We start from the raw sequence: 54,406 nt of genomic DNA, 5'->3' as shown, positions 1-54,406 counted from the left end.
CAGCCCGGACGGAGCCCGGACAGAAAACGCAAGCCAGCGAAGCCAAAATCCGGCAAGGGGAAGAAGGGCCAGGGAAACAACAAGGGAAAGAACAAGGGCAAAGGCGGCGGTAAAAAGGGCAAAGCATGGTGACGATGAGCACGGCCCCAAAAATCTGGACGCGCGAGACGGGCCTCGTCGAGAAGCGCGATCTCTGGACGGCCATGAAGCGCGGCTTTCGCGGCCGCTGCCCGCGCTGTGGCGAGGGCAAATTGTTCCGCGCCTTCCTGAAGACCGCCGACGATTGCGCCAAATGCGGCCTCGATTTCACGCCGCACCGCGCCGACGATCTGCCGGCCTATCTCGTCATCGTCATCGTGGGCCACATCGTGGTGCCCACGATCCTCTGGATCGAGACCAATTACACGACGCCGGTCTGGATCAGCTTCGCGGCCTATCTGCCCTTCACCTTCGTCGCCTCGCTGGCGCTGCTGCAGCCGGTCAAGGGAGCTGTGGTCGGCCTGCAATGGGCTCTGCGCATGCACGGGTTTGACGACAACCCTCCGGATGGTATTCCGCCTGTGTAAGCAAGAAGCAAAAAGCGTTTGGGTGAGGACATGACGGATATTGTGCAAGTCGCGGAGAAAGCCAGGGTCCACGAGGAGAAGGAAGCCGATCACCATCCCTATTTCCGCCCGAGGGATGCGGCGACGCTGATCCTGGTCGATCGCAGCGGCGCCATTCCGAAAGTGCTGGTCGGCAAGCGCCACGACAAGGTGGTGTTCATGCCCGGCAAGTTCGTCTTCCCCGGTGGGCGCGTCGACAAGGCCGACTATCGCGTGCCCTGTGCTGCGCCCATCACGGCGGAGCTGGAAGCCAACCTCGCCAAAGGCAGCCCGAAGACCCCCGCTTCACGCGCGAAGTCTCTCGCCATTGCCGCGATCCGCGAGGCCTGCGAGGAGACCGGCCTCTGCCTCGGCCGCAAGACCGAAGGGAAAGCAAAGCTCGAAGGCGCCTGGAAGCCGTTCGCCGATGCGGGCCTCCTGCCCGATCCCTCGAGCCTGTTCCTGATCGCGCGCGCGATCACGCCGCCCGGCCGCGTCAAGCGGTTCGACACGCGCTTCTTCACGGCGGATGCCTCCGCAATCACCCATCGCGTCGATGGCGTGATCCATGCCGATGCCGAACTGGTCGAGCTGGTCTGGGTCGAGCTCGGCTCCAAGCCGCTGGCCGACCTGCATCCGATGACGCGCAACGTGCTCAACGAGCTCCACACCCGCCTCGCCACCGGCCCGCTGCGCCACGACGCGCCGGTGCCGTTCTTCCATTTCTACGGCGGCAAGATGCAGAAGGATGTTTTGGGCTAGGTCGTCATTCCGGGGCGCGCGCAGCGCGAGCCCGGAATCAATCGGGCCGCAGAGACTTGCCGAGCAATGGATTCCGGGCTCGCGCCAAGAGGCGCGCCCCGGAATGACGGGAAGAGCCAGCCTAGTCCGCATCCGGCTCGGTGCCGACATAGTCGCGCGCCGGGAACTTGAGGACGCGACCGATCTCGCTTGCGAGATGATCCGCCTCCTCGCGCCTGGCGAAGCTCTGAAGCGTGATCGGCTCGGTGCCCTTGTTGCCGCAGAGATTGACCTCGTACGTCGTCAGATCGGTGTCGTAGTCGTCGGTGACGCTGATGAAATGGTAGTCGGCGAGATTGAGTGACGAGCGAATGTTCAGCGGGCCGAATTGCCTGGTGATGACGATTTGGCGCAGCGTCTCGTTGAGCACGACGAAAGTGCGGAACGTCAGCAGGATGATGCCGGGGATGCCGACGAGCAGCCCGAACCCCGTGAACACCAGCACCGGCACGAGATCGTCGGCGAGCCTTCCAAAACCGGAAAAATCCTGGCGCAGGCCGAGCGCGACATTCCACAGCAGATAGAAGCTGGCCGCCAGCAGCGGCAGCGACAGCAGCCGGCCAACCCAGGGCATGGTCCGGTCGATGCGGACAATGCTGCCATCCACGGTCATTGCGCCTGCCATTGAAGTCTCCTCACGAGGTCACGGCTTAGGTCGGAGCCGGCAGCGGATTGGTTCGATGGCTCCTGCGGGCTCGCCGCGCGTCACCCCGAAATGACGCGATTGTGCTAACCGCGTCGCGAAAAACAAAAGATTCTTCCCGCCTCCCCCAATGGCGCAGCTCCCCGGCGTCCCTATGTCTTTCCCCAACGTCACCAAGAACGGACACCGGGCGATGGCACAACGGCAACTCAAGCTTGGCGCGTTCATGCGCCCGATCAGCATCCACACCGGCGCCTGGCGCTATCCCGGGGCCTGGCCCGACGCCAATTTCAATTTCGGTCACATCAAGCAGCTGATCCAGAAGCTCGAGGCCGGCAAGTTCGACGCCTTCTTCATGGCCGACCATCTCGCCGTGCTGAACATGCCGATCGATGCGCTCAAGCGCAGCCACACCGTGACCTCGTTCGAGCCGTTCACGCTGCTGTCGGCGCTCTCCGCGGTCACCGAGCGCATCGGCCTGATCGCGACAGGCTCGACCACCTTCGACGAGCCCTACCACGTCGCGCGCCGCTTCGCCTCGCTCGATCATCTCAGCGGCGGGCGTGCGGGGTGGAACATCGTCACGACATCGAACCCGGACGCGGCCCTGAATTTCGGCCTCGACGATCACATGGAGCACGCCGAGCGCTACAAGCGCGCCCGCGAGTTCTACGACGTGGTCACGGGCCTGTGGGATTCGTTCGCCGACGATGCCTTCGTGCGCGATGTCGAGAGCGGGCTGTTCTTCGATCCTTCGAAAATGCACACGCTCGATCACAACGGCAAATATCTGAAGGTGCGCGGGCCCCTCAACATCGCCCGCCCCGTGCAGGGCTGGCCGGTGATCGTGCAGGCCGGCGCGTCGGAAGACGGCAAGCAGCTCGCGGCCGAGACGGCGGAGGCCGTGTTCACCGGCGGCGGCAGCCTCGCCGACGGACAAAAGCTCTATGCCGACATCAAGGGTCGCATGGAGACCGTCGGCCGCGATCCCGAGCACCTGAAGATCCTGCCCGGTGCCTTCGTCGTGGTCGGCGACAGCGTCGATGAGGCCCGGGAGAAGCGCGCGCTGCTCGACAGCCGCGTGCATTACGACAGTGCCATCGCCTCGCTCTCGGTCATCCTCGGCACCGATGCCTCCGGCTTCGATCCGGATGGCCAATTGCCTGACATCCCCGAGACCAACGCCAGCAAGAGCGGCCGGCAGCGCATGGTCGACCTCGCCAAGCGCGACAAGCTCACCGTGCGCCAGCTCGCCCAGCGCGTCGGCGGCTATGGCGGGCTGTCCTTCGTCGGCACGGCCAAGACCATCGCCGACCAGATGGAGGAATGGCTGGTCGGGCGCGGCTCCGACGGCTTCAACATCATGTTCCCGTTCCTGCCCGCCGGGCTCGACGATTTCGTCGACAAGGTCGTCCCGGAGCTGCAGCGGCGCGGGATTTTCCGCAAAGAGTATGAAGGGCCCACTTTGAGGGAGAATCTGGGCCTGCCGCGGCCGAAAAATCGGTTCTTCGAGGGATAATCGGGCCGTTTCGGGTGGTTTTGCGCGCTAGAGCCCCTGCCGGGGCCCTAGGTTGTTGTTTTTGACGCGTTTTCTTGACGCGAACCGGTACCCACTTCGCTGGAAAACGCTTCGAAACCTTGACATCAGGCGGTTTCTGGCTAGGTTGCCGGCCAACGCGGGCCGTTTGGCCGGCTCCAGATTCCCCAATTTTCTGAGGTTCAGAACATGGCCAAAGCGGTCACCATCAAGGTCAAGCTCGTGTCCTCGGCCGACACCGGCTTCTACTACACCGCCAAGAAGAATTCGCGCACCATGACCGACAAGCTGGTCAAGAAGAAGTACGACCCGGTCGCGCGCAAGCACGTCGAATTCCGCGAAGCCAAGATCAAGTAAAAGATCAAGTCAGATCGCGGACAAGCTGCTGAGTTTTGCGGGGCCCTCACGGGCCCCGTTTTATTTTGGCCCTCTCGTGTCCCGGACGCGCTGCAGCGCGCCTTTGCGCTGCTGCGCAGAGCCGGGACCCAGATCGCGATACGTGACGCTGCGGCCGCATGGGTCCCGGCTCTGCAGCGCACCGCACCGGACGATGCTTCGCATCGCCGGGAGCGCTGCGCCGCGTCCGGGGCACGAGAACGAATTGACGTGCTCCACTTTCTCCTGACCACCATGGCCAATCATTAGGCAAACGCCTCTTCAACCTTCAGTTGCTCGCCCCGGAATGTATGTTACCGTGCACTTACCGGTGCGAAATTGCCTTGCCGGCATTGGAAGGACATGGTCATGAGATTGTCATCGAGCCTTGTCGTGCCTTCAACCATCGCTGTCATGTCAACCGTCTTGCTGTGCGCCCCGGCCGCATCGCAAATCCCGACTGGCTCTGCCGCCACGATTCCCCCTGTCACGGTCGACGCGCCGAAGCAGGTGGCAAAGCCGCACGTGTCGGAGCGGGGAGCAAACATAACGGCGCCGCGTCGGACTGCGTCGACCACGCGAACGTCAACCGCGCGCACACCTTCCTATGCACCGGGCTCTGTGATGGGGAGGATTGCCAGCCTGGAGAAAGTCGCCAGCAGCTGCAACGGTGGCTGTGCATCAAGCTTCCGACACGGCAACGAGCCCTGGATTGGATGCAGCGAGTCGGGCGGCAACGTGAACTATGGGCCTTTCTCGCCGACGTGCCGAGACACCATCACCCATACATCCTACGAGAACTGCGTCGAGACGAAGGTGTTCCTGGGCGAGTTTCGCAACAGAGCCCACTGGTTTTGCAGCAGCCTGCAGGCCGGCAACAGGTTCAAGGTCGCCGATCTCAAGCGGTCAGGACGTCACTAGTCCATACCGCTCGCCGGTTGCTGCGAGCCGCGCGATGCACAGCATCGCGCCGGGAGCCTCGAAGGATGAGCGGCCGAGATGCAGCCGGGCCGTCGCCCTTCGAGGGCCGCTGAAGAAGCGGCCGCCTCAGGGTGACGGGGAAATGCCGGCGTAGATTCCACGCCGCCCGCAACTATCCCCTCGCCCCCGATGAGCTTCATTGGACAGCGGACCAAGTGTGACCGACCTCGCAGAGCGCCATGGGCGACTTCACTATCTCCAGCGGGATCGTTGCATGAATTTGGTCCATTCCCGTGAAGAGCCATTTGTCCTTGCTGGATCCGCTGCGCTTCGCCGCCGCGCTCGGCGTTGCCATTTTTCACCAGATGTTCTGGTCCTGGGCCTGGACCTCGATCGGCGTCCCGGGCTTTGAGCGCACCGTCGCCGCTGACGTCCTGTACCCGTCCGCCGCGCCTTTCACATGGTTCGGCTGGGTCGGCGTCGAGATCTTCTTCGTCATCTCCGGTTTCGTCATTGCGAATTCGGCGACCACATCTTCGCCGGGCGCATTCCTTCTCGGCCGCGCGCTCCGGCTCTATCCGGCGGTCTGGGTTTGCGCCACCGCGACCTTCCTCGTCCTGCTCCTCTTCGGCAGCGAACCCGCATCCGAAATCATCCTGCCCTACATCCACGCCATGCTGATGGTGCCCAAAGGCGTCACGGGTCAATGGCTTGACGAAGTCTATTGGACGCTGGCCGCCGAGACGGCGTTCTATGGGCTGGTGTTCTGCGCGATGCTGACGAAGAAGATCACCCTGCGACACCTGGCTTTTGGCCTCACCATCTACAGCGCGATATTCAATGCCGTCGCGCTGCTGGTCACGTCATGCACGACACCATCCGACCTGCCCTATCTCGTCATCCTGATGTTCCGGGTGCCGTGCGCGGCCTTCCTGCTCAGCCATGGCTGCTTCTTCGCGCTGGGCATTTGGCTGTTTATCTCCGCGAACAGGGAGTTGACGGCGCTCGAACGGGTCGCCGTTGCCGTCACCTGTCTTTCCGGCGCGGCGGAAATTGACGTCTTCGCCTCCTTCTTCCTGGAGTCCATACCCGCCCTCGCGAACCAATCAGCCCTCGTGCCGATCATGGTCTGGGCGGCCGCGGTGCTCCTCATTGCCCGTGCTGCAAACAGGAGCAGGCGCTCTGCGGACATCGCCTCCCCTGAAGCGCCAGCCTATTTGAGAACGCTCGGACTGATCACCTATCCGCTCTATCTCACGCACAACGTCATTGGCGCAGCGATCATTCGTGCCCTGGTCGTTTCAGGCCTGGATGCCACAACGGCCGTATGGCTCGCGCTGGGCCTGCTTGTCCTGGTCTGCTGGTTCATTTGCGCGAAGATCGAGCCAGCCGTCCGGTCTGCGCTGATGCAAGCCCTCTCGCATTTCGGAAAGCTTCCGCAGAGACGGCCGAAATCGAGACGTCCGGCATTGGCCCGGGGGTTGCAGGTTTCGCTTCCCGTCCCGGTCAAGGCGAACGTCGCAGCGTCCCAGGCATGATAGGCGTACGCCGTCCGTCTGTACCGCTCGCTAAGCCCGGACGCCTACGCCGTCCGCAACACCGGCGCCGGCGGCTGCGACGGCCTGACAAGCGCGAACGCGACCTGCACGATGCCGCCGGCAAGGCCGAGCGCGACGCCGATGCGCCAGGCCATCGTGTAGGAGCCGAGCGCGTCGTAGATCACCCCGCCTCCGTAGGCGCCGAGGAAGCTGCCGATCTGGTGGCTCATGAAGGCGAGGCCCTGGATCATCGCCTGCCAGCGCAGGCCGAACATCTCGGCGACCGCGCCCGCGACCAGCGGCCCTACGCCCATCCACAGGAAGCCCATGATGGCACCGAACAGCAGCGTCGAGAACGGCGTTGCCGGCAGCATGAAGTACCAGGCGAGCGCGAGCGAGCGCAGGATGTAGATGCCGCCCAAGAGCGCCAGCTTGTTCCAGCGCTGGCCGGCCCAGCCGAAGAACAGCGAGCCGAGCACGTTGAAGCCGCCGATCATGCCGAGCGTCTGCGCGCTGAGCATCGGATCGAGGCCGCAGATCGCGAGGTACGACGGCAGATGCGTGGTGAGGAAGACGAGCTGCATGCCGCAGACGAGATAGGCGCAGGTCATCACCACGAAGGAGGCATTGCCGAACGCGGTCCTCGCCGCGGTCGCAGCCGTGGCATCGTCGATCTCGTCGGCGGCGGGCTTCGGCAGCGGGACCTGGTCGACGCGCCCCGCATACCACGCGGCCGGAATCATCAGCACCGACATGACGACGAAGCCGGCGAGCCCGGCGCGCCAGCCAAAACCCTCATTGAGCATCTGCCCGATCGGCGCCGACAGCAGCGCGCCGAGCGAGCCCGCCCCGGAGACGATGCCGAGCACGGTCGAGCGCACCGTCGCAGGGACAGCGCGCGCCGCCACCGACATCGCGATCGCAGCCGCAGTGCAGGCCATCGACGTCCCGATCAGCACGCCCGCGCCAATCATGATGCTGACGAGGCCGTTCGCGGTCGCCATCAGAACAAGGCCAAGGATGTACATCAACGAGCCAGCGATCATGATCGGGCGGAAGCCGTAGCGCACCGTCATCGCGCCGGCGAGCGGCTGGAGAAAGCCCCAGGCGAGGTTCTGCACCGCCAGCGCCAGCGTGAAATCCGAGATCGAGATGTGGATGTCGTGCGTCAGCGGCTGCATGAAGATGCCGAGGCTCTGCCGCAGCCCCATGCTCAGCGTCAGCATGATCGAGGCGCCGATCAGGATGGGCAATGTCGGACGCAGGACCTGCAGCAGGGGCATATTCTTCTCCCTCGTGGGCACGGCGCAAATGCCGTCGTCCGCAATATCGGTTGATTTTGGTTACACAGACCTGTGTACTTAGGCTATGATCGACCTGTGCTGTCAAGCGAACAGGACGCATTCCACTGCATGGCTCCCCCGCCCGCCCCACAGACGATGAAAGAGCGGATCCTCGAGACCGCCGACAAGCTGTTCTATCTGCAGGGCATCCGCGCCATCGGCGTCGACACCATCGCGGCCGAGATCGGCATCAGCAAACGCACGCTGTACAACCACTTCCCCTCCAAGGACGCGCTGATCGCGGCTTACCTCGAGCGCCGCTTCGTGAGCGCGCGCCCCTCCGACAAGCCGCCGGCCGAGCAGATCCTCGCCACCTTCGATTCGCTGGAGCGGCGGTTTGCGGCCAAGGACTTTCGCGGCTGCCCGTTCGTGAACGCGGTCGCCGAGCTCGGCCCGGCCGACCGCGCCGTGAAGAAGATCGCGGTCGCCTTCAAGGAAAGCCGCCGCCTCTGGTTTCGCGACCGCCTGAACGAGCTCGGCGTGGCGGAGGCGGATGCGCTCGCAACGCAGCTGGTGCTGCTGGTCGACGGCTCGATCGCGCAGGACCTCGTCCGCGACGATCCGGCGATGGCGCGCGCGGCGAAGGAAGCGGCGAAGGTGCTGCTGCGGAATGCGGGGGTGGATGTGGGTGGGAAGCGAAGCCGGCGATGAAACGGGGCAAGAGAGTGGTCCAGCATCCCTGAGGGAGTGGAATGGCACTCCTCAGGGACGAATTGAACCTTGCCTATCATCGCGCATTGAAGACGCATCACCGATCAATGGCTCGTCCTGCAGACGTCGGTGGCTGAGAGACCGCTTTTGCGCTCCCCTGCCAGCCATGAGAGGGGCAAAGATGGCCCACCCGTTCGGCGTCGAACACTTCCCGATCGCACCCGCCTCGATCCCGCCGATGGCACCTCTCAAGGCCGCGAGCGGGAGATTGGCTGATTTGGTCCTCGGCTCACTCTTCTTTGCCACCATAACCATCGCGATGTCCGGCTGGCTGTACGTGCTCTTTTTGCTTATCCACGCTGTCGCAGCCTGGCTGCTGGCGTAGTAGCCGCTCCCTTGAGGGCTGGACCTTAGGAACCTTGAGGCCATGGGCTGATTGAACGCCCGTGCCAATTTACCCCTTCGATATCCACCATGACGGCGGCGTTGTTATCGATGACGAAGGGGCCGAAGTTACCGATCTGAGCGCTGCCGAGACGCTAGCTCTTGAGCTCTAGGCCAAGCTATTCTCGATCACGCCCGTCACCGCAGGACAGGCTTCACCAAGATCGAGGTCAGATACGGCGGAGGCCGGGTCGTGGCATCAACCTCCGCCACAGTCTCTCTGGAACGCTTGATCCCTGAAGGGATGCGGTCACCGCTCAATGTGAGCAAAATTGACCACCCTGCAAAGACCGCATATGCGACATTTTTCCGCTTATCCATATCAGCGGAAGGCGGAGATCGAAATGCTCCCGCCTTCTTGGATCGGAGACGGTAATGGGAAACAAGCCAGGGCCTTTGTCAGAAACCGGGCCAACGATTTTGGAGCACTATATGCGCGCCGCGCGTGAGGACATGGACGGTCCCGCACTCCTCAAGTTGCTGAAAAAGCTTGAGGACGAGATAGCAAGGCGGGGGCGGCTTGCTTGAAAGGAGCGGAGATAAACACCGCCGTGGAGTGTCGAGAGGCACGCGATCACAGAGGAAGAGCGATCAGCCGAGGCTAACACACTAGCGAGCGCAGGACTTTTCGGTTTTATTCTCGCCCTTTGCATGTTCGGAGGAGGCTTCACGTTAGTGGCTGCAGGATTTTGCTATCTGGCCCAGTTTGGCGCGACTAATCCCGCGATGCAGACGCAATTCATCGGCTAGCGCCCCAAGCGCTCCTGAGAGGAGTGGACTGCACAGGTCAGTCCCGTAACCCCACGCGCCCCGTCACGCCGGAGCTGTTTTGCCCGGGCCGCCGAGGTCCGGAAGCAATGTCTGGCGATTTCTCTCTGGCCTGACTCTTGCTGCCGCATCGGGACAGACCGTGATGCTTCGTTACACTCCTGTATTGCCCGGACGCGTCGAACGGCGCGCTCCTCCGCACGAGCGATTTCGCTGCCCTCGCCTAACCTATTGATCGAGCTAACGCCGGCTACTGTGCATGGGGTTGTTTTCGCGATTTTGCGCAGCCGGACCTTACGCCGCCTGCGATACCACCCGATTACGCCCGTCGTGCTTGGCGCGGTAGAGCGCGGTGTCGGCGCGCTTGAGCACGTCGGCGACCGCCTCGCCCTTCTGCTCCAGCGTGGTCAGGCCGATCGAGATCGTGACCTCGATGCGCTTGGCGCCTTTGTGGATCGCGAACGGCTCGCCCGCGATCGAGCGGCGCAGGCGCTCGGCGACCATGCCGGCGACGTGGAGATCGGTCTCCGGCATGACGATGACGAACTCCTCGCCGCCGTAGCGGCAGGCCAGATCAATGCCGCGGATCGACTTGCGCACCCGCACCGCGAACTCGCGCAGCACGTCGTCGCCGGCGTCGTGGCCGTAATTGTCGTTGATGGACTTGAAGAAGTCGATGTCCAGGATCATCAGCGCCAGCGGCTTGCCGCGGGTCGCGGCCTGCTCGGCGAGCGTCGCCAGATGGCTCTCCATGTAGCGGCGATTGTGCAGGCCGGTGAGCGCGTCCGTGATCGCCATCTCGATCGAGTTCTGCACGTTGTCGCGCAGATGATCGGTATAGCGGCGGCGGCGGATCTGGGTGCGGGCCCGCGCCAAGAGCTCGATCTTGTCGATGGGACGCAGCAGATAGTCGTTGACCCCGATCTCAAGGCCGCGGAGCAGCCGCGTCGAGTTCTCGGGGTCCGCGATCGCCAGGATCGGCACATGGCGCGTGCGCTCCAGCGAGCGCGCCTGGCTGCAGAGGCGGAGGCCGTCGAAGTTGTTGAGGTCGAGCGAGACGATCAGCAAATCGTAATTGCCCTCGGCGGCGTGGAACAGCGCTTCCGTCGGGTTCGGTTCGACGTCGATGGTGTGCTCGGCGGCGAGGATCGTCGCCAGCCGCTCGTAGGAGGACGGACGGTCGTCCACCAGCAGGATGCGGCCACCCTTGCCGGTGTCGGCCACGGCGCTGCGCTCGGGCGCCTGCATGCCGATCTCGAGCGAGGTGATGGCGCGCATGCGTAGCTCATCGGTCATCATCTTCAGCCGCGTCAGCGAGCGCACCCGCGCGATCAGCACGACGTCGGAGACGGGTTTGGTCAGGAAGTCATCGGCGCCCGCTTCCAGCCCCCGGTTGCGGTCGGACGGACTGTCGAGCGCCGTCACCATGACGACGGGAATGTGGTGCGTCGCCGGATCGGTCTTGAGGCGGCGGCAGACTTCAAAGCCGTCGATGTCGGGCATCATCACGTCGAGCAGGATGATGTCGCATTCGGCGCGTTGACAGATCGCCAGCGCCTCGGTGCCGTTCGAGGCGGTCATCACGTCGAAATATTCGGCAGAGAGGCGGGCCTCGAGCAGCTTGACGTTGGCAGGGACGTCATCGACGACCAGGATACGCGCGGACACTGTGAACTCACTTCCTATCCGATGAAACGCCGGACCGTCTCAATGAATTTGCCGACCGAGATCGGCTTGGACAAATAGGCCTCGCAGCCGCCCTCGCGGATGCGCTCTTCGTCGCCCTTCATCGCGAACGCGGTGACCGCGACGACGGGAATGGAACGCAGCTCCGGATCGTCCTTGATCCAGCGCGTCACCTCGAGGCCGGAGACCTGCGGCAATTGGATATCCATCAGCACGAGGTCGGGCCGCATCTTGCGAACGAGGTCGAGCGCCTCGTAGCCGTTGCTGGTGCCGGAGGTCTGGTAGCCGTGCGCCTCCAACAGGTCGCGGAAGAGCTTCATGTTGAGCTCGTTGTCTTCCACGATCAGGACGGTCTTAGCCATCCCGCCCTCCTGATTGGTCCGCAGACCCATACATGTGACGCCTCAGGCGCCGCTCGCCGGCGCTTCGAAAACTGGATTCAAACTAGCCTCAGATTTGCTCTAGTTTCGTTAAACCCGAGGGTCACTTTCCGCGATGTGGTTTCCAGTTGCTTGTTTGGGGTCGCAAGACTCAAGGCCGAGACTCGGGCATATTCCAAAGTAGACACCGAAAGTTAACGGAAAGGCAAACCGGCCCCTTGAAAAAGCCTGTTCACAACCCCCGCGAAGTCGCTGAAATCGTTGCGATTCAGGCGCTGTCCTTCGTTGCCGGCGATCCCGAGCGGCTGGGCCTGTTCCTGGCCGAGACAGGGGTGGGTCCGGAGACGCTCCGGAATGCCGCCTCCGACCCGAATTTCCTGCTCAGCGTGCTCGATTTCGTGATGCGCGATGACGCCACCGTGAAGGCCTTTGCCTCGACCGCGGAACTGCATCCGACCAACGTCGCAGCAGCGCGACAGGTCCTCGGTGACGTGCTCGGCGACCCCTCCTGGGAGCGCGACGTGCCGTGACCGCCCCTGATACGGCCGGGCCCCGCTGCTTCTGCCGGGACTGTCTGGCCGATCTGGACATGGGCGTGCGGCGCTGTTCCGCCTGCGGTTCCCCTCGCCTCGTCCGCCACCGTGCGCTCGCGGGCCTGACCATCGCCCACATCGACTGCGACGCCTTCTATGCGACGGTCGAGAAGCGCGACAACCCTGACATTGCCGACAAGCCGGTCATCATCGGCGGGGGAAAACGCGGCGTGGTGTCGGCCGCCTGCTACATCGCACGCACCTATGGCGTGCGCTCGGCGATGCCGATGTTCAAAGCGCTCGACGCCTGCCCGCATGCAGTCGTGATCCCGCCCGACATGGCGAAGTATGTGCGGGTCGGGCGCGAGGTGCGCCAGGCCATGCAGGCCCTGACGCCGCTGGTCGAGCCGCTCTCGATCGACGAGGCCTTCCTCGATCTCTCCGGCACCGAACGGGTGCACGGCATGATCCCGGCAAAGGTGCTGGCGCGCTTTGCCCGCGATGTCGAGCGAGACATCGGCATCTCCGTCTCGGTCGGCCTGTCCAGCAACAAGTTTTTGGCCAAGATCGCCTCCGACCTCGACAAGCCGCGGGGCTTCGCCGCGCTCGACCAGGAGGAAGCCCGATCGATGCTTGCAGAGAAGCCCGTCGGCTTCATCTTCGGCGTCGGGCCCGCCACGCAGGAGCGGCTGGTGCAGCGCGGTTTCCGCATCATCGCCGACCTGCAGAAGGCCGACGAGATCGAGATGATGCGGCAGTTTCCGAGCGATGGCCGCAGGCTTTGGCGGCTCGCCCGCGGCATCGACGACCGCCGCGTCGAGCCTGACCGGGGGGCCAAGACCATTTCGAGCGAAACCACCTTCGAGACCGACATCCGCGATTTCGCGACGCTGGAGAAGATTTTGTGGCGGCTGTGCGAGAGGACCTCGTCGCGGCTCAAGAGCAGCGAGCTCGCCGGCTCGACCGTCACGCTGAAGCTGAAGACCGCCGATTTCCGCCAGCGCACGCGCTCGCAGTCGATCGCGGCGCCGACCCAGCTCGCCGCGAAGATCTTTGCGATCTGCCGCGAGATGCTGGCCAAGGAGATCGACGGCACCGCCTTCCGCCTGATGGGCGCCGGCGTCAGCGCGCTGCGCGAGGGCTCGCCCGCCGACGACACCGACATGCTCGACCGCCGCGCCGCCCACGCCGAGCGCGCGGTGGACAGCCTGCGCAAGAAATTCGGCAGCGCCGCGGTGATCCGCGGCATCGCGTATGAGGGCCCGGAAACAGGACAGCCCGAGTGATCGAGACCTGCTCAACTCAATCGCGTTCGAATATCCGCGCACCCGGATAGACGCGCCGGGCATATTGAACGACCAGCTGCCGATCCTGCGTTTCCAGGAACGGAGTTCGGATCTGACAAGACCCGACAATGAGGTGCCACAAACCGTTGAGCTTTCGAATGACGACATTCATTGAGCTTCCTCGCAGTGACCCGAGTGGACTCAAATTGTAAGAATTCGCCGCCGTCACTCAATTGTACGAGCGTAAGATCAGGGCATGAGAAGGATTCGGGGAGATATACGAACGTATGCCTGTCATGGCTTCAACAGCCGCCGGCGCCGATAGCTGCGCAAGGGCTCAAACGATCCTGCAGGAGCTGGCACCATGACGGGTGAGCACAATCTCGGCGCGCTGCTGAGACACATGAGGCCGAAGATGCTGGACGGCACCCTCGTATTTTGCACGATCCCGACCAGCGAGGCCATTCCCGAAGCACTCAAACCGCTGCTGACGTTCCGCGAACAGGAAGGAACAACGCTCGTGATCTCTCGCGAAGAGGCCGAAGCGGCGGGGCTGCGCTACGCGTTCCCCTCGCGCCTGATCACCCTGACGGTTCACTCCGCACTCGATGCGGTCGGCTTCCTGGCGGCGATCACGGCGCGTCTTGCCGAAGCCGGCATCAGCGTGAACGCCGTGTCGGCTTTCCACCACGACCATCTGTTTGTGCCCGTCGACAGGGCGGACGAAGCGATGGCTGCTCTACAAGAGCTATCGGGCGCGCGGCACTCGTAGCCCGGATCATCCGGGCTACGAGATCTTCAATCCGCAACCGCCACCGCCTCGATCTCGATCAGCCATTCCGGCGCTGCGAGCGCGGAGACGCCGACCAGGGTCGAGGCCGGCGGCTCCATGCCTTCGAAGAAGGCCGAGCGGGCCTTGCCGATGATCGGGCGCAGCTCCGGCTTGTAGTTCACGACGAAGGTCGTGATCTTCACGATGTTGGAATAGCTCGCGCCGGCCGCCTTCAGGGCGAGGCCGAGATTCTGCATCACCTGCGTGGTCTGCGCGGCGATATCGCCCTCGCCGACGATCCGCCCTTCCTCGTCGGTCGAGACCTGTCCGGAAATGTAGATGGTGCGCGCGCCGGTCGCGGTGACGACGTGGGAATAAGCGGGATTGTGATGCAGGCCGCTGGGGCGGAGATGATCGAGCTTGGGCATGGGCTGGCCTCCCTGATGTTTCTGGTTGGGAGGGAGCGTAGCGGGAGAGTATGACGAGAGCTAGATGCGGCGAGCGCCAATGGCACTCCGTCATACTGAGGTGTGAGCTGCGCGGCGCGAAGCTCCGCGTGGCGAGCCTCGAAGGATGCACGGCCCCGCTGCCGCAGCCGGGCCGTCGCCCTTCGAGGGCCGCTGAAGAAGCGGCCACCTCAGGGTGACGGTGATGGCGTGGAGTGTGCTGTAACCCGGAAAGAGCTTAGCCTCTCAATTGCAGGGCTTGCTGTCCTTGACGTCGAACTTGCCCATCGCGCCGGAAATGACGAAGTCGTTGTAGTCGAGCACGAGCTGGCGCGAGACGCCGTTTTCGTAGAGCTCGAATGCCATCGCATAGACCGGCGTCTGCTCGCCCTCTTTCTGCTGGGCCTCGCGGTCGAAATAGCTGACCGTGACCGGCCAGCGCTTGAGCGATTTCATATGCTCGTCGGAGGTCGACGGATCCGGCGCGGCGGCGCGGTCGGCGGGGATCGGCTGGCCGATCACGGTCAGCGTGTTGTAGACCTTCTGGCCGTCGTCGGAGCCGTCATAGACGGAGAGCTCGAGCAGCGGCTTGCCGTCCTTGGCGGCGGCGATGATGCGCTGGATCTGCTCGGTCGGGAATACGATCTTGCCGTCGAGCGTGAAGCTCTTGGGCGACGGCAGCTTCAGCTTGACGTTGATGTGGTCGCCGTCGCGCTCGGCCGAGCCGTCGACGCGGCCGGCATCGGCCTCGTTCATGCGGGTCTCGATCTTGAAGCGGTAGCTTTTGCCCGCGGCGTCTTCCCAGGAGTTGGAGCGGAGGTCGCTGAGCGTGACCTTGCCCTCGCCGCTGTCGAGTTCGGACACCTGGCGGAATTCGGAGGTGTAGCCCTCGCACGAGCTTCCGGTGAAGTTGTAGAGGATGCGGCCGCGCGCGCTATTCACCGAATTGGAGCGCGATTTCACCAGGCTCAGGTCGTAAAGCGCCTGGTGCGCGAGGAACGGACCATTGGCGGCCTGCGCGGCGTCGCCAAGGCCTAAACCGGCAGGTCCGAAACTGGCCGCCGCGAGCGCCATTACACCGAGCGAAGTCCGGAAAAGGTGCACCATGTCTGTTCCTTGGGGACGCGACCTTGGGATGCGCAGATTCGACATTTTAATGACCGTTCCATTGCGTCGCAACTGAGGCCGTTTCACGTAAAGTTGCGGCCCTGCCGTTGAACCAGCGGCCTCGCCTCGGCCAAAGGCAGCCTCCTGCGGGTTGCTTGCATGTGGCGGCACGATGGGCGAAACAGGGCGCGGCCGGCCTCCCACGGATGCGCCGGAGCGAATGGAATTTCTGGACAACGAGGTCGGACATGGCGGGCACGGTCGAGCAAAAGCTGGCGGAACAGGGCATCAAGCTGCACGAGGCGCCCACCCCCGTGGCCAATTACGTCCCGTTCGTCCGCACCGGCAATCTGCTGTTCGTTTCAGGCCAGGTTTGCTTCGACCCCGCCGGCAAGCTGATCGCCAAGGGCAAGCTGGGCGCCGGTGTCTCGATCGAAGACGGCGCGGCGGCGGCCCGCGGCTGCGCGGTCAATCTGCTGGCCCAGGTCAAGGCGGCGCTCGGCGACCTCGACAAGGTGGTGCGCGTGGTGCGCCTCGGCGGCTTCATCAACTCGGCGCCCGACTTCCTCGACGGGCCGAAGGTGCTCAACGGCGCATCCGACCTGATGGTCGCCGCCTTCGGTGACAAGGGCCGCCACGCCCGCACCACCGTCGGCGTCGCCTCGCTGCCGGCGGACGCGGCGGTCGAGGTCGAAGGCGTGTTCGAGGTCGCCTGACGCGAATGCGCGCTCCTGGTTGGCTGACAGCCCGGCCGGTCGCCCATCGCGGCCTGCATGACATTTCCCGCGGCGTTGTCGAGAACATGCCGGGCGCGGTGCAGGCTGCGATCGCTGGCAATTTCTCGATCGAGGTCGACATCCAGCTCTCGTCCGATGGCGAGGCCATGGTGCATCACGACCATGCGCTGGACCGCCTCACCGAGGCGACCGGCGAGGTCGTGTCGAAGACCGCCGCGGAGCTGAAGGCCGTCAAATTCAAGGCCACGGACGAGCGGATGATGTCGCTGTCCGACCTCTGCTCCTTGGTCGCCGGCCGCGTGCCCCTGGTGATCGAGGTGAAGAGCCATTTTGGCGGCGACCGCAAGCTGGTGAAGCGGATGGCCGAGGTGCTGGCGTCCTACGACGGCCCCGCCGTCGGCATGTCGTTCGATCCCGACCAGGTGCTGGCGCTGCGCGAGCTGTTGCCCTCCCGTCCGCGCGGCATCGTCGCGCAGCGGACCTATGAGGACGACTATTGGGCGAAGCTGACCCAGCCGCAGCGCGACAGCATGCTGTACCTGCGCCACGGCTTCCAGACCCAGCCCCACTTCGTCGCCTTCAGGGTCGACGACCTCCCGGCCCCCGCCCCCTGGATCGCCCGCAACGTCTTCGGCTGCGCCCTGCTCGGCTGGACCGTCCGCACCCCGGAGCAGCGGGCGCGGGTGGGGCAATATGCCGACCAGATGATCTTCGAGGGGTTTGTGCCGTAGGGCACGCTCGTGTCCTGGACAAGCTGCAACGCATAGCGTTGCTGCGCAGAGCCGCCCATCTGTCCGCGAGCGCGCTGCCACATGGGCCCCGGCTCAGCAGCGCACCACTGCGTGCTGCGCTGCGTCCGGGGCACGAGAGCCGTGCTCCCCCACCCTCTTGAAGTCGCTGCTGCAATGCACGATCTTGGGCAACGATGGCATCATCCGAAATCACGCTCGAGGCCGTACCTTCGATTGGCGAGGTATCACCGGAGGATTGGGACGCCTGCGCCAATCCCGGCAAGGCCCTTAACGAAAAGGCATGCAACGGGCTTGGCGCGGGAACCTCATCCGGACTTCCAGGCGATTCCCTCGGCCTCTCAAAACCTGCCTATAACCCATTCGTCTCGCACGCCTTTCTGTCTGCCGTCGAGAAATCGGGTTCGGCGACCATTCGCACCGGCTGGGGCCCGCGGCATCTCGTGGCCAAGGTCGACGGCCGCGTCGCTGGCGTCGTGCCCTGCTATCTGAAATCACACAGCCAAGGCGAGTACGTCTTCGACCGCGGCTGGGCGGACGCCTATGAGCGCGCGGGTGGGCGCTACTATCCGAAGCTCCAGGTCTCGGTTCCCTTCACACCGGCGACGGGGCCGCGCCTGCTGGTCCGCGACGGCGTCGATCGCGAGCGCATCATGGATGCGCTGGCGAGCGGGTTGGTGGCGCTGTGCGGCGTCAGCAAGGCCTCCTCCGTCCACGTCACCTTCGCGCGCGAGGAAGAATGGAAGCTGCTCGCCGAGCACGGCTTCCTGCAGCGCACCGACCAGCAGTTCCACTGGCACAATGAGGGCTTTGCGAGCTTCGACGACTTCCTCAGCACCCTGAACTCGCGCCACCGCAAATCGATCAAGCGCGAGCGGCGCGATGCGCTCCCGCCCGGAATCACCATCCACTGGCTCACAGGCAAGGACATCACCGAGGATGCCTGGGACGCCTTCTTCGCATTCTACATGGAGACCGGCTCCCGCAAATGGGGCCGGCCTTATCTGACGCGGGAGTTCTTCTCGCTGATCGGTGAGACCATGAGCGACGACGTGCTGCTGGTGATGGTCCGCCGCAACAATCGCTGGATCGCGGGCGCGATCAACTTCATCGGCTCGGACACGCTGTTCGGCCGCAACTGGGGCGCGGTCGAGCATCATCCGTTCCTGCATTTCGAGGTCTGCTATTACCAGGCGATCGACTTCGCGATCAAACGCGGCCTGAAGCATGTCGAGGCCGGCGCGCAAGGCGAGCACAAGATCGCGCGCGGCTACCTGCCGCGCACCACCCATTCCGCCCACTTCATCGCCGATCCCGGCCTGCGCCGCGCCATCGACGATTACCTCAAGCGCGAGCGCGCCTATGTCGCCGAGGCCGGACGCGAGCTCGCCGAGCTCGGCCCGTTCCGCAAAGGGATAGACGAGGCGCCTTGACGCCTCGCCGCGGCTGGTGACAGTAAGCGCAAAATTCTAAGCGCGGATTTCTCGGGGAGCCGTCATGACCGTCTACGACACCAACAACATCTTCGCAAAGATCCTGCGCGGCGAGCTACCCTGCAGCAAGGTCTACGAGGACGAGCACGTCTTCGCCTTCCTCGACATCATGCCGCGCGTCCCCGGCCACACGCTGGTGATCCCGAAGGCCCCTGCCCGCAACATCCTCGACATCAAGCCCGACGATTACGCCCATGTCGCCCGCGGCGCGCACAAGATCGCCGCAGCCGCGATGCAGGCCTTCAAGGCCGACGGCATCACCATCCAGCAGTTCAACGAGCCCGCCGGCGGACAAGTGGTGTTTCACCTGCACATGCACGTGATGCCGCGCCACGACGGCGTGGCGATGCTGCCACCCGCGAGCCGCAAGGAAGACGCCAAGGTGCTGGAAGAGCACGCTGCGAAGCTGATCGCGGCGCTGAAGGGTTGATCGTCATCCCGGGGCGCGCCCCCTTGGCGCGAGCTATGGTGCGCAATTGCGCACCTGAGAATCCATTTCCCCACCGACTCTGACGCCTGATGGATTCCGGGCTCGACGCTTCGCGTCGCCCCGGAATGACAGACTACTCCGTCTCGAAATCGCCCTTCTGCGGCGCCGCCAGCGGCGTGAACTCGCAGCGATCCGGTTTAATGTCGATCAGCGGCGTGTTGTCGAGGCAGTCGAGCCCGCGCACCAGGATCGCATTGCCCTCGATGCCGACCAGCTTCACGATCGACGTGCCGATCGGATTTGGCCGCACCGGCGAGCGCAACGAAAAGGTGCCGCGGGTCTTCTCGTTGTTCTTCGGGCTTTGCAGGATGATGTCGCGGCGCGACTGGTCGAGCCAGTAGAGCACTTCGAGATTGCTGTAGAAATCGACGCCCTTGATGGCCGGCACGAACGGCTCGAAGATCTCGAGGCGGCAGATCGGGCCGTCCTGACGTCCCTGCCGCGGCGTCTCCAGCCGCGACGTCCAGGGCGTGCGGATGCGGCCGATGAAAACGAGACCGGCATCCTGTGTCGGTGGCAGCTCGATGGCGACCTCGCCCTCGCGGAGCTCCTGTTCGCGAACCATATTTCCTGTTCCTTGGCTGTTCGCCGGCGGTTTTAGCCCAACCACCACTTGCCGGCCAGCATGAAGACCTCGCCGGTCACGACGCCCGCAAAGATCGAGCGGCGGGTCAGCAGGAACACGACGAGGCCGGCGGCCACCGCGCCATAACGCAAGGTATCAGGCACGCTCGCCAGCGCACCCGGCGGCTCGACCACGATCTGGGCGATGACGCCGGCGAGGATGGCGGTGGCGACCGCCCTCACCCAGACCAGCAGCTCGGAGCCTTCGTCGATGCCGCCGCCGAACCACAGGCCCAGCATGCGCCAGATCTGATTAGGAACGACGCCGGCGACGAACAGAACGACGAGCGCCTGCCAGTCGCCGATGAGCTGCGCGTAGGTCATGCGCGCACCTCCCGCCACCAATGCACGCCATAGGCGATCGTGCCGGCGACCACCCCACTGACCAGGATATCGACGCCGGAGTTCATCTTCGCGGCCAGCGGATACAGCAATATGCCCAGCACGAGTGCGACGACATCGGCGACCTCGCGGCTGTTGCGCGCGGTCGAGAACAGGAACGACAGCGGCGTCAGCAGCAGGATCGCCGCTCCAAGCGTCTGCGTCAGATTGGCGGCGAGGAAATAGCCGACCGTGTTGGCGACGAGGCACACCGAGACGAGACCGACGCCGAGCCCGTGAACGAAGGCGATGCGCCGTTCACGCGGCACCTGCGGCAGGAAGCGGTGGCATTCGACCCACAATGTCACGGCGGTCAAATGCGCAGCGAAGATCAGCTCGCGCCGTTTGGTCGTCGGCGTGCGCATCAGCGGCAGCACCGAGACCACCATCGGAAACAGGCGGATCGCACTAACGGTGACCGCGATCGCCGACTGGATGACGGTCGCGCCGGAGCCGAGCGTGGTGATCAGGATGATCTGCGCCGGCCCCGCCCACACGAACAACGTCGAGCAGAGCGCCCAGACCAGGCTGAAATGGGTGTCGTGGGCGAGCGCACCGATGCCGAGATAGGTCACGAACAGCACGATGGTGAGGATCGTCTGCGTGATCGAGCGCAGCCCCCAGCCGAAGGCAAGCCACGAACTATTCCATTGCGGTGAATCGAGCGGAGGAAGCGCCACGGGAGTTTTGGCCGGGTTGCGGAATCGTGCCCGCATAACGGGCAATGCGGCGCCTTGCGTCAAGGAAGCGCGCGGCGGGGCTGGCATGCGTGACACACCCAGCGCCGTCATTCCGGGGCGCGCCAAGCGCGAGCCCGGAATCCATCGGGCCGCAGAGACAGCCTCGCGATGGATTCCGGGTTCGCGACTTCGTCGCGCCCCGGAATGACAGCCTACCCCGCGACACCCCTGTTCTTCAGCACGAAGCAGGCCCCGCCCGCCTTGCGGATGCGATTGCACAGATCATCCGCCTCGCTGCGTGTGTCGGCGCCGATGCGCACCTGGTAGAACGCGCGCGTGCCGCGGCTGCGCATCACGGAGGACAGCAGGCTCGGATCGCGGTCGCCGATCGCGGCGCCGAGCCGCGTGACAGCGCGGGAGTACATCGCCAGTGCCCTGTTGCGGTCGAAACCGGCGGCGAGCTGCACGCCCCAGGCCTTTGCCGCCGCAAGCTCCACGTGTTGCTCGAGCTCGGCGACGAACGCATTCGGCGCGCGCTTGAGCAGCGCCATCAGATCGCGGCAGCTGGTCGGCGGCGAGCTCGGCGGGCCCTTGCCGGTCGCTCCTGCCTTGGCCCAGGCATCGACGCTCGTGCCGGTGATGGCGAAGACGTAGTTGCGGGTCTGCTCCGGCATGCCGCCGGTCCCCGCGAGCCATTCCTGCACGCGCCGCGGACCTGCGTTATAGGCAGCGGCCGCGAGGCCGAGATTGCCGAACTGGTTGCGCAGCTCGTTGAGGAATTCCGCCGACTTCGGCAATGCCTGCACCGGATTGAACGGATTGAGCAGCCCGCGCTCGCTGGCGGTGCCCGGCATGAATTGCGCGATCCCCTGTGCGTGCTCGCCGCTGCGTGTCGTGGGACCTACCGCATCGGCCTGGAAGCGGCTCTCCTGCCAGATCACCCGGGCGAAGAATTCCAGCGGCAGATTGGCATCGCGCGCGGCGGCCTCGATGATCAGGCAGATCGACTCCCGCGTGTCGCTCTCGCGCGCGTCCGGGGATTTCTCCTGGGGCTTCTCCGGCGGCTTCGCGGGCTCCTCGACGCTCGGCGCCGCGGTGTCAGGCTTTGCGGGCGGATCATCCGCCGCCGGTGCCGGCGTCGCCGAGACGAGCAACGCGGCGATCACGGGCAATGCAATCCGCCTCAACCATAGGCAGGAACCGCTGTGGCGCGCCCCGGTGCGGCATGCAACAAGGTGATCTGCCCGGTTGTGGCATCCTGCCATGGTTCGATGAGTTGCCAATATGCTGCCTGACCTGTCTCTCCCAATGCGTGACCCCGCCAAACGGATCCGCGTCATCTCCGCGCTTGTCGCGCTCGTGCTGGGCCTCGCGCCAGCCGCCGCGGAGGAGACCCCGCGCGTCACCTCTCAAGCCGCGTCTCAAGTCACTTCTCAAGTCACTTGGCAGATGACCACGGAATATCCCGAGAATAACATCTCCGGGATCGGCCTCACCACCTTCGCCGGTCGCGTGGCCGAGCGCACAAACGGTTTCGTGACCGTGACGAGCGCCTTCGACAACAGCCTCAAGATCAATTCGGGCGAGATGCCGCGCGCCGCGCTCGACGGCCGGATTGCCGGCGGCGATGCCTTCGCAGGTGCGCTCTCCGGCATCGACCCGGTGCTCGGATTGTCCACCCTGCCCTTCCTCGTGCAGTCGGCCGAGCTCGCCCGCGCCACCAATCTGCGAGCGCGCCCGCTCTATGAGAAGGCGCTGGCGGCGCGCGGCCTCAAGCTGCTTTATCTGACGATCTGGCCCGCCACGGGCCTGTGGTCGGAGCATGCGCTGGAAGGCGCCGACGATTTGCCGAAGCTGAATTTGCGGGCCTATGATGCCAATTCCAGCGAGGTCATGCGCGCGGCCGGCGCCAACGCGCAGTTCCTGCCGATGGACGCCGCGCTCGCCGGACTGAAGGAGCATAGCCTGAACGCGTTCCTCACCTCCGGCGACGGCGGCGCGGGGCGCAAGCTCTGGGACTTCCTGCCGCACTTCACCGCCATCAACTATGCGATGCCGGTCTCGATCGCCTTCGTCCGCAGCGAGGTCTTTGCCGCGCTGCCCGAGCCGATGCAGCGCGAGGTGCTGGCCGCGGCCGCCGAGACCGAGCAAAGCCAGTTCGCGCTCTTGGCCCATCGCACCACCGAAAATTATGCGCGCATGCGTGCCAACGGCGTCGCCATCGTCGAGCCGGCGCCGGCCTCCCTCGTCGCGGCACTCCGGAAGGCGGCGACGCCCGCGATCACCACCTGGGAGGCACAGGCCGGCGCGGATGCCGCCGCGATCGTCGCATGGGCGAGACAGCAATAAAATGAGCCGCGGCGGTCCTGCAATCGAATGTCTGCAAGGCCCGCCTTTCGCTCGTATCGGCCTTATGCCGAGACGGGATTTTCTGCCCTGATTGCGCGGTCCAGGGCGTCGATCAACGTTTGGAGTTCGACGAATTTGTTCCGTGCGCGCTCGGCCTTGTCACGATCAAAGGGAGCGGCCAGCACCTTCGCATGCGTGTCTCTGTCCTCGATCATGCGATCGCGGGCCTTCTTCAATGTCTCAAGTCGCTCGTTCATCTGCGCTCCTCTGCGAATATCTGCTCGACCGCGACGAGGGCCTCAGTCGAAGCCAGTAGGAAGCTCGCCCTTTCGGAAGAACACCGTCGGCTCATCGTCATAGTCTCCCATCTCGGGATCGCCGCTGGACGAGAACGCGACCACGCCGAGCTTGCTCAAGGCCAGTCTCTCCGCCGTCCGCAGCGCACCGCTTTCCGACTTGCACACGATGGGAGAGTCGGCCTTCAGATTTCCACCCTTGCCGGCGTTGAACGCCTGCACGACGTACGTTGTTTCGCGGACCATGACGGCTCCCCTGACTTGTTAACAAACGGAATTGACGTCAACGACAGTGAAAGCCGCGCTCAGCGGCGCATCGCCTCGATGAGCGCCGAAATCCTCATCGTTGCAAAACTGGAGAAGGTGTCCGACACGGCATATGGCAGGATGATCTGGTCATTGTGCCTCATCGCGCCGCAGGTATAGACGACGTTGGGGACGTATCCTTCGCGCTCGGACGGTTCAGGCCGCAACAGCGGCTCGGCCGAACGTGCCAGCACCCTGGACGGGTCGCGCTTGTCGAGCAGCGCCGCTCCGATCGAGTATTTCCGGACCGGGCCGACACCGTGCGTCAGCAGCAGCCAACCTTCATCAAGTTCGATGGGAGCCCCACAATTGCCGATCTGGACGAACTCCCAGGGAAACTGCGGTTTCAGGAGGACTCGGCCGCTCTCCCATGTGTAGAGGTCGTCCGAATAGACCAGATACAGGTTCTCATTGTCCTGTCGCGCGATCATGGCATAGCTGCCGCCGATCTTGCGGGGGAACAGCGCCATGCCCTTGTTGTGTGCGGCGGCCCCTCGCAAAGGTGTCATTCGAAACGACATGAAATCGCTGGTCTCGATCAACTCGGACCGGATCGCCCGTCCGCTATAGGCCGTATAGGTCGCATAGTAGGTCTCTCGACCACCGTCGCTGAATTTGACAAAGCGCGCATCCTCGATGCCGTTAGATTGGGAATCGGTCACGGGAAAGATGACGCGCTCGCTGAGGTCCTCCTCCGGCCCGAACATCAATTCCACACGATCGCCGTCCGGCTGGGATGCGCGATGGCTGATGCGGGGAACCGAGGCAAGGCGCGCCGTCGGATCGACGGCAAGGCTTCCGTCAGCCGCAATCGTTCCGGTTCGAAACGTCAGCGACGACACATGGCCCTCCCCGATGGCCCGGAGACTGATGATGAAGCGCGCGCCTCCCTTCGGTGCTGCCGATTGATCGGGGTGCGGGACGATGCTGGGGTTGAACAAGGCAGAGGCTTCGAACGAATACTCATTGAGAAAATAGGCGCCGACCAGCTGACGCTGCGTCTTCGAGAAGAGGCCATGCGTCGCGAAAGCATCCTCCATTTCATCCGCGCGGGTCTCGAACCGCTCCAGGAGGTTACGATGTCGCCCCTGGAAATTGTCCAGGACGTCCGCGAGCTGATCCGCAACCGCTTCCGGACTGAGCGCAAGAACCCGATCGACGATATGATTTGCCCGTATCTTGTCGGTCGGGTTCAGGTCGCGGGGTTCGGTCGCCGGCTTGAACGGCCGCACGATAACTCGCGCTGGATCGGGGCGCAGATAAAGCCCCTGCCGATTCAGGAAAGAAACTTGTGACACGGTATCCTCGCCTCGCTGAATGAGAGGATCAGGTTCAGGCGCTCACCGCGCGTAACGCCTTAGGCCTTGTCAGGCTCGGATTGACGCGCGCAAGCTGGCGCATCTCCGCAAGCCCGAGGAGATAGCAAACAACCGACTCGCCCCCGCGGTTTTCGTTGGCGCGATCGGGGTGCAAGCCGTCCCGGCAACTGCCCGTGAGCGGATCGACCAGCGCCACTGAGAGATCGTTGCTGCCGAGGAACCAGGCGAAGGCCCGCGTTGCCCTGGCCTTCCATTCCGCATCGCCGTCGGCACGCCACGCGGCGAGGCAGGCAGCGATCGTTGCCGTTGCCTCCACGGGCTGCTGATCGAAGGCACGGGGATGTTGCCGCCGCTCGCCGAACCCGGCGGTGCCGACCGGGCGGAAATGCCCTGCCGCGGTCGTCTGTTGCGTCATGAGCCAGCGCAGAGACCTCAACCCGGCGTCGAGATATTGAGGCGCCTGCGTCGCCATGCCTGTGAGTATCAGCGCTTGCGGCAGTCGCGCGTTGTCGTAGGCCAGCCCTTCCTCGAACCACACCCAGTCCGGCGTCTCGACCGACGCCAGACAAGCCATCAACCGGTCGGCAAGGGACTGCCGAACTTCCCTGGCATGGAGATCGTCCGGAGTAACCGCGCAATAGGCGTCCAGGCCCAGCGACATGAACGCCCACGCGCGGGGGGAACGAAAGCTCGCCGCGATCGACAATGCCTCGGCGAACAAGGCAGCGGCCCACAGGCGCCGGGCCGGGCTCGCGTCTCGGCGTGCAGCCTCGCCCAAAGCCCATAACGTCCGCCCGTGACTGTCCTCGGACCCTCTGTCTTCGAGCCAGGTTCGATTGAAGCCCATGAAGTTGCGAAATTGCCTGGTGTCAGGGTTCCAGGCGTGCTGCACGAATGCTGCAAACCGGCTCGTCAAGACCTCCGACAGCGGCTGTTCGCCTGGGCCATTGAGGACGCAGGCCAGCAGCAGTGCTCGGGCATTGTCGTCGACGCAATAACCGTGCGCGCGATCCGGCACCGAATGGACCGCGTGCTGGAACAGGCCGACATCATCGCACATCGACAGGAAATGGCCGATCTGCATGTCGGGCGGCGCGGGGCTGCGAGGCTCCGGCGTGGTCGTATCGGAGCGCGCGAAAACCTTCAACCGATGACCTTGCCGCGCATTCTCGAAGACGGACACGTAGCGCTCGGCCACCCGCTCCCAAATCATCATCCGGCTCGCCGCATAGGCGCGCCGGGACATCGCGTGCCGGCGAGCGTCGTCGGTCAGCAAGTCTGCGATCTCGTTGCCAATCGCCGCGGCGTCGCTGAAAGGCACCAGGACGCCGCACCCGTCGGCAAGCAGCTCGCGGGCATGCCAGTAAGGCGTCGAGACGACCGGCTTCCCCAGTCCGAAGCTGTAGGCCAGGGTTCCCGACGTCATCTGAGCCTCGTTGAGATAGGGCGTGACATAGACGTCGCACATCGAGATGAATTCGAGCAGCGTCGCCAGATCGGCGAACCGGTCGACGAACACCACGTGGTCGTCAATTCCGAGTTCGCGCACCCGAGCCATCAGGCTCTCACGATAGGCTTCGCCCTGGTTTCGGACCAGGTTCGGATGCGTTGCGCCGAGCACGACGTACACCGCATTCTCGCAGCGCTTCAGGATCGACGGCATGGCGTCGATCATGATTTCGATGCCCTTGTTCGGTGACAACAGGCCGAATGTCAGGATGACCGATTTCTGCTCAAATCCAAGCTTGGCTTTCGCTGCATCGGGCTCGACGAAGGCGACATCGGGGATGCCGTGGGCGATGACCTCGATCTTGTCGTCAGGCACAAGGTAGACCTCGCGCAGCAGTTCGCGGCCCTTGTTGGCCATTACCACGACCTTCGACGACGCCGCGACGATGCGCTCCACGACCGTCCGTTGCGCAGATGTCGGATCGGCCAGCACGGTATGGAACGTCGTCACCACCGGCATGGCAAGGCGAGACAACAACACGAGGATATGGGCCCCGGCTTCACCACCGAAAATCCCGAACTCGTGCTGCAGACACACGGCGTCGAACCGGCCAGCATTGAGGAAATCCGCGGCCCGCATGTAGTCTTCGATATCGTCATCCTTGATCTGGAACGCGACCGCTGGGGGATAATCATAGGCTTGACCGCGATCGGTCATTGCCACGACGCAAGTCTCGAGATCCTGGCGTGAAATCGATATCGCGTTCTTCAGGTCGGTCGTATAGGTCGCAATTCCGCACCGGCGAGGCAGCGAGTTGCCGATGACGGCGATACGGCGGAGTGGCGTCATGTCGGCACCTCGATGATTTCGCTTGATGTCGGAGCTTGCACGGGGCGGGCAGCCGCGCCGGCGTATTCTGTCGTCCGTCAACCCTCTGCCCGCCCGCTGTGCTTGATTGCAGACATCAACAGCCGCGGCAGATGTTCTTCAGCTTCGCCGCAGTTCGCGCCTCTTCCGCGACGAACGGGTCCTTGTAGGCAGCCCGCGTTGCTTCTCTTTCGGCGGCAGTGGTTTGCTTCGCTTTCGGCGGAAACGCAGCATCGTAGCAGGCGAGCCGTCCGCTCGTGCTCTCGATCGCACGGCAGTCCGGCTCCCTGGCGGCAGCACTTTGCGCGAATGTGCCAAGTGCCAGGGCGACAATAAGCATTTTCATGAAGTCATCTTTCCTCGCGAAGAATCCGGGCGCGCCATTTGGCGCCCCCGCGCTCCTCATGCCTCGAACTGGTCGAACTCGTCAGACAGCAGAATCCGGCCTTGCGGCGTGCATATCCGCACGTCGATATAGCCTTCCTGCAATAGCTCTCTCGCCTTCTTCAACGCTGCGGCGGTCGTGGCGCGCGCCAAGCTGACGTAGCCGCTCTGATCGCGTCCGCTCACCAGATATTGGAGCGGCGTCCTATCCATTCAGAAAAGCCGCAGCAGCCACCAGGAACAACGGAAACAGCGGGACGACCACCGGCGGCACGATCAAATCGGCCGGTCGAAATCGAGGCATACACGCCCCTCCTCGTTCGGCGGGAGCGCTAGTGACCCTCAGTCACCGATGGATGCCATGGAAAGGGCGGTGATCGGATGACACTACGCTCACGCGCCGCCAATAGCGAGCTTTAAAACGGTACGTGGAATCGACCGGGCGGCGTTGCCTTGGCCTTCGGCCTCGTTTAGGTCAAGCAATCGGCGGCAATATCAACATGGGCACGGCCAGCATGGCGGCAATCTTCTTTGATCTCGACGGCACACTCACCAACCCCAAGCCGGGGATCACGCGCTCGATTCAGTACGCGCTGGAGCGGCTGGACGTCGCGGTGCCGAGCGAGGACGAGCTGACCTGGTGCATCGGCCCGCCGCTGCATGCCAGCCTGAAGAAGCTCACTGGAACCGACGAACTCGCCGACCGCGCACTGCTGCTCTATCGCGAGCGCTTCAGCGATATCGGCCTGTTCGAGAACGAGGCCTATGCCGGCATCGTGGACACGCTGACGACGCTCGCCGCGAGCAGCCAGCGCATGTTCGTCGCCACCAGCAAGCCCGCGGTCTACGCCACCCGCATCGTCGATCATTTCGGCCTAAAACCCTATTTCGAGCGGGTGTTCGGCTCCGAGCTCGACGGCACCCGCGTCGACAAGCGCGATCTGCTGCGCTACGCGCTCGACGAGGCCAAGGTCGATGCCAGCGGCGCGATCATGATCGGCGACCGCAGCCATGACGTGGTCGGCGCCCGCACCAACGGCATGACCGCGATCGGCGTGCTCTATGGCTATGGCAGCGAGACCGAGCTCAGGGACGCCGGCGCACATCACATCTGTGCCGCGCATCCCGAGCTGCTCGGCCATTGCGTCGTCTAGGCGCTGACGACCTCCACCGCCGCCAGCATGCCGGTTCTGGGATGGCAGTTCAGATATTCGAAGAACTGCTCGTCCGCGGCCGCCACCGTAACCTCGTGATAGAGCCGCAGCTTGGCTGACGGCCCGAGAGTCGACAGATATTTCATCGCCGCTCCGAAGATCCTGACGTGGGTCGGATGCGATTCCGCCCAGCGTTCGAGCGCCGCCAGGCTCTTCCACCAGCTCTGGCCGTAGGACTTTTCGCTCACGCTGCCGTCGGCCTGGAGCACCTGCATGTAGCGGTTGGCGTAGCAGCCGATCGCAAGACCCTCGTCGCGCAGGAAATCCATGCCTTCTCGCAGCACCGGCTCGACGTCGTCGAGATAGAGCTTTCGCTCGGACGCCTCGGTATCGCTCCAATCCTGCCCGGACCTGATCAGGCAGAGATTGTCGTGCGCCGTCACGCGTAGCCGCGCGCCGTCGCGGATCAATTCCGGGGCGCCGCCGGGCGCCATCGCGTCGGTTTGCGACAGCGGAATGCGGTCGCGCATGCCGCCCCAATAAGCGTGCTCCTGCACCTCGCCGCTCATGCCGCCGGCGATCGAGGCGACGCCCTCAGTCCGGTCGGGCGAGGAGAACAGCGTCTCATGCCGCGCTACAATGGGACGCAGCACTTCGATGAAGGTGCCGATGCCCTCGCGCTGCCGTCCGGTCCAGGCCTCGCGCGCCGGTTCGAACCAGGCATCGAAGCGTGCGATGTCGTCCCAATAGCCCACCGAGACGATGGTCTCGTATCCGGCCTGATCGACATAGTGCGCGCGATCCCAATGCGACGGCCCGCCCTCCGCAGCGAAATGCCGCGCGATGTCGGCGAGCACCTCCGTCGCGACCACCGGCGCCGTGCCGCGATATTGCACGCCGAAATAGGCCATCACGACGCGGCTCACGCCGGGCCTGTAGCGCGCCACAAAGGACGGATATGGCGGGTGGTAATCATCCGGCACGCGCTTGTGGCGCGTGCGCGGGGTTTCGAGATGTAGAGGAATTGCAGATTCCGTCATTGGACCCTCCCCTCGATCTCGGTGATCAGCTCGCCGCCGCGGCAATGTCCGTGGGCTCGACGGTATCCACCGGCAACGCGAACTGCTCGACGCGTTGGTACCGCTTGTTGTTGAGCAGCAGCCGCGTGACGTCGGGCCGCGAATAATGCCCGGCGGGATCGGCGGCGTTCTTGGCGACGCCGATGGCGCCGAGATCAATCTCGGCAATCAATAGCCCTTCCTGGTCCGGTGCCAGCTTGTCGCCGATCTGGCTGCCGTCGGGACCGTAGATCGCGGCAAAGCCGCCGCCGGCATGCAGCAGCGCGTGCTTGTCCGGCCGGTCGCAGAGTTCATCGATCATCGCTTGCGAGACCGTTGCGCAGGGCGCGAGCACGAAGCAGGAGCCTTCCACCGCATAGACGCGCGAGGCGGCGTTGTTGACCTCGGCCCCTAACGCCGGTGCGAAGGGATCGTAAAGCGAAAAACTCGGCCAGGCCGCGACGTGCACCTGCTCGTTCTGGGCGTACATCGCATATTTCGACAGCGGCTGGAGATGCTCCCAGCAGCACAGCGCACCGAGACGGCCGATGTCGGCCCTCGCATGGACTGCGAGATCGCTGCCGTCGCCCTCGCCATAGACGGTGCGCTCGGCATGGGTCGGCCGCAGCTTGCGGCGCTTTGCGATGGTCTCGCCATCGGGCCCGATCAGCCACTGCGCCAGATAGAGGCTGCCGCCGTCGCGTTCGGACAGGCCGATCACGGCGGTGAGCTTGGCCTTGCGCACGGCGTCGCGCAGACGCTCGGCCTGCGGGCTGTCATAGGACAGCGAATTGTCGAAATAGCGCTGCACGAAGCCGCGCCCGATCGCCCAGGCCGGGGAATCCATCCAGATATGCCAGGGGTAACCTGGGATGAAGGCCTCCGGAAAGGCGATCAGCTTGGCGCCCTTTTCCGCGGCCTCCCTGATCAGCGCGATCGACTTGTCGATGGAGGCGTCGAGGTCGAGCCAGGCCGGCGCGGCCTGCACCACCGCCACCTTGTATTTCGGATGTTCGATGCCCATTGCCGCCTCCATTGCCGGTTGATCGGAAGCCATCTCCGATGCAGTCTATTTGCCCAAGCCGGGCGGCCAGGCGCTCGACCGCGGCGGAACAAAAACTCGACTGGGGGGCTCGCCGGCCGGTACGGGATTTGCCTCCAGTGAGGCTGGATCTGCGCCAACATGCGGTTTTGCGGGATGTGAAAGGGAGGCTGTCCCAATGACAATCCAGTTCACGACGGACGGCAGCCCCGGCTATCGGCGGCTGGCGCTCTGGCAGGACATCGTCTGCGACGTCTTCGTCGGGCTCGACTGCAAGTCCGATCTCGGCAGCGCCTTTCGCGGCTCGGTCACGCAAATCCCGCTTGGCAAGGCCGTGTGCTCCGAGGTCTGCTCCGATCGCCAGCATGTGTTCCGCACGCCCTCCCGCATTGCGCGCTCGGACCAGGATTTCGTCCTGGTGGCGCTCGGCCATCGCGGCAACGGCGGCGTGGTGCAGGACGGCCGCGAGACCGTGGTTCATCCGGGCGAGTTCGCGCTCTACGACACCACGCGCCCCTATGAGCTGAAGTTCAACGACGCCTTCACGCAGACCATCTTCAAGGTGCCGCGCGAGATGTTGCAGCGCCGGCTCGGCGGCACGGAGACGCTGACCGCGATGTCGTTCGGCACTGAGGCACCGCTCGAGCGGCTCGCCTACGATTTCATCTTCCGGCTTTGCCAGAGCGCCGACCGCCTCGCCCCTGGCAACGCCGCCGTTCTGTCGGAACAGGCCGTCGACCTGCTCGCCCTGGCGCTGAGCGAGCGGCTCGGCGAGACGTCGCTGCCATCCTCGACCCACCGCTCCGCGCTGATCTACCGGCTCAAGGCGCATGTGCGCGCGCACCTCGCCGACCCCGACCTTTCATTGTCGGAGACTGCGGCTGCGCTCGGCATCTCGCCGCGCTACGTGAACGACCTTCTCGCCGACGAGGAGACCTCGTTCCAACGTTACGTCCTCGCCGAACGCCTTGCGCAGTGCCGTCGCGACCTCGCCTCGCCCATGCTCGTCCAACGCCACATCAGCGAGATCGCCTTTGCCTGGGGTTTTAACGACCTCTCGCATTTCGGCCGCGTCTTCCGCGAGCACTTCGGGATGTCGCCGCGCGATTTCAGGCAGAGCCAGCTGCGGCACTGAGCAGCCATCTGCGCAAGCCTTCGTCCTGGACGAAGGCAACGCTCGCCAATTCCAGATTGCCTTGCGTTGCGGCGTGGATCAGGCTGCCACGCATGAGGACTGAGACGACGATAAGCGGAAGCGAGCTGTTGCTGAGCGTCATCGCGATCCGTCTCGCCGTGCTGGTCGTGGTGGGATGGGGTTTGACTCTGCTGCCGCAGCAGACGCGCAATCGTCAGATCGGCTGCGCTCCCCCATCCCAGGCAAGCGACGAGGCTAAACTTTTGGCGAAGATCGTCCGCCCGCGCATCGTTGATGCCGCGTTCGACGACATGCTTCGGCACGACTAGGCCGTTCCCAAGCAAGGCCGGTATGTGAGCGCGTGATAGGACACGGCACCCGCTTGCGCTAACCTCGATGCCAAGGCCGCAACGATCAATCAGCGGCCAGCCGAGGAGCATATCGATGGAATACCGACGCTTGGGCCGGTCAGGCCTCATGGTGCCCGCCTTGAGCCTTGGCACCGGCACTTTCGGCGGCGTCGGCCGCCTTGCCGCGTGGGGCACGACGGATGCGACCGAGGCACGGCGCCTGCTGGACATCTGCCTCGAGGCCGGCGTGTCGATGTTCGACACCGCGGACGTCTATTCGCTCGGCGAGTCCGAACGCGTTCTCGGCGAAGCCATCAAGGGCCGCCGCGACAAGGTGCTGGTCTCGACCAAGGCCACGTTTCGCTTCGGCGACGGCCCGAACGACATCGGCTCGTCACGGCAGCATCTGCTCGCAGCCATCGACGGTTCACTGAGCCGGCTCGGCACCGACTACATCGACCTGTTCCAGCTCCACGGCTTCGACGCCTTCACCCCGCCCGAGGAGGTGCTCGCAACCCTCGATACGCTCGTGCGCGCCGGCAAGATCCGCTATGTCGGCGTTTCCAATTTTTCCGGCTGGCACCTGATGAAGTCGCTCGCCGTCGCCGACAAGCACGGTTTTCCGCGCTACGTCGCCAACCAGACCTACTATTCGCTGATCGGGCGCGACTACGAATGGGAGTTGATGCCGCTCGGCCTCGATCAGGGGTTGGGTGCCGTGGTCTGGTCGCCGCTCGGATGGGGACGCCTCACCGGCAAGCTTCGCCGAGGTCAGCCGAAGCCCGAGGTGAGCCGCCTGCCCAAGACCGCCGAGTTCGGCCCGCCCGTGCCGGACGAGCACCTCTATCGTGTCGTCGATGCCATCGACGACGTCGCGAAGGAAACCGGCAAGAGCGTCTCGCAGATCGCGCTCAATTGGCTGCTGCAGCGCCCGACAGTGTCGACGCTGATCATCGGTGCGCGCAACGAGGCGCAGCTGCGCGAAAATCTCGGCGCCGTCGGCTGGTCGCTGACCAGGGACCAGATCGCAAAGCTCGACGCGGCGAGCAAGGTGACGCTGCCCTATCCCTACTGGCACCAGCGCACGACCTTCACCGACCGGAACCCGCCGGCGGTGTAGGCCTCGTTGAGCTGCATCAAGCCCGCTCGCGCCGGCCGTGGCACCCTGCGGCCGTCCCGAGGCTGCCGATGCGCCGATTTGCCATGAAGGCTCTGTTCACGGTCCTCAATCTCACCCGCACCGAGCGGACGCGGATCGACCGGGACCGCGCCGTCCTGATCGTCTCGACAGCGGTGACGCTCGCCCTCATTGCGCTCTACGTGTTCGGGAAATCGACAGCGCGCTGGTAGCGCGGCCGCTCCGGTCCATGCCGACCGCACCGGCGGCCCGCCCGCGGCACAGGAACCGTCCGTGTCCTGCCGGGTTGCGATCCATCCTGCAATTTCCTAATCCGGAGATGAAACACGGCTCGAATCAAACGCGCCTCCACCATGTCGTCCGCCCCCATCGAGCATGCCGACGGCCTGCCGCAGCCGCAGCGCAACCAGGCGGTGCTGACGATTGCGCTCGGCATCATCATGGCGGTGGTCGACAGCGCCATCGCCAATGTGGCACTGCCGACGATCGCGGCCGACCTCGACGCCAGCCCGGCCTTCTCGATCTGGATCGTCAACGGCTACCAGCTCGCGATCACGATCTCGCTGCTGCCGCTGGCTTCGCTCGGCGAGATCGTCGGCTATCGCCGCGTCTATCTGGTCGGGCTGGTGCTGTTCACGCTGGCATCCGCCTTCTGCGCGCTGGCGCATACGCTGCCGCTGCTCACGATCGCGCGCATCATCCAGGGCTTTGGCGCGGCCGGCATCATGAGCGTCAACGCGGCGCTGGTGCGCTTCACCTACCCGCGCAGCCAGCTCGGCCGCGGCATCGGGCTCAACGCGCTCGTCGTCGCCTTCTCCGCAGCGGTCGGCCCGACGCTCGCCGCAGGCATCCTCGCGGTCGGAAGCTGGCCCTGGCTGTTCGCCATCAACGTGCCGCTCGGCGCGGTGACGCTGGTGCTGGGCCTGCGCAGCCTGCCGCACACAAAGCCCGCCAGCCATTCGTTCGACTGGCAGAGCGCGGGGCTTTCGGCGATCACCTTCGGCGTCGGGATCGCGGCCGTCGACAGCGTCGGTCATGGCGAGCCCGCCGTCACCTGCCTCGTGCAGTTCGCCGTCGCCATCGTCGCAGGCGCGCTGCTGATCTGGCGCGAAACCCACATGGCCTCGCCCCTCTTGCCGGTCGACCTGTTGCGCATCCCCGTGTTCGCGCTGTCGATCGCGACCTCGATCGCCTCGTTCTGCGGGCAGATGCTCGCCTTCGTCGCGATCCCGTTCTACCTCCAGAGCCGCTTCGGCTATTCGGCGGTGCATATGGGCCTTCTGATCACGCCATGGCCGATCGCGGTGGCGTTCGCAGCGCCCCTCGCCGGCCGCCTGGTCGAGCGTTATCCGGCCGGCCTGCTCGGCGGCATCGGCCTCACGCTGTTCGCCTGCGGCCTCGCCGCGCTCGCCGTCCTGCCGGCGGCGCCTGCGACGTTCGACGTGATCTGGCGCATGGCGCTGGCGGGCGCCGGGTTCGGTCTGTTCCAGACTCCCAACAACCGCACCATGATCGCAGCCGCCCCGCGCGAGCGCGCCGGCGGCGCCAGCGGCATGCTGGGCACGGCGCGCCTGCTCGGCCAGACCACCGGCGCCGCGCTGGTGGCGTTGTTGCTCGGACGGTATCCGGTTGAGGGGACCAGGCTGGCGCTGCTCGCAGGCGTCGGATTTGCACTCTGCGGCGCGGTGCTGAGCATGCTGCGGCTGTCTCCGGCCGGCGCGCGCGGCGCCGAGCATGTCCGCGTGCAGGACGATCAGCGCCTGCGGGGCGACTGACAGAGCCCACCTTCCGGTACCTGCCATTCCCGTGCACAACCCCTGCGTGGCTTAACTATCCGGACCAATGACCTATTGCCCTCGCGCTCCGGTTGCGCTTCATTGGGGCGGGGAATAAGGGGCATTTCATGCGTTTAGTGGGAATTATGGCGCTCAGCGTCATGCTGGGCGGCTGCGCGTCTGTGACGCGCGGCACGACCGAAAACATCAGCATCTCTTCGACACCGTCAGGCGTGGAAGCCGTGGTCAGCGGACTGGAAGTCCCGACCACCTGCACGACGCCCTGCTCCGTGGTCGTCAAGCGGAATGCCGACATTTCGATCACCTTTCAGAAGGAAGGCTATGAGCCGCAAATCGTGCCGCTCAGCCGGGACATCCCGACGTCGGGGGCCGCCGGCTTCGCCGGCAATCTCCTGCTCGGCGGTGTCGTCGGCATGGGTGTCGATGCCGCGACCGGGGCAGCAACCGATCACAAGCCCAATCCGGTCATCGTGACGATGCAGCCGTCGGTCCGCGCACGGCCGGCGGCGCCGAAGAAGCCACGACCGCCTGCGGCCACGCCCGCGCCTGAAGCAGGGACGTAGGGGTTCACGTACAGCCTCGAAAACAAAAAGGCCGGCTTTTCAGCCGGCCTTTTCAATTCATGGCGTGCGGATCAAGCCTTGACCAGCGGGCCCTTGGAGGTCGGCCCCTTCGAGCCGCCGGGTCCACCCGGCTTGGACTTGCCCGGCGGGCGCTTGCGGGTGCCGGGCAGCTTCTCCTGCTTCGGCGTGACCGGCCCCTCGACGAATTCGAAGCCGATCTTGTCCTTGGTCTCGTCGGTCTCGTCCTTGACGAGCACGACGCGAACATGGCCGCCGCCCTTGAGCTTGCCGAACAGCACCTCGTCGGCCAGCGGCTTCTTGATGTGCTCCTGGATCACGCGGGCCATGGGCCGCGCGCCCATCTGCTCGTCGTAACCATGCCGAACCAGCCAGGCCTTGGCCGGCTCGGACAGCTCGATGGTGACGTCGCGGTCGCCGAGCTGCGCTTCGAGCTGAAGCACGAACTTCTCGACCACGGTGCCGATCACCTCGACGCTGAGATGACCGAACGAGACGATGGCATCGAGGCGGTTGCGGAATTCCGGCGCGAACTGCCGGTTGATCGCCTCGTGGTCGTCGCCTTCCCGCTTGGAGCGCGTGAAGCCGAACGCCTGCTTGGCCAGATCGGAAGCACCCGCGTTTGTGGTCATGATCAGGATCACGTTGCGGAAATTGACCTGCTTGCCGTTGTGGTCGGTGAGCCGGCCGTGATCCATGATCTGGAGCAGCACGTTGTAGAGGTCGGGATGCGCCTTCTCGATTTCGTCGAGCAGCACCACGCAATGCGGATGCTGGTCGACGCCGTCGGTGAGCAGGCCGCCCTGGTCGAAGCCGACATAGCCGGGAGGCGCGCCGATCAGGCGCGACACGGTGTGCCGCTCCATGTACTCGGACATGTCGAAGCGCAACAGCTCGACGCCGAGGCTTGCCGCGAGCTGCTTTGCGACCTCGGTCTTGCCGACGCCGGTCGGGCCCGAGAACAGGTAGCAGCCGATCGGCTTCTCCGGCTCACGCAAGCCGGCGCGCGCCAGCTTGATCGATGCCGCGAGCGACTCGATCGCCTTGTCCTGGCCGAACACGGTGCGCTTCAGCGTCTGCTCGAGATGCTTGAGCACCTCGGCATCGTCCTTCGACACGCTCTTCGGCGGAATCCGCGCCATCGAGGCGATCGTGGTCTCGATCTCCTTGATGCCGATGGTCTTCTTGCGCTTGTTCTCGGCGACCAGCATCTGCGCCGCGCCCGACTCGTCGATCACGTCGATCGCCTTGTCCGGCAGCTTGCGGTCGTGGATGTAGCGCGAGGAGAGCTGCACCGCAGCCTCGATCGCCTCGTTGGTGTACTTCAGCCGGTGGTAGTCCTCGAAATACGGCTTGAGGCCCTTGAGGATCGCGATCGCGTCCTCGACCGTCGGCTCGTTGATGTCGATCTTCTGGAAGCGCCGCACCAGCGCGCGGTCCTTCTCGAAATGCTGGCGGTATTCCTTGTAGGTGGTCGAGCCCATGCAGCGGATGGTGCCCGAGGCCAGCGCCGGCTTGAGCAGGTTCGAGGCGTCCATCGCCCCGCCCGACGTCGCGCCCGCACCGATCACGGTGTGGATCTCGTCGATGAACAGGATGGCGTTGGGATGCGCCTCGAGCTCCTTCAGCACCTGCTTCAGGCGCTCTTCGAAGTCGCCGCGATAGCGCGTGCCCGCGAGCAGCGTGCCCATGTCGAGCGAGAACACCGTGGCAGCCGCCAGAACCTCCGGCACCTCGCTGTCGACGATGCGCTTGGCGAGGCCCTCCGCAATCGCGGTCTTGCCGACGCCGGCTTCACCGACGAACAGCGGGTTGTTCTTCTGCCGGCGGCACAGCACCTGGATCGCACGGTTGATTTCGGAATTGCGTCCGATCACCGGATCGATCTTGCCGTCGCGCGCCTTCTTGTTGAGGTTGACGCAATAGGTCTCGAGCGCCTCGCCCTTCTTCTTGGCGTCCTCGGCGCCCTTGGTCTCGGTCTCCTCGTCGACGCCGCGCACCGGCCGCGCCTCGGAGACGCCAGGCCGCTTGGCGATGCCGTGGCTGATGTAGTTGACCGCGTCATAGCGCGTCATGTCCTGCTCCTGCAGGAAATACGCGGCATGGCTCTCGCGCTCGGCGAAGATCGCGATCAGCACGTTGGCGCCGGTCACCTCTTCACGACCGGAGGATTGCACGTGGATCACGGCGCGCTGGATCACGCGCTGGAAGCCGGCGGTCGGCTTGGCGTCGTCGGCGCCATCGGTGACCAGATTCTCGAACTCGGTCTCTAGATAATTAACCAGGCTCGTGCGGAGCTTGTCGAGATCGACACTACAGGCGCGCATGACGGCGGCTGCATCGGAGTCGTCGATCAGGGAGAGCAACAGATGCTCGAGCGTCGCGTATTGGTGATGACGCTCGTTTGCGATCGCCAGTGCACGATGCAGGGATTGTTCAAGGCTTTGGGAAAAAGTCGGCATTCGCGTCCTCTATGGCCCCCACCATCATGATCGTCATCGCCCGGTCAGGCAACAACAACCTTTGTCACATATAGTTATACAAGATCGCGGCGAAAGACCGGTTCCGCGACTCTGGCAGGCACCACACCTGCGGTACTTTTCGATGCAAAACCCGTTCCGATCCTGGGCAGAACTACCCATTTGGGCAGGATTGACACCGGTGCCGATGTTCGCCGGACCATGCAGCAAGATGTGCTGCCATCACACACCACGCGAACAGAACCACTCTAAGGAACGCGAACGCGTGATTACTTCTTTTCCATCACGCATTGCAGCGGATGCTGGTGCTTGCGGGCGAAATCCATCACCTGCGTCACCTTGGTCTCGGCGATCTCGTAGGTGAACACGCCGCACTCCCCGATGCCATGATGATGGACGTGCAGCATGATCTTGGTCGCGGCCTCGATGTCCTTGTTGAAGAACTTCTCCAGCACGTGGACCACGAACTCCATCGGCGTGTAGTCGTCGTTCAGGATCAGCACGCGGTAGAGGTTCGGCCGTTTGGTCTTGGGCTTGACCTTGGTGATGACCGAAGTGTTCGGACCCGAGGGGTTGCCCGAACGGTTCTCGTCATTGCTCATGCGAGGAGCGTAGGCAGCGGCTGGCGCGGACAGGTCGAGTCTGGAAGTCAATTGCGGCATGGCTCAGGCGTTCAAATTCCCCACGGAAGCGAATGGCGGTCACCGCGCGACCCCGCCCTTCGGAGCCTGGCGCAGGCGCGCCGCCTTGTTGGATCGCCGCTCCCGACAATCCGGTCCAAGCCGGATCGTTCGCCAGCAATATGGGCCTGCCCCCGGCTCGCCGCAAGCGTGCAGAGGTCCGGCCGATGCGGCCACAGCAGTCCCGATTCCCGGTCCGGGCGATCAGGAGCAAGGTTAAACAATCCGGACCGATTTGACAAAAATTTCGCCCCCGCGCGTTTAGAACATGTTGACCAGGAACCCCGGCTGTTAACCCGGCTGCGACGGTTTCACGCGGGTAGCTCCGGTTTTCTACGGTCCAATTTACCCGCCGTTCAATGGCGTGGCGCGAAATCGGGCAAAACACCGATTTCGGGGATTGTCATGTCTCGCCTGCCCCTCGTCAGCCGCCTTGGTCGGCAATTCGCCCGCTTTGCAGCGGCCGAGCAAGGCAATATCGCAGTGATCTTCGCCATCGCTCTGGTCCCGGTGCTGAGCTTCGTCGGTGCCGCGATCGATTATAGCCGCGCCGCCCAGGCCCGCTCCTCCATGCAGTCGGCCCTCGACTCCACCGCGCTGATGCTCTCCAGGGACCTGTCGTCCGGCACGATCACGACGTCGCAGATCAGCAGCAAGGCGCAAACCTATTTCAACGCCCTGTTCACCAACACCACGACCCTGCCATCGGTCACCGTTGGGGCCACCTATAACGCGAGCACCAGCATTGGCTCGACAATCCAGCTCACCGGAACCGGCACCTACACGACCAGCTTCATGAAGATCGCCGGCTTCCCGACGCTCGGCATCGACACCACCTCGACCAGCGCCTGGGGCATGACGCGCATGCGCGTGGCCCTGGTGCTCGACAACACCGGGTCGATGGCCAACGACGGCAAGATGGCGGCGATGCAGACGGCCGCGAAGAACCTGGTCGATCAGCTCAGCACGCTCGCCAAGAATACCGGCGACGTCTACATCTCGATCGTCCCCTTCGCGAAGGACGTCAATGTCGGCGCCAGCAACTACAACAAGTACTGGGTCGACTTCAGCGATTGGGATGCCGCGAACGGCAGCTGGAGCTGCACCTCGGGCAACAACTGGAACTGCAATAATTGGAAATGGACGTCGGCCAACCATGACACCTGGACCGGTTGTGTGACCGACCGCGACCAGGACTACGACACCAAGAACACGACGCCGACCAGCGGCAATGTGGGGACGCTTTTCCCGGCCGAGCAGTACTCCTACTGCAACACGGGCAGCTCGTCCTATCTGCAGCCGATCATGCCGCTGAGCTACGACTGGAGCTCGCTCAAGGGCCGGATCGACGCCATGAAGCCCACCGGCAACACCAACCAGGGCATCGGCCTGGCCTGGGGTTGGATGACGCTATCGACCGGCGATCCCATGAACGCGCCGGCGAAGGACACCAACTACACCTACAAGGACGCGATCGTGCTTCTTTCCGACGGTCTCAACACGCAGAACCGCTGGTACAGCGACGCCTCGCAGATCGACGCAAGGCAGAAGAAGCTCTGCGACAACGCCAAGGCCCAGCCCCACAACATCACGGTCTACACCGTGCAGGTGAACACCGGCAGCGATCCGACCTCGAGCGTGCTGCAATATTGCGCCAGCAGCGCCGACAAGTTCTATCTGGTCACGTCGGCCAGCCAGACCGTTTCGGTGTTCAAGGACATCGGCACCTCGCTGTCGAAGCTGCGCGTGGCGCGCTGACGGACCGACCGCGTGCAAACAAAAAGCCCGGCTGAACCAGCCGGGCTTTTCGATTCCAGGACGTCCTGAAAACGTTACTGAGCAGCCGGGGTGAACTTCGACACGATGGTCTCGACCGGCTTGAACGCCTGCTTGGCGAGGTCGCTGTAGAGGCCGGCGATCTTCTGCGATTCCGCAACGAAGGTCTCGTAGGCGGAACGGGCGAAATCGGTCTGCGCTTCCATGGCCTTGTCCAGCGACTTCACGCCGGAAAGCTTCTCGACGAAGGACTTGGTGTCTTCGAACGACTTCTTCGTATAGTCGCCATAGGCGCTGGCGATCGCCTGGAGGCCGTGCTGCACCGAGGTCGCGGAGGCGACGTACTGCTCGAAGTGCTCTTTCCCGTAATTCTGGAAGTCTTCAACCTTGAACATTTCGGAATCCTTTTCCCTGGCTCGCGTCGGGAAGCCCCGGCTCCCTGACTCTGCCCACAATTAGTGCAACGCACAAAAAAGTCAAGAATATTGTGCGACGCACAAAATTGGACTCAAGTCGCGGAGATTCCCGGGGTTTCCCGCAAGGGTTCTTTAAGCATTTGGAAACCGCGGACCCCTACCCTGATTCCCTGGACGTGTTCAGCTTCCGCAGACGGTCAAAAGCCGTTTGAGAACATCACCTTAGCCAGAATAGCGGTTCAGGCCCAACGTCCCCCGCGGCGAACACCAGCGGAGGGACAGCCTGAACAGGTAATGATCCCGGGTCCATTGGGCACAATTTCGCCTCACGAGCCGGTGATCAGTTGAGAAACGGGGACGGGGTTCCATGCTTCGTAAAAACTTGTCTTCCTCGCGCTTGGCGCGGGTTGGCGTTTTCGGGCTTCTTACGGTCACCACCGCGGTCATCTTCACAACCGATGCCGCCGAGGCGCGGCGTCATCGCCGCCATTACGCGCACCACCGGGTGCAGCGCGATGTGTCCGAGAGCTCCAGCCCGAAATTCGCGTCGATCATCGTCGACGGCAATTCCGGCTCAGTGCTCCAGGCGACCAGCCCCGACGGGATCCGCCACCCCGCCTCGCTCACCAAGATCATGACGCTTTACCTGCTGTTCGAGCGTCTCGAGTCCGGGAAGATGAAGCTCGACACCGAGATGCCGGTGTCCCAGCACGCAGCCGATCAGGATCCGACCAAGCTGAATTTGCGGGCCGGCCAGACCATCCGCGTCGAGGACGCGATCAAGGGTCTCGTCACCCGCTCCGCCAACGACGCCGCGGTGGTGATCGCGGAAGCGATCGGCGGCGACGAGGACGACTTCGCCCAGATGATGACGCGCAAGGCGCGCTCGCTCGGCATGTCCAAGACGGTGTATCGCAACGCCAACGGCCTTCCCAACGACGAGCAGGTCACGACCGCGCGCGACCAGGCCACGCTCGGCCGGGCCATCCAGGAGCGCTTCCCGCGTTACTATCGCTATTTCGCGACCTCGACCTTCAACTGGCGGGGACAGTCGATCCGGAACCACAATCACCTGCTCGGCAATGTCGAGGGCGTGGACGGCATCAAGACCGGCTACACCCGCGCCTCCGGCTTCAATCTCGTGACCTCGATGCGCCGCGGCAACCGTCATCTGATCGGTGTCGTGCTCGGCGGCCGCAGCGGCGGCTCGCGCGATGCCATCATGCGCAATCTGCTCGCGGAGAACCTCGAGAAGGGTGCGACCACCCACACCGTCGCCGCTGTCACGGAGCGTGGCGGCGCTGACGCCAGCACCGAGATCGCCGACGCTTCGCCTGCCCCGGCCCGCCCCGCTCCGCAGGTCCAGGCCGCTTCTGCCCCTGCTCCCGAGGCAGCGCCGTCGCGTCTCGCCGCACGCCTGTCGACGCTCGCGGCTGCGACTGCCGCGGTGCCGCCGGCTCAGCCCAGATCCGAAGCCAAGCCTGAAGTTCGGCCGACGGAATCCAAGATCGAGCCGGCGCCGCTCACCAATGGCGTGATCTCGAGCCAGCCGCTCTCCATCATCCCCGGCTCGTCCGAGCCGATGAAGCCGGTCCGGGTCAAGACGGTTCAGGTCAAGGCCGGCGCCGTGAAGGTCGCCTCCGCCGCCCCCGCTCAGGTCCCGGCACAGGTCGCACCGCCGGTCACCAACGCCATTTCGTCCCGTTCCGACGTCGCGGAAACCTCCGGCGCCGTCGTCGCCCGGGCCGATCTCATCAACAAGCCCGAGGTCGTCAGCCAGCCGGAAGCGCCGAAGGCCGAGATCGCCCGCGCAGAGCTGCCACGGCAGCCGGCAGGCTTCGGCACCGGCAACGGCATCCTCGGGGTGCTGCCGGCCGCAACGGCCTCGGCGCCCGCCCCGGCCGCTCCGAAGCTCGCCTCCGCCGAGCCGATGCCGATCCAGATGAGCGCCACCACCAAGCCGGTGGTCACCCACAGCGGCTGGATCGTCCAGGTCGGCGCGCTCGAGAGCGAGAACGAAGCCCAGCAGCGCATCGATGCCGCGCGCAGCTCGGCCCGCGGCCTGCTCAGCAAGGCCGATCCGTTCACCGAGGTCGTCGCCAAGGACAATCGCAAGCTCTATCGCGCCCGCTTCGCCGGGCTCGAGCGCGACCAGGCCGAAGCCGTTTGCCGCGCCCTGAAGCGCGCCGACATCTCCTGCATCACCGTCCGCAACTGATCTCTGTCACCGTTCCGGAGGAAATGCCCGCGCCGCGCGCGGGCATTTTCGTTTTGGGGACGCGGTGACGACCCAGAGCGGTTCGTGAGAACGCTGTTCCGCGACAACTTCTCGTCAAGGATTTACGGTTAAAACTTTACTCAAGAGATCAACCACGCCGACAATGGCGGGTGTCAGGGCGACGGCAGACAGAGCAAGCGGAGCTCACGCGGTACGGGCGTTTGTAGCGTGGTGCCGGAGTTAGCCGTTATGCGTACGAAGCAAAGTATCCTTGGCCTCGTTTACACGGGCAGCGAGATAGTTCGACCCCCCCTGGTCGGGATGGAGTTTCTTCATCAGGGTCTTGTGGGCCCGGCTGATGTCGTCACGCCCCGCCCCCGGCTGCAAGCCAAGGATCTGATAGGCCTCCTCCGCCGTCATTTTGCCGCTCGCCGCCGTGCGACGCTGCCCCCCTGCCGCATCGCTCTGCGCGTTCTGACGCCAGGCGGGAAACCGGCGGTCCAGATAGCTTTCAAGTAAGGCCACGCTCTCGGCGTCGAATGTCGGGACCATTGCCAGCAGGCTGGCAAGATCGAACTCGCCAAGATCGCGCCCGGCGTGAGGTCCGGCGACGATCTGCCCGCCGAGCTGGCCAGAGCCGTGGTCGAGCCGCATATCCAGGAATTGCGAGCGCACGCGTGAGGACTGCCCCGACGCGGGGGCAGCACCACCGCCGCCGAACAGCCCCCCGATATTGCCGAAGCCGGCATTTGCCAGCGGTGTCCAGCCCAGCAGCCCGGCGCCGAAAATCCCGAGCGGGATCGCCACCACCAGTTCGCCCCGTAAGCCCGTGAAGGCTGCGACCGCCAGCGCCACCACGCCGCCACCGAACCTGATGGCCCGCGCCAGCACCGCCGGGTTGGCAGCGCGGAACATCTGGAGCAGCAGATAAAGCGTGATAATTGCGACAGCGCCGGCGATCAGGGTCATGACCCGAATATAGTCGCCCTCTTGTCAAAAAGCATGGCGTCCCTTCCGGCCATCCACGATTGGAGGGTGACACGCGAAATACGTTTGCCGATAAGCGCCTGACGGATCCATTCCGATACGCGCCGCGGTAACGATAGCCGCCTCGGTGGCGCAGGAGTGTTGGCAGGGTTTGGGGGAGACCATGAGCAACGGATTCAAGCCGCCGATCGTGCCGGCGGCGTTCTTTGGCATCGTGCTCGGCCTTGTCGGCCTCGGCAACGCCTGGCGCGCCGCGCATCAGGTCTGGCACTTGCCGGCGGTCGTGGGCGAGGTTCTGCTCGCGCTCGCTGCCATCGTCTGGGCGGTCCTGATCGTCCTGTTCGCGCTGCGCTGGATCTTTGCGCATGCGGACTCGCTCGCCGAAGCCCATCACCCCGTGCAATGCTGCTTCATCGGCCTCGCCGGCGTCTCGACCATGCTGATCGCGCTCGCCGCGGAGCCCTACTCGCGCCTCGCCGCAATGATCCTGTTCGGCCTTGGCGCTGCGTTCACGCTCGGCTTCGCGTTGTGGCGGACCGGACTGCTGTGGCGCGGCAATCGCGACCACACCGCCACGACGCCGGTGCTGTATCTGCCGACCGTTGCCGGCGGCTTCGTCACGGCTGCTGCGTCTTCGGTGCTCGGCTACCCCGATTGGGGACAGCTCGCCTTCGGCGTCGCGTTCTTCTCCTGGCTCGCAATCGAATCCGTGCTGCTGCACCGGCTCTACACCGTCGCGACGCTTCCGGTGGCGTTGCGGCCGACGCTCGGCATCCAGCTGGCGCCGCCCGCGGTCGGTGCGCTCGCTTATCTCGCGATCAATGGCGGCGTGCCCGACATGGTCGCGCACATGCTCGTCGGCTACGCCCTGATGATGGCGCTGCTATTGCTTCGCCTGCTGCCGTGGATCATGGAGCAGCCGTTCTCGGTGTCTTATTGGAGCTTCACGTTCGGCGCCACCGCGCTGGCGATCGCGCCGATCCGCATGGTCGGACATGGCAACACCGGTCCGATTGCACTCCTCGCACCGTGGCTGTTCGGCGCCGCCAACATCGTAGTTGGATTGATCGCACTCGGCACGCTGCGTCTGATCCTGCAAGGCCGCCTGCTGCCGCCGACGGTTGCAGCAGCGCCCCCGATACAGGCCGCGTCAGCCTGATCCGCTACTTCATCTGGCCGATCAGACTGGCCGCTCCGCTCGCGGTCTTCGCCAGTTTCAACAAGGCCTCGCGACCGCCGGCGGCATAGGCCGCAGCTGCCCGCAGCAGCTCGCGCAACTGCGCCGCCGCACCCGGATCGAAGCGGCACCAGGCGCCACCGGTCAGGCGTGCGATCTCGCGAAAGGCCTGCTCGGCGACGGCGTCATGACCTTCCTGAAACACGAAAACGGGCACGTTGAGCATGCCGAGCTCGCCGGCCTTGGCGCAGAGCTCGTCGACCTTCTCCTCCATGGCATCGCCGACGAAGACGACGGCACGCACGCCCGATGCGACCGCTTCGCGCCGCGCCTCGGTCAGGACCTTGCCGATCTGGGTATCGCCGCCGCGGCAATCGATCTTGCTCATCAGCGCCGCAAGCCTGGTGCTGTCGGAGATCCACCCCGTGGCGCGGCACTCGTTGAAGCCGCGATAATAGATCAGCCGGATGTCGAGACTGCCGAGCGCCGCGGTCTCGCGAAACATGTCGGCCTGCAGCGCGCAGGCCATGTCCCAGGTCGGCTGCCGGCTCATCGTCGCATCCAGCGCGAAGATCAGCCGCCCCTTCGCGCCCGGCGCATGCGGTGACAGCGCCTGCGCCTTGGCGACGAAGGCGGCGATGTCTTCCGCAGTCGACGTTGCGGCCTGCGGCACCGCGCGGCCTGCTTGCGCCGAGACGGCATCGCCGCTGCGCGGTTTGATGGGTTCGCCCGACATGCCTTGACCCTGCGTGGGCGGCTAATGTGGTTAGCGCAAGCCGCCCGGTCAATGTGCAAAGCCCCCGCCGGCAGAGGCCGGCGGGGGCTTTGCAGATCGCGACTGACGACGAGGGTGCCGTCAGAGAGAGAGAAGACGTCAGCTCTTGGCAGGTCCCATCAAAGCGACCGGACCGGGCTCGAGGATCTTGGGCGGCGAGGATTGCGTGTCGACCGGCGCGATCTCGCTGTCGGTCGCGCTCAGGAATTTATCGAGCATGCCCTGGATCGAGTTCTTGGCGACATCCGGACCGGTGTCGCGCATGTCGTTGTGCTGGAATTCGGTCTTCACGACCTGGATGCCCGCCTTCTCGCATTCCTCGTCGGTCGGGATCACGCCCGCATCGGCCTTGAACTGCGGATCGGTGGACCGGAACGACAGGATCTTGAACTTGCCGGCGGTGACGAAGGGCACGCGCAGATTGTCGAGCGTGACGACCTTCTTGACCTCATCCGGATACTGCTTGGCGAAATACATCGTGATGTCGCCGCCCATGGAATGGCCGACCATGGTCACCTTGTCGTAGTCGGCGTTGGGCTGAGCCTTCCTCATTTCCTGCATGGCGAGATGGATGTTGGCAACACCGCGCAGGATCTGCGGCAGCCGGCCGACATAGAGCTCGCCGGGCTTGGTCACCATGGGAGGATCGGTCGGCAAGTCATGCTGCGGGCTCAGGACCATGTAGCCGCGCGCAGCGAAGATGTTGGCGAGGAAGCCGTACTCGGTGTTCTTGACGGTGTTGCCGTGATTGATCACTGCGACCGGCAGCGTGATCATGCCGGCGTTGGCCTGCATTTCCTTGTCACGACGCACCGCGATGTCGACGGGCACCGGGCGATTGTCGCGCGAGGCATCGTAGAAGGTAATGGTCTCGTGCTTGATCGCCCACTTGCTCGCCGTGAAATAGGCGATGCCGCAGAGAGCACTGACCGAAACCAGAACGGCAATTCCACGCTTCATTTTCGTCCTCAGCCTCAGGCTCTTGCGGCCTGAATCCCTGTTGAAAATCGTGTTCTTCCGGGGCTCTTTGGCCCCTTGTCGCCTATTCGCTAATATATGTCACAGGCGCGTGACAGGAAGGCCAAATATTGTGAACCGGCAGCCCTTTCATTGTGCGCCGCACACGTTTTGTGGGCATCCCGTTCTCGCCAAGCTACGTCAGGGTGTACTTCACCATCGGACGCAACCGGTCTCGATTGGGTTCAATTTCACGGTCAACGTAGGATGAAAACGGCCGAAGGCGCCCGGCGTTCCCGTCGGAACTCGCCGCTCAGGTCGATCGGAAGTAGCGATATACCGCCTCAGGCGCCGAGGATGTCGTGAACTTCGAGCGGCTTGTCGACCTGGTTGAACCACTCGGCCCGGTTGGCGGCGCGGCGGCGGCCGCGCTCGTCCAGCGGCAGCTTGAGCTGGCGGAGCAGGGTCGTCACCTCCTCCCGTGCGGTGAGATGGCCGAGATTGGGCCGCATGCCGAGCGTGGCCTCGTCGATCTCGTCGAGGGCGGTCAGGCCGCGCGGGAAAAATTCGCGATAGACGACGCGTTCGGCGAAGCCGTCGACGTAGCGGAAGCCGAGCCGCAACGACAGATCCTTCAACCCCTCGGCGACCAGCTGCTTGTTGCGCGAGCCGAGCATCGACAGGCGGTTGCGCACGACGATCCAGTCGGTGGTCGAGCCGTCGAGCTGGCGGCGCTTGCGCCTGACGTCGCGCACCATCTCGGCGTAATGGCTCTCGCCCGTCACCGCGTAGTTGGCGGGATCGACGGTGCCGAGCACGTCGAAATCGAGGAAGCTGTCGTTGATCGGCGTGACCAGCGTGTCGGCCATCGAGTGGGCGAGCCGCATCAGGTAACTGTCGGTGCCCGGCGTATCGATGACGATGAAGTCGAAGCTTCTTTCGACCGCCGAGACCGCCTCCATGAACTGCTGGAACTCGGAATTCTCGTTCTCGGCGATCTGCATGGTCTCGCCGAGCTTGATGCAGCGATGCACCGGCAGTTCGAGGTCGAGCTTGGTGCGGCGCGCCCAGGCGGCGCGGTTGCCGATGTAGCGGGTGAAGCTCTGCTGACGGCAGTCGAGGTCGATGGTGGCGACGCGCTGGCCGGCCTTCAGGAGCGCAACCGCGATGTGCAGGGCGGTGGTCGACTTGCCCGAGCCGCCCTTCTCGTTGCCGAGCACGACCACATGCGCCGAGCCGGATTGGCCTTGGCTAGCCTGCACAAGCATGGCGATCCTCAACACCCCTAATGAATATCTTCGAGTTGACCGCGTCTGCGGTCAAGTGAAATGCGTGACAGGTAATGCAAATCGCAGGCGCCCTGCTTCATCATGAATCGCGGCGCCGTCTTTCGTCTGTGATCCAACCCACAATGTCGCGACATCGTGCACGACCTTGCGCGGGATGCTGTGCCGCATCCGGATGCATGGCGTCCACGATCGCTGCTTGTTAAGGTTAGTCGCCCCTGGCGCCAAGTCATGCCGCGCCGATTCCCAACCCTGTCGAGTCCTGATGTCAGCAAGCCCCTTGATCGCCCGCACGGTCCCAACCTTGCGCCGCGCCGTCGACAATCTCCGCAAGCGAAAGGCCACGATCGCGCTGGTCCCGACCATGGGGGCCCTCCATGACGGGCATGTGTCTCTCGTCCGCCTCGCCAAGCGGCGCGCCAGCCGTGTCGTGGTCTCGATCTTCGTCAACCCGACCCAGTTCGCCCCGACTGAGGATTTCGGCGCCTATCCGCGTACCTGGAAGGCCGACATCGCCAAGCTCGCGGCCGAGGATGTCGATATCGTCTGGCACCCCGGCGTCGAGGCCATGTACCCGGATGGCTTTGCCACCCGCATCGTGCCGGAGGGACCGGCGCTCACCGGCCTCGAGGACCGCTTCCGCCCGCATTTCTTCGGCGGCGTCGCCACCGTGGTCGGCAAGCTGTTCACGCAGTGCCGGCCGGACTTCGCGATCTTCGGCGAAAAGGATTTTCAGCAGTTGCGGGTGGTGACGCAGATGGCGCGCGACCTCGACCTCGGCGTGAAGGTCGTCGGCTCCCGCACCGTGCGCGAGCGCGACGGGCTCGCGATGTCCTCGCGCAACGTCTATCTGTCGCCCGAGGAGCGGCAGACCGCATCCATTCTCTACCGTGCCATGAAGGACAGCGCCGGCCGCATCCGTGCCGGCGAAGCCATCGCGTCGGCCATGAGGCGTGGCGCCGCGATGATCGAGGCGGCCGGCTTTGCGCTCGACTATTTCGAGGCGCGCCATGCCGAGACGCTGGCGCCCCTCACCTCGCGCCAAGACGGCCCGTTGCGGATCCTGGTCGCGGCCAAGCTCGGCACGACCCGGCTGATCGACAATATCGCGGTTTAGAGCAGCCCGAGATCGCGCAATTCGCGCCGCATCGGCTCCGGCATCGCCGCGATCGAGCCGGCGGCGGACTTGCCGAGATCGGCCGGCACGGAATCGTCGGCGAGATAGCGCCAGCCCTGGAACGGGCGCATCGGCCGCGGCGACACCGAGACCACCTTCGGCTGCATCACGATCCGGCAGCGCCCGATGCCGTCCTTGTCGCGGAACGGCTCGATGCCGATGATCTTTTCCCGCGCGGCGATCTCGCCCTTGATCACCCAATAGAGCGACCCGCCGGCGAGGATCTCGGTATCGCGCTTGGGGACCATGCGGGTGATGTGGATGTGATGTTGCGGCAGACCCTTCTTCTTGGCGGTCTGCATCCGTTCGGCGATCCACTCCTTCAATTCCTTGACGGAGTCGCAACCGACGGCGAGCTTGATCAGATGTAGCGGCATGCCCAAGCATTAGCCGGGCAGCACCGCATTTGGAATGCCGATCTACTCGTTATCCGCAGCCGCGGGCGCGGCCGCCGAGGCTGGCGGCGGAGCGAGCGGAACCGGTGCTGCGGGCGCACGCGCAGCCTTCGGCGCCGGCGGCTTCTTCGCAGCCGGTGCGGCTGGAGCCGCCGCCTGCGCCGACGTCGCGGCGGGCGCGCGCGGTGCCGGCGCTGCGTTCGCGGCCGCGGGCGCCGCCTGGCGCGTTGTCGCCGTGGGCTCCGGGTTCATGATGCTCACTGGCGGCGTCGACGAGGCGCTCGGGAACTCGGCGCTGGTCGGCTTGCCCGTCGGCATCGCGGGCGGCAGCCCGGCAAGCGCGGCCGTGGCCGGCATCGCCGACGCCGTTGCAGGCGCGTTCCAGGTTGGGGCATAGCGCGCGACCAGGATGTCGTAGAGATGGGCGTCCATGTTGGCGGCAACCCGCTGCTGGTCGGTCAGCGAGCGGAACGCGGCGCAGTCGAACTGCGTGCAACCGTCGCGCACGACCAGCACCTGCGCCACGAGGCCGTAGCGATCGTGCTCCAGCGCCTTGCGCAGCACCTTCGTGTCCGCCGTCAGGCTCTTCTCGGCGGTCGCGGCATCACCGAGCGCGGTCAGCCGGTCGATTCGGGCCGCAGTGTAGGAGACGGCGGCAGCCGCGGCATCCGGCGAGCCGAACAGCGCCTTCTCGCAGCCAATGGCGACCGCATCGCCGGCGAGGTCGTCGAGACAGGATAGCGCCGGCAGGCTCGCGATGACCGCATTTTGCGCGCGCGCTTGGGTCGGGGCGTCCTGCCCCGCCGGTTCGTAGACGCGCACGGTGGCCGCTCCGGCGATCGCGATGGACAGCAGCGTGATCACCGTCAGTGCGCCGTTGGCGACCGACCTATCGGCGCGCAGCAGCGTGATAACCAGGATCAATCCGAAGAATCCGGCAGCCGCCAGCGTCATCCACATCGGAAAGGCCGGCGAGCGCCAGATTTGGTCGAGCGAAGTGGCCCATGCCCAGTTCATGCGCGACGTCCCCTCACGCGAGCAGAGAGCGAATGGTCAAGCGAGCACCGCGAGTCGGCAACTGCCCCGGGGGCCCACCTTGCGAAGGTGAAGCGGGCCTTTTGACGGCGGCAGGACACAATTCCGCAGAGGGCACGAATGCGCGGGGAGCGTCGGTCTTCAGGACAGCGCGAGCTGACTTTCCTTGGCGACGCGTTCGAAGGCTTCGGTCGAGCTCTTGATCCGGTACTGGCAGTCGTCGCCGTCCGTCGGCAGCAGCCGGATGACCTCGTACGAGCCGCTGGCAGCAGGGCGCGCGACGTTGCTGGCCGTGAACAATACGCGCGTTCCAATCGGGAATTTGTGCTTCAACACCCTCTCCATCACTCAAACAACGCCTGCCTCGCCCATGGTCCCACTGCGACGGCCGGCCAGAAACCCAGGCGCTGTATAGCACGCGGCCGGCCGTTTTGGCCAGCGCCATGCCAGCATGGCAAACCCACAAATCTTACAGTCTTTTCATAATGATAAGGATGGAACCCGCGGGCCGATGATACCGTCGGGGCGGCATGTTCAGGCGGCATGTCGCAGGCCCGGTCGCAGGCCGGTCGCAGCCCGGGTGGCCCCTGGCCCCAGGTCGTGAGGGCCGCCGGCCGGCACGCCGCCGGCGGCCTCGGTGGGACCGACCGGTCAGGCGTCCTCGAACTTCTCGATGACAAGGGTTTCAGCCAGCCCGTCGCGGGTCCATTCCTGGAACGCCGGCAGCGCCATCATCGTCTCCATGTAGGCCTTGGTGTCCGGCGCAACGTCGATCGCATAGGTGCGCAGGCGGTGCACCACCGGCGCGTACATCGCGTCGGCCGCGCCGAAGCGACCGAACAGGAACGGACCCTTGGCACCGTAGCGCGTGCGACATTCGCGCCAGATCTCCTCGATGCGCGCAACGTTGGCCTTGGCGTCGGCCGACAGCGCCAAGGTCCGGATCGGCCGGTGCAGGTTCATGCCGCATTCGTTGCGCAGGGGCACGAAGCCGGAATGCATCTCGGCGCACACCGATCGGGCATGCGCGCGCGCGGCCACGTCGTCGGGCCACAGCTTCACTTCCGGATAGCGCTCGGCGACGTATTCGATGATGGCGAGCGAATCCCACACCGTGACGTCGCCGTCGACCAGCACCGGCACCTTGCCGGCACGGCTGAAGGACAGGATCTGCTCCTTGTCCGCGGGATTGTCGGTGTAGAGCGGGATCAGCGTCTCCACGAACGGGATGTCGCTCGCGCGAAGCGCGAGCCAGGGCCGCATCGACCATGACGAGTAGTTCTTGTTACCGATCGCGAGTTTCAGCGCAGCCATGTCATCAGTCCTTCTCGAGACGTCCTAGAGCGAGCCGCTTTTAACGCCATCGCCTGCCGCCAATCAATCGTTGCTGCGCCCCGTCATGCGTGGCAATCGTTGCGGTCCTCGCCAAGAGACGGACAAGAGACGGACATGAGCAGGCATTGGGTCGACATCACCGCGGTCGGCTTCTTCATCATCGAATGGACGGTCTATGCGCTGACGCTGGAGCATTCGGCCTATGGCCGCGACAGCCTGTCGGCGCGCATGAACCGCTATCGCGAGGTCTGGGTGCGCCGGCTGCTCGACCGCGAGACGCGCATGGTGGACATGCAGATCATGGCCTCGCTGCAGAACGGCACCGCCTTCTTCGCCTCGACCAGCCTGATCGCGCTCGGCGGCGCGCTGGCGCTGCTGCACGCCACCAACGATGCGATCACGATCCTGAGCAAGCTGCCGATCGACCTCAGCACGTCGCCGGCGATGTGGGAGCTGAAATGCGTCGGCCTCGTGCTGATCTGCGTCTATGCCTTCTTCAAATTCGCCTGGGCCTATCGCCTGTTCAACTATGTCGCGATCCTGTTCGGCGGCATGCCGCCGGCCGACCGGCGCGACACGCCGGAGGCGGAAGCCCATGTCATCCGCACCTCGCGCCTGTTCGAATCCGCCGGCCGCCATTCAACCGCGGCCAGCGCGCCTTTTTCTTCGCGCTTGGCTATCTCGGCTGGTTCGTCAGCCCCTGGCTGCTGTTCGTGACCACGGCCGCCGTGGTGGTCGTGACCTGGCGCCGGCAATTCGCATCGAGCGCGTGGGCAGCGATGGCGCCGGAGGTGGGGGATGATGATGAGGGTATCAGGCGCGGTCATTGAGGCAAGCTCATGTCCCGGACAAGCTGCAACGCGCGAGCGTTGCGGCGCAGAGCCGGGACCCAGAGGCGGCACGGCACGATGCGGATGGATGGGCCCCGGCTCTGCAGCGCACCACTTCGTGCTGCGCCGCGTCCGGGGCACGAGAGCGGTGAGTGGCGCGCGCGCTCTCCAACGTCATTACAATGCGCCAGTGCGCATCCCAGCGGCAGTGCCGTCGGGTGGGCAAAGGCGCACAGCGCCGTGCCCACGATCTCTCTCCATAAGCAACAAGGCGTGGGCACGCTTCCGCTTTGCCCACCCTACGAGATCGAGTTTGTGGCACGCAGCTCAGCTCGCAGACACGCCTTCGCATTCTCGCGGCGCGTTTCGCCCGAGCTTTGCTTCATCTCGTACCCTCATTAGCCAAGAGGGCGCAGGGAAGACCGGGTGCCGGCTCGCACCCGCGGTCCGCTGCGCGAAATGCACACGCAGAAAGAACCGCACAGCAGCATACAGGTGGTGCCGAACACTCGGCCTTCCCTGCGCGATGGTCGGACGGCTTATGCCGTGATCTCCCGGGAGCCGAACTTTCCCTCTGGCCTCCCTCGCCCCGCGAATTGGATGATGCAGTCTGCCCGGTTGGGCTCGCTCGCACCTTCGCCAGCCTTGACCGTAGCACCGACGGCCAGGACCACACGGTTTTGCCGTA

The 54,406-nt window shown here is 64.8% G+C and carries 58 protein-coding genes and 1 pseudogene (1 of these 59 cut by a window edge); 30 read left to right on the top strand and 29 right to left on the bottom strand.

The genetic code is table 11. The features are described from left to right. The 3 genes in view from rnr to AABA86_RS18320 are tightly spaced (at most 30 nt apart) and all read left to right on the top strand, a layout consistent with a single transcriptional unit that may run on beyond the window. Positions 1–132, top strand: partial view of a ribonuclease R gene (rnr, locus tag AABA86_RS18330; RefSeq protein ID WP_338307791.1) — the end only. The gene continues 2,238 nt to the left of window position 1, outside the view; 132 of the gene's 2,370 nt are visible here — the last part of the coding sequence; the start codon falls outside the window, past its left edge; it ends in the stop codon at positions 130–132. Beyond that, on the top strand, positions 126–566 hold the full coding sequence (locus AABA86_RS18325; protein WP_338307790.1) for a DUF983 domain-containing protein: 441 nt from the start codon (positions 126–128) through the stop codon (positions 564–566). Before rnr ends, AABA86_RS18325 begins: the two co-directional genes overlap by 7 nt. Positions 567–596: 30 nt before the next feature. Further along, positions 597–1,346, top strand: coding sequence for an NUDIX hydrolase (locus AABA86_RS18320; RefSeq protein ID WP_338307788.1), 750 nt, complete (start codon positions 597–599; stop codon positions 1,344–1,346). 121 nt (positions 1,347–1,467) lie between these two features. On the opposite strand, the gene AABA86_RS18315 is transcribed toward AABA86_RS18320, so the two are convergent. Beyond that, complete coding sequence (locus AABA86_RS18315) at positions 1,468–2,010, bottom strand: hypothetical protein (protein ID WP_338307786.1); 543 nt, start codon at positions 2,008–2,010, stop codon at positions 1,468–1,470. A 211-nt stretch (positions 2,011–2,221) separates the two neighbouring features. On the opposite strand from AABA86_RS18315, the gene AABA86_RS18310 reads away from it, so the two are divergent. From AABA86_RS18310 to AABA86_RS18295, 4 genes are all read left to right on the top strand, one after another. Next, positions 2,222–3,547, top strand: a complete 1,326-nt coding sequence (locus AABA86_RS18310; protein ID WP_212245107.1) for an LLM class flavin-dependent oxidoreductase — start codon at positions 2,222–2,224, stop codon at positions 3,545–3,547. A 207-nt stretch (positions 3,548–3,754) separates the two neighbouring features. After that, positions 3,755–3,922 (top strand): 50S ribosomal protein L33, encoded by a 168-nt coding sequence (gene rpmG, locus AABA86_RS18305; protein WP_008139339.1) that lies wholly within the window; start codon positions 3,755–3,757, stop codon positions 3,920–3,922. A gap of 387 nt (positions 3,923–4,309) precedes the next feature. Continuing rightward, positions 4,310–4,861: a hypothetical protein gene (locus AABA86_RS18300; RefSeq protein ID WP_338307785.1), complete on the top strand. Its 552-nt coding sequence runs from the start codon at positions 4,310–4,312 to the stop codon at positions 4,859–4,861. Between the two features lie 311 nt (positions 4,862–5,172). Beyond that, on the top strand, positions 5,173–6,399 hold the full coding sequence (locus tag AABA86_RS18295) for an acyltransferase family protein (protein WP_338307784.1): 1,227 nt from the start codon (positions 5,173–5,175) through the stop codon (positions 6,397–6,399). 44 nt (positions 6,400–6,443) lie between these two features. Here AABA86_RS18295 and AABA86_RS18290 read toward each other — a convergent pair whose 3' ends face one another. Beyond that, positions 6,444–7,682, bottom strand: coding sequence for an MFS transporter (locus AABA86_RS18290; RefSeq protein WP_338307783.1), 1,239 nt, complete (start codon positions 7,680–7,682; stop codon positions 6,444–6,446). 129 nt (positions 7,683–7,811) lie between these two features. Between AABA86_RS18290 and AABA86_RS18285 the strand changes: the two genes are divergently transcribed. The 3 genes from AABA86_RS18285 to AABA86_RS34635 all read left to right on the top strand — a co-directional run bounded on the left by AABA86_RS18285 (position 7,812) and on the right by AABA86_RS34635 (position 8,950). Next, positions 7,812–8,393 (top strand): TetR/AcrR family transcriptional regulator, encoded by a 582-nt coding sequence (locus tag AABA86_RS18285; RefSeq protein WP_338307781.1) that lies wholly within the window; start codon positions 7,812–7,814, stop codon positions 8,391–8,393. 181 nt (positions 8,394–8,574) lie between these two features. Next, positions 8,575–8,778, top strand: coding sequence for a hypothetical protein (locus tag AABA86_RS18280; protein WP_338307779.1), 204 nt, complete (start codon positions 8,575–8,577; stop codon positions 8,776–8,778). A gap of 61 nt (positions 8,779–8,839) precedes the next feature. Then, on the top strand, positions 8,840–8,950 hold the full coding sequence (locus AABA86_RS34635; protein WP_433960963.1) for a DUF6894 family protein: 111 nt from the start codon (positions 8,840–8,842) through the stop codon (positions 8,948–8,950). Between the two features lie 949 nt (positions 8,951–9,899). Here AABA86_RS34635 and AABA86_RS18275 read toward each other — a convergent pair. Continuing rightward, entirely contained in the window at positions 9,900–11,273 is a 1,374-nt protein-coding gene (locus tag AABA86_RS18275; protein WP_028143954.1) for a PleD family two-component system response regulator, read from the bottom strand. Between the two features lie 14 nt (positions 11,274–11,287). After that, entirely contained in the window at positions 11,288–11,653 is a 366-nt protein-coding gene (locus AABA86_RS18270; RefSeq protein ID WP_008130064.1) for a response regulator, read from the bottom strand. Between the two features lie 236 nt (positions 11,654–11,889). On the opposite strand from AABA86_RS18270, the gene AABA86_RS18265 reads away from it, so the two are divergent. From AABA86_RS18265 to AABA86_RS18255, 3 genes are all read left to right on the top strand, one after another. Then, complete coding sequence (locus AABA86_RS18265) at positions 11,890–12,201, top strand: DUF3572 domain-containing protein (RefSeq protein WP_338307778.1); 312 nt, start codon at positions 11,890–11,892, stop codon at positions 12,199–12,201. Further along, positions 12,198–13,490 (top strand): DNA polymerase IV, encoded by a 1,293-nt coding sequence (locus AABA86_RS18260; RefSeq protein ID WP_338307777.1) that lies wholly within the window; start codon positions 12,198–12,200, stop codon positions 13,488–13,490. Before AABA86_RS18265 ends, AABA86_RS18260 begins: the two co-directional genes overlap by 4 nt. Positions 13,491–13,854: 364 nt before the next feature. After that, positions 13,855–14,262, top strand: a complete 408-nt coding sequence (locus tag AABA86_RS18255) for an ACT domain-containing protein (protein WP_338307776.1) — start codon at positions 13,855–13,857, stop codon at positions 14,260–14,262. Positions 14,263–14,288: 26 nt separating this feature from the next. Here the strand turns inward: AABA86_RS18255 and AABA86_RS18250 are convergent, their stop codons facing one another. After that, positions 14,289–14,690, bottom strand: coding sequence for a RidA family protein (locus AABA86_RS18250; RefSeq protein WP_018646938.1), 402 nt, complete (start codon positions 14,688–14,690; stop codon positions 14,289–14,291). A gap of 264 nt (positions 14,691–14,954) precedes the next feature. Next, positions 14,955–15,815 carry a cell envelope integrity EipB family protein gene (locus AABA86_RS18245; RefSeq protein ID WP_338307773.1) on the bottom strand — a complete coding sequence of 287 codons (861 nt, stop codon included), beginning with the start codon at positions 15,813–15,815 and terminating at the stop codon, positions 14,955–14,957. A 248-nt stretch (positions 15,816–16,063) separates the two neighbouring features. On the opposite strand from AABA86_RS18245, the gene AABA86_RS18240 reads away from it, so the two are divergent. The 4 genes from AABA86_RS18240 to AABA86_RS18225 all read left to right on the top strand — a co-directional run bounded on the left by AABA86_RS18240 (position 16,064) and on the right by AABA86_RS18225 (position 19,224). Continuing rightward, a complete protein-coding gene (locus tag AABA86_RS18240; protein ID WP_014494672.1) occupies positions 16,064–16,531 on the top strand; it encodes a RidA family protein in 468 nt (155 codons plus the stop codon). Between the two features lie 5 nt (positions 16,532–16,536). Continuing rightward, a complete protein-coding gene (locus AABA86_RS18235) occupies positions 16,537–17,283 on the top strand; it encodes a glycerophosphodiester phosphodiesterase (RefSeq protein WP_338307772.1) in 747 nt (248 codons plus the stop codon). A gap of 194 nt (positions 17,284–17,477) precedes the next feature. Beyond that, positions 17,478–18,734: a GNAT family N-acetyltransferase gene (locus tag AABA86_RS18230; RefSeq protein ID WP_338307770.1), complete on the top strand. Its 1,257-nt coding sequence runs from the start codon at positions 17,478–17,480 to the stop codon at positions 18,732–18,734. Positions 18,735–18,798: 64 nt separating this feature from the next. Further along, positions 18,799–19,224 carry an HIT family protein gene (locus AABA86_RS18225; RefSeq protein ID WP_338307769.1) on the top strand — a complete coding sequence of 142 codons (426 nt, stop codon included), beginning with the start codon at positions 18,799–18,801 and terminating at the stop codon, positions 19,222–19,224. Between the two features lie 133 nt (positions 19,225–19,357). Here the strand turns inward: AABA86_RS18225 and tsaA are convergent, their stop codons facing one another. The 4 genes from tsaA to AABA86_RS18205 form a co-directional block, all read right to left on the bottom strand. Then, a complete protein-coding gene (gene tsaA, locus AABA86_RS18220; protein WP_338307767.1) occupies positions 19,358–19,849 on the bottom strand; it encodes a tRNA (N6-threonylcarbamoyladenosine(37)-N6)-methyltransferase TrmO in 492 nt (163 codons plus the stop codon). Positions 19,850–19,881: 32 nt separating this feature from the next. Further along, positions 19,882–20,232 carry an AzlD domain-containing protein gene (locus AABA86_RS18215; RefSeq protein ID WP_338307765.1) on the bottom strand — a complete coding sequence of 117 codons (351 nt, stop codon included), beginning with the start codon at positions 20,230–20,232 and terminating at the stop codon, positions 19,882–19,884. After that, on the bottom strand, positions 20,229–20,969 hold the full coding sequence (locus AABA86_RS18210; protein ID WP_338307763.1) for an AzlC family ABC transporter permease: 741 nt from the start codon (positions 20,967–20,969) through the stop codon (positions 20,229–20,231). The genes AABA86_RS18215 and AABA86_RS18210 overlap by 4 nt, the downstream gene beginning before the upstream one ends. Before the next feature lie 212 nt (positions 20,970–21,181). Further along, the gene (locus AABA86_RS18205) at positions 21,182–22,234 is read right to left on the bottom strand and encodes a transglycosylase SLT domain-containing protein (protein WP_338307761.1); all 1,053 of its coding nucleotides are present in this window, start codon (positions 22,232–22,234) and stop codon (positions 21,182–21,184) included. A gap of 19 nt (positions 22,235–22,253) precedes the next feature. Here AABA86_RS18205 and AABA86_RS18200 point away from each other — a divergent pair, with 19 nt between their 5' ends. Continuing rightward, positions 22,254–23,318 (top strand): TRAP transporter substrate-binding protein, encoded by a 1,065-nt coding sequence (locus AABA86_RS18200; RefSeq protein WP_338307760.1) that lies wholly within the window; start codon positions 22,254–22,256, stop codon positions 23,316–23,318. A gap of 62 nt (positions 23,319–23,380) precedes the next feature. Here the strand turns inward: AABA86_RS18200 and AABA86_RS18195 are convergent, their stop codons facing one another. The 6 genes from AABA86_RS18195 to AABA86_RS18170 all read right to left on the bottom strand — a co-directional run bounded on the left by AABA86_RS18195 (position 23,381) and on the right by AABA86_RS18170 (position 28,153). Further along, complete coding sequence (locus AABA86_RS18195; RefSeq protein ID WP_338307759.1) at positions 23,381–23,575, bottom strand: hypothetical protein; 195 nt, start codon at positions 23,573–23,575, stop codon at positions 23,381–23,383. 42 nt (positions 23,576–23,617) lie between these two features. Then, complete coding sequence (locus tag AABA86_RS18190; RefSeq protein WP_212245159.1) at positions 23,618–23,860, bottom strand: hypothetical protein; 243 nt, start codon at positions 23,858–23,860, stop codon at positions 23,618–23,620. A 59-nt stretch (positions 23,861–23,919) separates the two neighbouring features. Next, positions 23,920–25,218, bottom strand: a complete 1,299-nt coding sequence (locus AABA86_RS18185) for a glycoside hydrolase family 130 protein (protein WP_212245161.1) — start codon at positions 25,216–25,218, stop codon at positions 23,920–23,922. Positions 25,219–25,252: 34 nt separating this feature from the next. Then, positions 25,253–27,538 (bottom strand): glycosyltransferase family 4 protein, encoded by a 2,286-nt coding sequence (locus tag AABA86_RS18180; protein WP_338307757.1) that lies wholly within the window; start codon positions 27,536–27,538, stop codon positions 25,253–25,255. A 115-nt stretch (positions 27,539–27,653) separates the two neighbouring features. Then, positions 27,654–27,902 carry a type VI secretion system-associated protein TagO gene (locus AABA86_RS18175; RefSeq protein ID WP_212245165.1) on the bottom strand — a complete coding sequence of 83 codons (249 nt, stop codon included), beginning with the start codon at positions 27,900–27,902 and terminating at the stop codon, positions 27,654–27,656. Between the two features lie 56 nt (positions 27,903–27,958). Continuing rightward, entirely contained in the window at positions 27,959–28,153 is a 195-nt protein-coding gene (locus AABA86_RS18170; RefSeq protein ID WP_097658906.1) for a hypothetical protein, read from the bottom strand. A gap of 302 nt (positions 28,154–28,455) precedes the next feature. On the opposite strand from AABA86_RS18170, the gene AABA86_RS18165 reads away from it, so the two are divergent. After that, a complete protein-coding gene (locus AABA86_RS18165) occupies positions 28,456–29,094 on the top strand; it encodes an HAD family hydrolase (protein WP_338308181.1) in 639 nt (212 codons plus the stop codon). Here the strand turns inward: AABA86_RS18165 and AABA86_RS18160 are convergent. Then, positions 29,091–30,134, bottom strand: coding sequence for a phenylacetaldoxime dehydratase family protein (locus tag AABA86_RS18160; RefSeq protein ID WP_212245167.1), 1,044 nt, complete (start codon positions 30,132–30,134; stop codon positions 29,091–29,093). The two genes, AABA86_RS18165 and AABA86_RS18160, sit on opposite strands and share 4 nt — an antisense overlap. A 25-nt stretch (positions 30,135–30,159) precedes the next feature. Further along, positions 30,160–31,176, bottom strand: a complete 1,017-nt coding sequence (locus AABA86_RS18155) for a carbon-nitrogen hydrolase family protein (RefSeq protein ID WP_338307756.1) — start codon at positions 31,174–31,176, stop codon at positions 30,160–30,162. A gap of 196 nt (positions 31,177–31,372) precedes the next feature. Here AABA86_RS18155 and AABA86_RS18150 point away from each other — a divergent pair, with 196 nt between their 5' ends. From AABA86_RS18150 to AABA86_RS18125, 6 genes are all read left to right on the top strand, one after another. Then, the gene (locus tag AABA86_RS18150; protein ID WP_338307754.1) at positions 31,373–32,329 is read left to right on the top strand and encodes an AraC-like ligand-binding domain-containing protein; all 957 of its coding nucleotides are present in this window, start codon (positions 31,373–31,375) and stop codon (positions 32,327–32,329) included. Positions 32,330–32,457: 128 nt separating this feature from the next. Then, positions 32,458–32,658 (top strand): hypothetical protein, encoded by a 201-nt coding sequence (locus AABA86_RS18145; RefSeq protein ID WP_338307753.1) that lies wholly within the window; start codon positions 32,458–32,460, stop codon positions 32,656–32,658. A gap of 115 nt (positions 32,659–32,773) precedes the next feature. Continuing rightward, entirely contained in the window at positions 32,774–33,799 is a 1,026-nt protein-coding gene (locus tag AABA86_RS18140; RefSeq protein WP_338307752.1) for an aldo/keto reductase, read from the top strand. A gap of 68 nt (positions 33,800–33,867) precedes the next feature. Next, on the top strand, positions 33,868–34,029 hold the full coding sequence (locus tag AABA86_RS18135) for a hypothetical protein (protein WP_212245182.1): 162 nt from the start codon (positions 33,868–33,870) through the stop codon (positions 34,027–34,029). A gap of 141 nt (positions 34,030–34,170) precedes the next feature. Next, complete coding sequence (locus AABA86_RS18130) at positions 34,171–35,592, top strand: MFS transporter (RefSeq protein ID WP_338307751.1); 1,422 nt, start codon at positions 34,171–34,173, stop codon at positions 35,590–35,592. 128 nt (positions 35,593–35,720) lie between these two features. Continuing rightward, positions 35,721–36,176 (top strand): PEGA domain-containing protein, encoded by a 456-nt coding sequence (locus AABA86_RS18125; protein ID WP_338307750.1) that lies wholly within the window; start codon positions 35,721–35,723, stop codon positions 36,174–36,176. 71 nt (positions 36,177–36,247) lie between these two features. Here AABA86_RS18125 and clpA read toward each other — a convergent pair whose 3' ends face one another. Both clpA and clpS read right to left on the bottom strand, forming a co-directional pair. After that, positions 36,248–38,656, bottom strand: coding sequence for an ATP-dependent Clp protease ATP-binding subunit ClpA (clpA, locus tag AABA86_RS18120; RefSeq protein ID WP_338307748.1), 2,409 nt, complete (start codon positions 38,654–38,656; stop codon positions 36,248–36,250). A 287-nt stretch (positions 38,657–38,943) separates the two neighbouring features. Then, the gene (gene clpS, locus AABA86_RS18115) at positions 38,944–39,276 is read right to left on the bottom strand and encodes an ATP-dependent Clp protease adapter ClpS (protein ID WP_026202494.1); all 333 of its coding nucleotides are present in this window, start codon (positions 39,274–39,276) and stop codon (positions 38,944–38,946) included. A 483-nt stretch (positions 39,277–39,759) separates the two neighbouring features. On the opposite strand from clpS, the gene AABA86_RS18110 reads away from it, so the two are divergent. After that, positions 39,760–41,112: a TadE/TadG family type IV pilus assembly protein gene (locus tag AABA86_RS18110; RefSeq protein ID WP_212245195.1), complete on the top strand. Its 1,353-nt coding sequence runs from the start codon at positions 39,760–39,762 to the stop codon at positions 41,110–41,112. Positions 41,113–41,186: 74 nt separating this feature from the next. Here AABA86_RS18110 and AABA86_RS18105 read toward each other — a convergent pair whose 3' ends face one another. Continuing rightward, positions 41,187–41,525, bottom strand: a complete 339-nt coding sequence (locus AABA86_RS18105) for a phasin family protein (RefSeq protein ID WP_097658894.1) — start codon at positions 41,523–41,525, stop codon at positions 41,187–41,189. 388 nt (positions 41,526–41,913) lie between these two features. Between AABA86_RS18105 and AABA86_RS18100 the strand changes: the two genes are divergently transcribed. Then, positions 41,914–43,764 (top strand): D-alanyl-D-alanine carboxypeptidase, encoded by a 1,851-nt coding sequence (locus AABA86_RS18100; RefSeq protein WP_212245197.1) that lies wholly within the window; start codon positions 41,914–41,916, stop codon positions 43,762–43,764. A gap of 240 nt (positions 43,765–44,004) precedes the next feature. On the opposite strand, the gene AABA86_RS18095 is transcribed toward AABA86_RS18100, so the two are convergent. After that, complete coding sequence (locus AABA86_RS18095) at positions 44,005–44,733, bottom strand: DnaJ domain-containing protein (protein WP_212245199.1); 729 nt, start codon at positions 44,731–44,733, stop codon at positions 44,005–44,007. A 181-nt stretch (positions 44,734–44,914) separates the two neighbouring features. On the opposite strand from AABA86_RS18095, the gene tehA reads away from it, so the two are divergent. Further along, positions 44,915–45,910: a dicarboxylate transporter/tellurite-resistance protein TehA gene (tehA, locus tag AABA86_RS18090; RefSeq protein WP_338307747.1), complete on the top strand. Its 996-nt coding sequence runs from the start codon at positions 44,915–44,917 to the stop codon at positions 45,908–45,910. Positions 45,911–45,914: 4 nt separating this feature from the next. Here tehA and AABA86_RS18085 read toward each other — a convergent pair whose 3' ends face one another. The 3 genes from AABA86_RS18085 to AABA86_RS18075 form a co-directional block, all read right to left on the bottom strand. After that, positions 45,915–46,664, bottom strand: a complete 750-nt coding sequence (locus AABA86_RS18085; RefSeq protein ID WP_338307746.1) for a VWA domain-containing protein — start codon at positions 46,662–46,664, stop codon at positions 45,915–45,917. Positions 46,665–46,802: 138 nt separating this feature from the next. Next, entirely contained in the window at positions 46,803–47,663 is an 861-nt protein-coding gene (locus AABA86_RS18080) for an alpha/beta fold hydrolase (RefSeq protein ID WP_212245205.1), read from the bottom strand. A 341-nt stretch (positions 47,664–48,004) separates the two neighbouring features. Beyond that, positions 48,005–48,928, bottom strand: coding sequence for a division plane positioning ATPase MipZ (locus AABA86_RS18075; protein ID WP_338307744.1), 924 nt, complete (start codon positions 48,926–48,928; stop codon positions 48,005–48,007). Positions 48,929–49,211: 283 nt separating this feature from the next. On the opposite strand from AABA86_RS18075, the gene panC reads away from it, so the two are divergent. Next, positions 49,212–50,063, top strand: a complete 852-nt coding sequence (gene panC, locus AABA86_RS18070) for a pantoate--beta-alanine ligase (protein WP_212245209.1) — start codon at positions 49,212–49,214, stop codon at positions 50,061–50,063. Here the strand turns inward: panC and AABA86_RS18065 are convergent. The 4 genes from AABA86_RS18065 to AABA86_RS18050 form a co-directional block, all read right to left on the bottom strand. Continuing rightward, positions 50,060–50,500, bottom strand: a complete 441-nt coding sequence (locus AABA86_RS18065; protein WP_212245211.1) for a DUF1489 family protein — start codon at positions 50,498–50,500, stop codon at positions 50,060–50,062. The two genes, panC and AABA86_RS18065, sit on opposite strands and share 4 nt — an antisense overlap. Before the next feature lie 42 nt (positions 50,501–50,542). After that, entirely contained in the window at positions 50,543–51,535 is a 993-nt protein-coding gene (locus AABA86_RS18060; RefSeq protein ID WP_338307742.1) for a hypothetical protein, read from the bottom strand. A 159-nt stretch (positions 51,536–51,694) separates the two neighbouring features. Beyond that, on the bottom strand, positions 51,695–51,898 hold the full coding sequence (locus tag AABA86_RS18055) for a hypothetical protein (RefSeq protein ID WP_018321158.1): 204 nt from the start codon (positions 51,896–51,898) through the stop codon (positions 51,695–51,697). A gap of 306 nt (positions 51,899–52,204) precedes the next feature. After that, entirely contained in the window at positions 52,205–52,867 is a 663-nt protein-coding gene (locus AABA86_RS18050; protein ID WP_338307740.1) for a glutathione S-transferase family protein, read from the bottom strand. Positions 52,868–53,002: 135 nt separating this feature from the next. Between AABA86_RS18050 and AABA86_RS18045 the strand changes: the two are divergent. Then, positions 53,003–53,718, top strand: a pseudogene (locus tag AABA86_RS18045) (DUF599 domain-containing protein). The last annotated feature ends 688 nt before the right edge of the window (positions 53,719–54,406 follow it).

This window comes from Bradyrhizobium sp. TM233, from assembly GCF_036247965.1.
GTDB lineage: Bacteria > Pseudomonadota > Alphaproteobacteria > Rhizobiales > Xanthobacteraceae > Bradyrhizobium > Bradyrhizobium ottawaense.
This window is presented reverse-complemented; position numbering and strand designations above follow the sequence as displayed.

What these genes read in the sequence shown, in the direction of transcription:
- AABA86_RS18130 (WP_338307751.1), top strand. Translation starts at nt 34,171, where the DNA reads ATGTCGTCCGCCCCCATCGAGCATGCCGACGGCCTGCCGCAGCCGCAG.
- panC (WP_212245209.1), top strand. Translation starts at nt 49,212, where the DNA reads ATGTCAGCAAGCCCCTTGATCGCCCGCACGGTCCCAACCTTGCGCCGC.
- AABA86_RS18050 (WP_338307740.1), bottom strand. Translation starts at nt 52,867, where the DNA reads ATGGCTGCGCTGAAACTCGCGATCGGTAACAAGAACTACTCGTCATGG.
- AABA86_RS18325 (WP_338307790.1), top strand. Translation starts at nt 126, where the DNA reads ATGGTGACGATGAGCACGGCCCCAAAAATCTGGACGCGCGAGACGGGC.
- AABA86_RS18150 (WP_338307754.1), top strand. Translation starts at nt 31,373, where the DNA reads ATGACAATCCAGTTCACGACGGACGGCAGCCCCGGCTATCGGCGGCTG.
- AABA86_RS18190 (WP_212245159.1), bottom strand. Translation starts at nt 23,860, where the DNA reads ATGGTCCGCGAAACAACGTACGTCGTGCAGGCGTTCAACGCCGGCAAG.
- AABA86_RS18215 (WP_338307765.1), bottom strand. Translation starts at nt 20,232, where the DNA reads ATGACCTACGCGCAGCTCATCGGCGACTGGCAGGCGCTCGTCGTTCTG.
- AABA86_RS18155 (WP_338307756.1), bottom strand. Translation starts at nt 31,176, where the DNA reads ATGGGCATCGAACATCCGAAATACAAGGTGGCGGTGGTGCAGGCCGCG.
- AABA86_RS18200 (WP_338307760.1), top strand. Translation starts at nt 22,254, where the DNA reads ATGCTGCCTGACCTGTCTCTCCCAATGCGTGACCCCGCCAAACGGATC.
- AABA86_RS18300 (WP_338307785.1), top strand. Translation starts at nt 4,310, where the DNA reads ATGAGATTGTCATCGAGCCTTGTCGTGCCTTCAACCATCGCTGTCATG.
- AABA86_RS18270 (WP_008130064.1), bottom strand. Translation starts at nt 11,653, where the DNA reads ATGGCTAAGACCGTCCTGATCGTGGAAGACAACGAGCTCAACATGAAG.
- AABA86_RS18055 (WP_018321158.1), bottom strand. Translation starts at nt 51,898, where the DNA reads ATGGAGAGGGTGTTGAAGCACAAATTCCCGATTGGAACGCGCGTATTG.
- AABA86_RS18235 (WP_338307772.1), top strand. Translation starts at nt 16,537, where the DNA reads ATGCGCGCTCCTGGTTGGCTGACAGCCCGGCCGGTCGCCCATCGCGGC.
- rpmG (WP_008139339.1), top strand. Translation starts at nt 3,755, where the DNA reads ATGGCCAAAGCGGTCACCATCAAGGTCAAGCTCGTGTCCTCGGCCGAC.
- AABA86_RS18160 (WP_212245167.1), bottom strand. Translation starts at nt 30,134, where the DNA reads ATGACGGAATCTGCAATTCCTCTACATCTCGAAACCCCGCGCACGCGC.
- AABA86_RS18060 (WP_338307742.1), bottom strand. Translation starts at nt 51,535, where the DNA reads ATGAACTGGGCATGGGCCACTTCGCTCGACCAAATCTGGCGCTCGCCG.
- AABA86_RS18245 (WP_338307773.1), bottom strand. Translation starts at nt 15,815, where the DNA reads ATGGTGCACCTTTTCCGGACTTCGCTCGGTGTAATGGCGCTCGCGGCG.
- AABA86_RS18080 (WP_212245205.1), bottom strand. Translation starts at nt 47,663, where the DNA reads ATGAAGCGTGGAATTGCCGTTCTGGTTTCGGTCAGTGCTCTCTGCGGC.
- AABA86_RS18095 (WP_212245199.1), bottom strand. Translation starts at nt 44,733, where the DNA reads ATGACCCTGATCGCCGGCGCTGTCGCAATTATCACGCTTTATCTGCTG.
- AABA86_RS18170 (WP_097658906.1), bottom strand. Translation starts at nt 28,153, where the DNA reads ATGGATAGGACGCCGCTCCAATATCTGGTGAGCGGACGCGATCAGAGC.
- AABA86_RS18100 (WP_212245197.1), top strand. Translation starts at nt 41,914, where the DNA reads ATGCTTCGTAAAAACTTGTCTTCCTCGCGCTTGGCGCGGGTTGGCGTT.
- AABA86_RS18255 (WP_338307776.1), top strand. Translation starts at nt 13,855, where the DNA reads ATGACGGGTGAGCACAATCTCGGCGCGCTGCTGAGACACATGAGGCCG.
- AABA86_RS18105 (WP_097658894.1), bottom strand. Translation starts at nt 41,525, where the DNA reads ATGTTCAAGGTTGAAGACTTCCAGAATTACGGGAAAGAGCACTTCGAG.
- AABA86_RS18230 (WP_338307770.1), top strand. Translation starts at nt 17,478, where the DNA reads ATGGCATCATCCGAAATCACGCTCGAGGCCGTACCTTCGATTGGCGAG.
- AABA86_RS18125 (WP_338307750.1), top strand. Translation starts at nt 35,721, where the DNA reads ATGCGTTTAGTGGGAATTATGGCGCTCAGCGTCATGCTGGGCGGCTGC.
- AABA86_RS18175 (WP_212245165.1), bottom strand. Translation starts at nt 27,902, where the DNA reads ATGAAAATGCTTATTGTCGCCCTGGCACTTGGCACATTCGCGCAAAGT.
- AABA86_RS18085 (WP_338307746.1), bottom strand. Translation starts at nt 46,664, where the DNA reads ATGTCGGGCGAACCCATCAAACCGCGCAGCGGCGATGCCGTCTCGGCG.
- clpS (WP_026202494.1), bottom strand. Translation starts at nt 39,276, where the DNA reads ATGAGCAATGACGAGAACCGTTCGGGCAACCCCTCGGGTCCGAACACT.
- AABA86_RS18250 (WP_018646938.1), bottom strand. Translation starts at nt 14,690, where the DNA reads ATGCCCAAGCTCGATCATCTCCGCCCCAGCGGCCTGCATCACAATCCC.
- AABA86_RS18065 (WP_212245211.1), bottom strand. Translation starts at nt 50,500, where the DNA reads ATGCCGCTACATCTGATCAAGCTCGCCGTCGGTTGCGACTCCGTCAAG.
- tehA (WP_338307747.1), top strand. Translation starts at nt 44,915, where the DNA reads ATGAGCAACGGATTCAAGCCGCCGATCGTGCCGGCGGCGTTCTTTGGC.
- clpA (WP_338307748.1), bottom strand. Translation starts at nt 38,656, where the DNA reads ATGCCGACTTTTTCCCAAAGCCTTGAACAATCCCTGCATCGTGCACTG.
- AABA86_RS18280 (WP_338307779.1), top strand. Translation starts at nt 8,575, where the DNA reads ATGGCCCACCCGTTCGGCGTCGAACACTTCCCGATCGCACCCGCCTCG.
- AABA86_RS18135 (WP_212245182.1), top strand. Translation starts at nt 33,868, where the DNA reads ATGCGCCGATTTGCCATGAAGGCTCTGTTCACGGTCCTCAATCTCACC.
- AABA86_RS18165 (WP_338308181.1), top strand. Translation starts at nt 28,456, where the DNA reads ATGGCGGCAATCTTCTTTGATCTCGACGGCACACTCACCAACCCCAAG.
- AABA86_RS18290 (WP_338307783.1), bottom strand. Translation starts at nt 7,682, where the DNA reads ATGCCCCTGCTGCAGGTCCTGCGTCCGACATTGCCCATCCTGATCGGC.
- AABA86_RS18110 (WP_212245195.1), top strand. Translation starts at nt 39,760, where the DNA reads ATGTCTCGCCTGCCCCTCGTCAGCCGCCTTGGTCGGCAATTCGCCCGC.
- AABA86_RS18225 (WP_338307769.1), top strand. Translation starts at nt 18,799, where the DNA reads ATGACCGTCTACGACACCAACAACATCTTCGCAAAGATCCTGCGCGGC.
- AABA86_RS18285 (WP_338307781.1), top strand. Translation starts at nt 7,812, where the DNA reads ATGGCTCCCCCGCCCGCCCCACAGACGATGAAAGAGCGGATCCTCGAG.
- AABA86_RS18195 (WP_338307759.1), bottom strand. Translation starts at nt 23,575, where the DNA reads ATGAACGAGCGACTTGAGACATTGAAGAAGGCCCGCGATCGCATGATC.
- AABA86_RS18180 (WP_338307757.1), bottom strand. Translation starts at nt 27,538, where the DNA reads ATGACGCCACTCCGCCGTATCGCCGTCATCGGCAACTCGCTGCCTCGC.
- AABA86_RS18310 (WP_212245107.1), top strand. Translation starts at nt 2,222, where the DNA reads ATGGCACAACGGCAACTCAAGCTTGGCGCGTTCATGCGCCCGATCAGC.
- AABA86_RS18315 (WP_338307786.1), bottom strand. Translation starts at nt 2,010, where the DNA reads ATGGCAGGCGCAATGACCGTGGATGGCAGCATTGTCCGCATCGACCGG.
- AABA86_RS18240 (WP_014494672.1), top strand. Translation starts at nt 16,064, where the DNA reads ATGGCGGGCACGGTCGAGCAAAAGCTGGCGGAACAGGGCATCAAGCTG.
- AABA86_RS18320 (WP_338307788.1), top strand. Translation starts at nt 597, where the DNA reads ATGACGGATATTGTGCAAGTCGCGGAGAAAGCCAGGGTCCACGAGGAG.
- AABA86_RS18205 (WP_338307761.1), bottom strand. Translation starts at nt 22,234, where the DNA reads ATGGCAGGATGCCACAACCGGGCAGATCACCTTGTTGCATGCCGCACC.
- AABA86_RS18075 (WP_338307744.1), bottom strand. Translation starts at nt 48,928, where the DNA reads ATGCTTGTGCAGGCTAGCCAAGGCCAATCCGGCTCGGCGCATGTGGTC.
- tsaA (WP_338307767.1), bottom strand. Translation starts at nt 19,849, where the DNA reads ATGGTTCGCGAACAGGAGCTCCGCGAGGGCGAGGTCGCCATCGAGCTG.
- AABA86_RS18140 (WP_338307752.1), top strand. Translation starts at nt 32,774, where the DNA reads ATGGAATACCGACGCTTGGGCCGGTCAGGCCTCATGGTGCCCGCCTTG.